The organism is Actinophytocola sediminis, assembly GCF_054779715.1.
Window position 1 is genome coordinate 1 of the sequence record NZ_BAAGXS010000075.1, and the last position, 47,730, is coordinate 47,730.

The following is a 47,730-nucleotide window of genomic DNA, read 5'->3' on the forward strand; positions in this document are numbered from 1 at the left end:
GCCCAGCGCCGGCAGCTGCTCGGCGTAGGCCGGCGCGGGCGGCAGCGGCACGCCGACGCACCGGGTGAGCAGTTCCCGCAGCAGCACCGACACCGACCACCCGTCGAGCACCGCGTGGTGATAGGTGAGGACCAGTCGGTGCTCGTCGGAGGTCAGCCGGAACAGCTGGAACCGCACCAGCGGCGGGCGGGTGAGGTCGAAGCCGCGCAGCCGGTCCCGCGCCGCCTCGGCCCGCGCCTCGGCGACCGCCCCCTGGCCGAGCGCGCGCAGGTCACGCACCCGCAGCGGCGTCTCCCGGGCCGGCGCGACCACCATGACCGGCGCGGGCAGCCCGGCGAACCGGATCCCGACGCGCAGCACGGTATGCCGGTCCACCACCTCCCGCACGGCCTGGTCGAGCACCTCGGCGTCCAGCGCACCGCACACCGTGAGGCTCACCTGCTCGACATACACATCGGTGTGCCCCTGCAGCGAGTGGAACAACAGCCCCCGCTGCACCGGCGTGGTCGGCAGGATCTCCTCGACGTCGGGCACGGCGTCCTGCACGCCGGCCAGCTGGGCACCGCTGAGCGCGATCAGCGGGCCGGGCGCGCGCGGTGTGCCGGCACCGCCGCGCCCGGCCGCCTCGGCGAGCCTGCGCGGCGTCGCCAGCTCGAACACCTGCCTGGCGGTGAGCACCAACCCGGCCCGAGCGCACTCGACGACCACCCGCAACACGCCGACGCTGTCCCCACCGAGCCGGACGAACCCGTCGGTCGCGCCGACCCGCGCCACCCCGAGCACCGCCGCGAAGATGTCCACGATCGCGCGTTCCTCGGGTGTGACCGGCGGCGCGCCCTCGCCGTCGAGCACCGGATCGGGCAGCGCCCGCAAGTCCACCTTGCCGCTCGGGGTCACCGGCAGGCTCGCCACCACGACCACCGCCGCCGGCACCATGTGCGCCGGCAGCGCGGCCGCGAGCCCGGCCAGCACCTCGGCCTCGGCCAGCGCCACCCCGGCGACCGGCACCGCGTACCCGACGAGCAGCCGATGACCGCTGTCGGTGGCGCGCACCGCCACCGCGGCCCGCGCGACCCCGGGCAGCGCCGCCAGCCGCGCCTCGACCTCGCCCAGCTCCACTCGGAAGCCGTGCACCTTCACCTGGTTGTCGGCCCGCCCGACCAGTTCGAGGTCACCGGCCGGGGTGCGGCGGGCGACATCGCCCGTGCGGTACATCCGGGTGCCCGGTTGGCCGAACGGGTCGGCCACGAACCGGGTCGCGGTCAGCGCCGGCCGGCGCAGGTAGCCGCGCGCGAGCCCGGCGCCCGCGATGTAGAGATCGGCCTCGACGCCGTCGGCCACCGGGCGCAGCCGCTCGTCCAGCAACCGCACCGCCGTGTTCCACAGCGGCGTGCCGATCGGCGCGGGGGTGCTCCTGGCCGGGGTGTGCGCGTCGGCGGTCCAGGTCGTCACGTCCTGCATCTCGGCCGAGCCGTAGTGGTTGCGCAGCCGCCGGTCGGGGTTGGCGCGCAGGAACGCGGCCACCCGGCCGCGGATGGTGAGCTGCTCCCCGGACTGCACGATGTCGGTCAGCGAGTCCAGCGCCAGGCCCTGCGCGTCCGCCGCGTCGCAGATGGACTCGATCAGCACGTTGGGCGCGAACACCTGCCGCACCCGGTGCTCGTCGAGCCAGCGCACCAGCGCCACCGGGTCGCGCCGCACCCGCTCGGCCGGGATCACCAGGCATCGGCCGAACACCAGCGTGGCCAGCATCTCGTGCAGCGACACGTCGAACCCGATGGCGGACACCTGCGCGGTGCGCGTGCCCACCTCGGCCGGCATGATCGCCGCGTGCCAGGCCAACAGGTTGACCAGACACGCGCCCGGCATGAGCACCCCCTTGGGCGTGCCGGTCGAGCCGGAGGTGTAGATGACATAGGCGGGATTCGCCGGCAGCGGCGCCAGCTCGGGGCCGGTGCCGCGCACGGTGTCGGGCACGTCCGCCAGGAACAGCCGGGGGATCCCGTCGCCGCCGGCCGGGTCGGCGGCCCGCGAGGTGAGGACCACGGCCGGGGCCGCGTCGGTGAGCATGAACGCGACGCGCTCGGCCGGATACGTCGGGTCGAGCGGCAGGTAGGCCGCGCCCGACTTCAGCACCGCGACCAACGCGACGATCATGTCGACCGACCGGGGCAGGGCGACCGCGACGATCCGCTCCGGCCGCGCGCCCGCGTCCACCAGCAGCCGGGCCACCCGGTCCGCGCGCGCGTCCAGCTCGGCGAAACTGACCTCGGCGGCGTCCGTGCGCAGCGCCACCGCGTCCGGCGTGGCCAGCACCCGCTCGGCGAACAGGTCGACCACCGTGCGGTCGGTCCGGACGGCAGCCGAGGACATCCGCACCCGCCTCCCGTCCGCGCGCTCCGCGCGTGGCCCAATCTGACCGCCGCGAACACCGTTGTAACGTCCGGGCTTTTCCCGACTGGGCCGCCATGGCCCGGCCGATCATCATCAATCGCGCATGCTCCAGCTCCCCATGACGAGAAACGGAAATGCCGTTGGTTCTCGGTCAGCACGTGCCGGCTCCCTCGTTGACCGGACGCCTCGGCGCGGATCCGAGTGCGCTCGTGCGCGAGGAGATCCTCGACCCCCAGTTCCACCACGAGGTCACGCACCTGCTGCCCGACTACGTGGAGATCGAGAAGGTCCTGGTGGTTGAGTACCTGCGCATGGCGCTGATCGACGCGGACCAGGCACGAGCCCTGGGGACCGCGTTGGCCTCCGCCGACCGCGCGGCGATCACCGGACGCCGGGACACGAGCCTGTCCGATGTGGCCTTCGCCATCGAACGGCACGTCGAGGACCGGCTGCCGAGCCCGGTGCCGCGCTGGCATGTCGACCGCAGCCGCAACGACCTGCAGGCCTGCGCCCAGCTGATGTTCGGCCGTGCCCAGCTGGTGGCCGTCGCGGGCGCGCTGCTGGAGCTGGCCGGGACCGCGGGCGAGGTCGCCGCCGGCGCCACCGAGGACCCGATGCCCGGCTACACCCACTTCCAGGCCGCGCAGATCATCACCCCCGGGTTCTACTTCGCCACCCTGGCCGAACAGCTGCTGCACGCCGGCCACCGGCTGCTGGCCACCTACGACGGCATGGACGCCTGCCCGCTGGGCGCGGGCGCGCTCGCCGGCCAGGAGCTGGACTGGGACCGGGACCGGATGGCCGGCCTGCTCGGGTTCGCCAGGCCGCATCCCATGGCGCTGAGCGCGGTCGCCTCCCGCGCGTGGGCCGCCGAGGTGACCGCGGAGATCGGGCTGCTCGCCGTGCCGCTGAGCCGGTTCTGTACCGACCTGCTCGCCTGGGCGGGCAGCGACCTCGGGTTCGTCGAGCTGCCCGACGAGCTGGCCGGCGTCTCCTCGGCGATGCCGCAGAAGAAGAACCACCCGATCCTGGAACGGATCCGGGGCCGCACCGCGCACCTGACCGCGTTCCATGTGGACACCGTGCTCGGCCAGCGGAACACGCCGTACACCAACCTGGTCGAGGTGTCCAAGGAGTCCACCACCCACCTGCTGACCGCGTTCACCGCCTGCCACAGCGTGTTGCGGCTGCTGACCGTGGTGCTGTCCCGGCTGCGGTTGCGCACCGACCGGATGGCCGCGGCCTGCGCCGGCGAGTACTTCGGCGGCTTCACCCTGGCCAACGCGCTGACCATGGACGAGGACGTGCCGTGGCGGCGGGCGCAGGTGATCGCGGGCGCCTACGTGGTCGCCGCGATGGACACCGGCGCCCCGCCCGCCGACGTGCGCCCGGACCTGCTCACCGAGATCGCCGCCGGGCACGGCCACCACCTCACGGACCCGGCTCGGGCGCTGACCGGCGCGTTCGACGTGCACCAGGCCATCTGGCGGAAGAAGACCGCCGGCTCGACCCACCCGGAGGCCGTGCGCGCGGCGTTGACCGCCCAGCGCACCCAGCTGCGGGAGCTGGCCGACGCGTGGGCGGCCAGACAGGCCACGACGGACAACGCCCGGTCGACCACCAACCGGGCACTCGGCCTGCGGCAGGAAGGTGGTGACCCGGCGTATGGCCAACCGGGCACCGCGCGCTGACCCGAGCGGCATGGGCGTCGGGCGCGCGTCGGGCTCCTTCGGGGAGCTGGTGCAGGGCGTGCTGCCGGACGGCCGGGACTTCCTGGTGACGCTGCCGATCGCGAGCTGGAGCACCGCGGTGTTCCGGCACGCCCCGGCCGACCAGGAGATCACCGTGCACCCGGCCGGCAAGCGCAAGGCGCTGCGGCTGGTGCGCCTGGCGCTGGACACCGCGGGCCACAGCGGCGGCGGCTGGCTGGAGCTGTCCGGTGGGCTGCCGGAGGGCAAGGGACTGGCCAGCTCGTCGGCCGACCTGGTGGCCACCGCCCGCGCGGTCGCCGCCGCGGTCGGCACCACCTTCGACGACGAGGCGATCGAGTCGCTGCTGCGGCGCATCGAGCCCTCGGACGGCGTGATGTACGACGGCGTGGTCGCCTTCTACCACCGCGAGGTCCGGTTACACAGCTGGCTGGGCACGCTGCCGCCGCTGGCGATCGTCGCGCACGACGAGGGCGGCCAGGTCGACACGGTCGACCTCAACCGGGTGCCCAAGCCGTTCGGCGCGGCCGACCGCCGCGAGTACGGCCGACTGCTCGCCGGCATGACCGAGGCGGTGCGCGCCGGCCACCTGCCCGAGATCGGCCGGATCGCCACCCGCAGCGCGCTGCTGAACGCCCGGCTGCGCCCCCGGCCGGGCCTGCGCACCCTGCAGGGCGTGTGCGCGGAGGTCGCCGGCTTCGGCCTGGTGCTCGCCCACAGCGGCACCATGCTCGGCATCCTGCTCGACGCCACCGACCCCGAGCTGACGGTCAAGACCGAGTTCGTGCGCGCGTCGTGTGTGCCCCTGGGCGGTGAGGTGTCCGTGTTACGCACCCTGTCGTTCGACCGCGACTACGCCTTGGAGGCCTGATCGTGCTCTTCGACAACATCCGGGACGCCATCGGCCACACCCCGCTCGTGCGGTTGCGGATCGGCGAACCGGCCGGGGTCGAGGTCTACGCCAAGCTGGAGCTGCAGAACCTGTTCGCCATGAAGGACCGGGTGGCGCGCACGATGATCATGGAGGCGCGCCGGGTCGGGCAGCTGCCGCCGGGCGCGCCGATCGTGGAGAGCTCATCGGGCACGATGGCGCTGGGGGTGGCCCTGGTCGGCCGGTCGCTCGGCCACGACGTGCACATCGTCACCGACCCGAGGATCGACCGCACCACCCTGGCCAAGCTGCGGGCGCTTGGCTGCCAGGTGCACATCGTCGAGGCCATGTCCAGCCACGGCTGGCAGAGCGCGCGCATCGAGCGCCTCCAGGAGCTGATGGCCGACCTGCCGGACGCCTTCTGGCCCCAGCAGTACAGCAACCCGGACAACCCCGGCGCCTACCGCCAGCTCGCCGACGAGCTCCTGGCCGACCTGGACACCGTTGACGTGCTGGTCGGCTCGGTCGGCAGCGGCGGCTCGCTGTGCGGCTCGTCGCGGGCACTGCGCCGCCGCCTGCCCGACCTGCGGGTGGTCGGTGTCGACTGCGTCGGCAGCGCGCTGTTCGACCAGCCGGACGTGCCGACCCGGCTGCAGAGCGGCCTTGGCAACAGCCTGCTGCCCAACAACCTCGACCGCGGGCTGATCGACGAGGTGCACTGGCTCAACGACCGCGAGGCGTTCGAGGCGACCAGGGACCTGGCGCGCGAACAGCAGATCTTCGGCGGCAACACCGCCGGCTCGGTGTACCGGGTGCTGCGGGACGTGGCGGCCAGGGCGGCACCGGGGGAGCGGATCGTCGGCATCTTCCCCGACCGGGGCGACCGGTACGCCGACACCGTCTACAGCGACGAGCACTGGGCCGACCACGAGCTGGCCGCGATGGCGAACGAACCGGCGCCGCGACCGGTCGGGTACGGCGCGACCGTGCACTCCTGGGCGCGCGCGGACGCCGCTGCGGCCCGGCGCGACCAGGCACACCTGCTGTTCGTGGAGTCGAACACCACCGGCAGCGGGATGCTCGCGCTGCGCGCGGCCGCGCGGATGGGACTGCGGGCGGTGCTCGCGGTGCGCGAGCCGGGGCGGTATCCCTCGGCCGCCGACACCGGCTGCGAGCTGCTGGTCTGCGAGACGAACTCGCTGCCGGCGCTGCGCGCGGCGGTCCAGCGGCGGTTCCGGCGGGAGGAGCTGGCCGGGGTGACCACCACGAGCGACTTCTACGTGCCGATGGTCGCCGAGCTGACCGCCTGGCTCGGTCTGCCGGGCAACACCGTCGACGCGACCAGCACCTGCCGGAACAAGGCCCTGCTGCGCGCCCGGCTGGCGCGGGCCGGCGTGCCCCAGCCCCGGTACGCGGTGGTGACCGAGCCCGGCCAGGTCGCGGCGGCGGTCGCGCACGTCGGCCTGCCGTGCGTGGTCAAGCCGGCCGACGAGTCCGGTTCGACCGACGTGCTGCGCTGCGAGACCCTGGCCAGGGCGCGCGCGCACGCCGAGGACATTCTCGACGTCCTGGTCAACGCCCGCGGCCTGCCGACCGCGCGGACCGTGCTGGTCGAGGAGCTGGTCGAGGGCCCGGAGTACAGCGTGGAGATGTTCGGCGCGGACTGCGTCGGGATCACCGCCAAACAGGTCGCCGGCGCCCCCCGGTTCGTGGAGACCAGGCACGTCTTCCCGGCCACGCTGCCCGCCGAGGTGGCCGGCACGATCGTCGCGGTCGTCCGGTCCGCACTGGCCGCCACCGGCATGGTCCGCGGCCCGACGCACACCGAGCTGCGCCTGACCGCGTCCGGTCCCCGGGTCATCGAGCTCAACCCCCGCCTTGCCGGCGGGATGATCCCGGAGCTGATCCGGCTCGCCACCGGCGTCGACCTGCTCGACCAGCAGCTGCGGGCCGCGGTGGACCAGCGCCCGGAGCTGACCGCGACCCGCCACCGGCACGCCGGCATCCAGTTCCTGACCGCACCGGACACCGGGACCCTGCGCACGGTGGCCGGCGTCGAGCGGGCCCTCGAGGTGCCCGGCGTGCGGCAGGTGCTGGTCACCGCCGAACCCGGCCGGCAGGTCGGGCCGCCGCTGGACGCCTACGACCGCCTCGGGCATGTCATCGCCTGCCACGACCGGGCAGCGGAGGTCGAGCCGATCCTGGACCGGGCGCTGGCCGAACTGAGCGTCGAGGTGGCGCAGCGGGTCGCCGGGGGTGCGCGCCGGTGATCGAGCTGCGCAGCGACACCTTCACCCTGCCGACGCCGGAGATGATGCGCGCGATCGCCGACGCGGAGCTCGGCGACGACGTGTACGGCGAGGACCCGACCGTGCGCGCGCTCGAGGAGCGGGTGGCCGGCCTGTTCGGCAAGGACGCGGCCTGCCTGCTGCCGAGCGGCACGATGGCGAACCTGACCGTGATCATGGCCCACTGCGCGCGCGGGACGAAGGCCCTGGTCGGCACCGAGAGCGACATCTACCTGTACGAGGCCGCCGGCGCCTCGGTGTGCGGTGGTGTCGGCTACGAGCCGGTGCCCAACCAGCCCGACGGCCGGCTGCTGCTCGACGATCTGCGGCGCGGGTTCCCCGACGACCCCGACGACCCGCAGTTCGCGCTGCCGGCGCTGATCTGCCTGGAGAACACCCAGAACCGGTGCGGTGGCCGGATTCTGCCGCTGGACTACCTGGCGCAGGTCCGGCGGTTCGCCGACGAGCGGGGGGTGGCGGTACACCTGGACGGCGCCCGGATCTTCAACGCGGCCGTGGGCCTCGGCGTCGGCGTCGAGGTCATCGCCCGGCACGCGGACTCGGTGCAGTTCTGTCTGTCCAAGGGACTGTCGGCGCCGATCGGCTCGGTCGCCGTCGGCACCGGCGCGCTGATCAGGCAGGTCCGCCGGCTGCGCAAGATGCTGGGCGGCGGCATGCGGCAGGCCGGCGTCGTGGCCGCGGCCGGTCTGGTCGCGCTGGACCACGTCGACCGGCTGGCCGACGACCACGCGCACGCCCGGCTGCTGGCGACCGGGCTCGCCGAGATCGACGGCGTCGCCATGGAGCCGGGGCCGGTGTCCACGAACATCGTGATGTTCCGGATCAGCGATCACCGGTTCACCACCGAGTCCTTTGTAGACACCGCGCGTCACCACGGGCTGGCGGTCGCCGAGCTCGGCCACGGCCGGGTGCGGGCGGTGACCCACTCCGGCGTGCGTACGGCCGACATCACCTCGGCGGTGGCGATCGTGCGCACAGTGCTCGCCACGGGACCGAGGTAGACCATCACTGACACCGACACGAGCACCGGCCGCCTCGGCGGCCGGCACGGCTTCGGCTTCCTGCTGACCGGGCAGACGATCTCCGCGTTCGGCGACGCGTTCTCCACCGTGGCCATGCCGCTGCTGATCCTGTCGCTCACCGGTTCGGTGGCACAGATGGGCTTCGTCGTCGGGCTGTCCACCGCGGCCCAGCTGGTCGGCAGCCTGCTCGGCGGCTCCATTGTGGACAAGGTGGACCGCAGGCGGCTCGCGGTCTGGTGCGACGCGATCCGCTGGGTGTTCACCGGGCTGATCCCGGTGGTGTGGTGGCTGGTGCCGGCGCAGACCTGGTCGGCCATCGGGATCTGGCTGATCTACGGCGTGGTCCTCATCGGCGCCCTGGTGTTCAGTGTCTACGAGGTGGCGTTCCGGGCCGTGCTGCCGGCCGTGGTCGGCCGGGAGCACCTGACCGTCGCGAATGGACGGTTGGCGACCAGTACCGAGCTGGCCTACGGCGTCGGCCCCGCGGTGGCCGGGGTGGTGATCGCGGCGATCGGGGAGCCGGCGGCCATCGGCGTGAACGCGCTGTCGTTCCTGCTGGCCGCGCTCGCCTGGGCCATGCTGCGCGGACCGATCCGGGCGCCGGTCGAGGTGACCGTCCCCCGTGGACAGACGGCCGGGCTGCGCTTCCTGTGGCGCGACCCGATGTTGCGCAGCCTGACCGTCTTCGAGTCGGTCAACGCGCTGCTGTTCGCCGGGGCGAGCACGTTGTTCATCTACCACATCCGCACTGACCTCGGCGAGACCAGCGCCACCATCGGCATCCTGCTCACCTGCGGCAGCGTCGGTGCGGTCGCGGCGGCACTGGTCGCGGTGCGGGCACGCAGACGCCTTGGCCTCGGCCGGGCGACGCTGATCGGTGGCGCGGTGCAGGGGGCGGCGTTGCTGGCCACCCCGCTCGCGGGCGCCGCCGCGCCGCTGGCGTTCCTGGTGGTGCTGTTCGGTTTCGGCCAGATCCTGGTGGTCATCCTGGCGACCACCTACCGCCAGGAGCGCACCGCCGACGCCCTGCTCGGCCGGGTGTCGGCCATCGTGCTCACGGTCACGCTGGCGATGCGTGCGATCGGCGGGGTCGCCAGCACCTCCCTGGCCGCCGCCATCTCCGCGACGACGGCCTTCGTGGTGCTCGGTGTCCTGGCCCTGCTCACCGTCGTCGGCGGCTGCCTGTCCGCGCTGGCCAGAAAGTCACCGCCGGTGGATCAGGGAAGCGCGCCGTAGCCGTTGGCCACGGTCCGCTTGGCCGCCTCGACATAGGCGCCGGGGTCGGCCGGGGCGAGGGTGGCCAGGCCGTCGACGTACCGGTTGAACATGCAGAACGCCGCGGCGATCAGCACCGTGTCGTGGATCTCCAGATCGGTGGCGCCCTCCTGGCGGGCGGCGGCCACCAGATCGGCGGTGACCTTGCGGCCCGACTCCCGCACCGCCCCCGCGATCCGCAGCAGCGCCCGCAGCTTCGGGGTGACCGGCGCCTCGTCCACGTTCGCCCGGACCTGGTCCACCAGTGACATGCCGGCCGGCAACTGCTCGGCCGCGAACGCCGAGTGCGACGAACAGCAGAAGACGCACTCGTTGAGCCCGGACACGTAGGCGGCGATCAGCTCGCGCTCGCCGGGGGTCAGTGGATGGGTGCCGTCGTGCAGCAGCACGTTCGCCAGCTCGTTCAACGGCTTGGCGGTCTCCGGACGGAACTTCATGGGGCCGGTGATGCCGGGGTACCGGGACTCGTCGACGCCGAGATCGATGTGTGCCATGGATCGAACCTACACAGCGCGGCACAGCAGGGCATCCGGCGTTTTGCGGGAACCGATCCTGCCGGTGTACGCGACCCCGGCGACGTACTCGCTCGCCGTGCACTGCCCCTTGTAGTCGCCGGCGGCGAAGTCCCCGCCGGGGTTCCCGGCCGGGCGGTTGTCGCCGCGGTCGAACCAGACCGTGCGGCCGCCTCGGCCGAGCGCGGTGGCCGACCTGCCGCACAGCGCGGCGGCGAACGCGGCGCCGGTGACGCTGTAGCCGACGAGGTAGTGATCAGGCGGACACTGCACCTTCGTGTACCCGGACGCCCAGTCGGTGTCCACATGGGACTCGTCGCGGACCACGGTGAACGTCGTCGGCGTCGGCCGGGCGCCGGTGCACAGCCCGCGGTTGCCGGTGTGCGCCAGGCCGATCACGCGCTGCCCGTCCGGGCAGACTCCCTTGCGGGCGCCCGAGTTCCAGTCACCCAGCGCGCGCACCGCCCGGGACTGCTGGAAGTCGGCGTAGTCCAGGTTGAGCATCGACCACGGCTCGACGGGGGAGACCGCGCCGGTCCGCGACGGCGCGGTGACCAGCCGCCGCCACGCGTCGGCCCGCCAGTCGCCGGTCACGTCGATCCGGGTGCCCGCCTGGTCCCACGACAGCAGTGACCAGCCGTCGCCGGAGCCGCCGGTGTGGAAGCCGACCGCCGGCCAGTAGGCGAAGTCGGCGTCGGTCTCGGCCAGATAGTCCACAAAGGTCTCGAACCAGGCGCGTGACTTCGCGTCGGTGTTGCCGTGGCCGCCAACGCCGAACTCGCTGATCCACAGCGGCGCGGTGAAGTGCCGGCCGGTCTCCTCGGTGACGTAGAACGCCTGCCGGTACAACACGTCCCGGAGTTCCTGGGGCGAGAGGTCCTGGTAGCGCGGGTCGGTCGTCTCGCCGATGCCCGACGCGCCGGAGTGGTTCGGGCCGGTGTAGCCGTAGAAGTGCGCGGCATACACCAGCTTCCCGGAGTCGACGAGGGTGTGCGACAGCGTGCGCACCGGCTCCAGTGTCGGCCTGCCGTGCGGGAAACCGTCCACCGGCAGCCCGGTCCAGTTGATGCCCTCGACGATGATCAGCAGGTCCGGGTTGGCCTCGGTGAGGATCCGGTCGCCGACCCGCTGGCTCGCGCGCTGCCAGTCGGTGTCGTTGCCCCAGCCCCAGTTCGGGTCGTCCAGGGCGTTGCGCCGCACCTCGTTGTAGAGGTCGGCGCCGACCACCCGCTTGTTCGCCGCGTACCGGCGAGCCATGAACAACCAGTCGTCCTGCCACTGGCTCTCGGACTGGCTGGTGTTCCACCGCTCGTTGCCGTCCAGCCCGCAGCACCACCGCGACGTCGTGGTGTGGTTGTTGAGGATCACCGCGAACCCGCGGACGGTCAGCCGGTCGACCACCGCGTCGTACACCTGCAGCGGCGTCTTCCCGGCCAGCCCCGGATTGGCCGGCAGGTCGGGCACCGGCCGGGTGTCGTGGATCATCGCGTTGGAGAACGGCAGCCGCACGCTGTTGAGCCCCAGGTCGGCGAACCCGTCGATGATCGCGTCGATCGACGCCCGGTCGAGCCCGAGCGGGGTCTGGAACGCCAGCTCGCCCGCGTGGTGGTTCGCCGGGTCGGCGATGTCGCCGGACCCGGTCCACGTGCCGCTCGCGCCGTGCCAGTTCGCCGACCTGAGCTTGAACCGGTCGCCGTGCGCGTCGACGATGTATCGGCCGCGGGTGCTCAACGGCGCGGCCAGGTCGCCGTCGGCGGGCGCGGGCGCCGCCGTGCCGGCAGCCGCGGCGGCCGGCACGGCGATCGAGGTGGACAGCAGGGCGGCGAGCAGTACGCGGGCGAACCTCACTCTCGGACGGTAACCATCCCGGCACCCGACCGGCCAGCCCGCGTGCTTCCCAGTTGCCAGCTCACTTGGTGAAACCGGCGGCCAGCCCGCTGAGCAGCTGGCGCCGGCCGAACACGTAGAGCACCAGGATGGGCAGCGTGGTGAGCACCACGGCGGCCACGATCGCCGGCACGTTCACGCTGTACTGGCCCTGGAAGTTCCACAACGCGAGCGGCAGGGTCCGCTGGTCCGGGCTCTGGGTCAGGATCAGCGGCAGCAGGAACCCGTTCCAGATCGTCAGTGCGTTGTAGACGGTGATGGTGAGGATGGCCGGCCGGGTCAGCGGCGCGGCCAGCCGCCACATCGTCATCCACTCGGTCGCGCCGTCGATGCGCATCGCCTCGAACAGCTCGTTGGGCACGTCGCGGATGAAGTTGGCCAGCACCAGCACCGACAACGGGATGGCGAACGCGATCGAGGGCAGGATCAGCGCCAGCAGGCTGTCGTAGAGCTGCAGCTTGATGATGATCAGGTAGATGGGGATCACCACCGCCTGCAGCGGGATCGCGAGGCCCATCAGGAACAGCCCGTTCACCACCCGCAGGAACCGCAGCCGCCAGCCCCGCACGATCGCGTAGGCGGCCATGAACGACACCAGCACCGCGGGGATCACCGCGCCCGCGGTGGCCACCACGCTGTTGACGAAGTAGGTGACGAAGCCGGACTCCAGCACGAACCGGTAGTTCTCCAGCGTGGGATCGGCCGGCGGGACCATCGGGTTGCTGGCGTAGTAGTTGTTCTGCAGCTTGAAACTGGTGATCACCACCCAGTAGATGGGGATGACGATGATCGCCAGCCACAGCCAGCCGGCGAACCCGCCCAGCCAGTTGGGCCTGCTGGCGCCCGGATCGGAGCGGCGGGGCCGCGCGCGGGTGGTCGCCGGCGGTCGCGGCGGCTTGGTCATGGTGAGGCTCATGTCAGGCGCCCTCGAGCTGGCTCTGGGAGGCGTCTCGCCCGCCAAGCCTGCGCAACAGCAGGGCGATGGCGAGGCCGACGAGAACGAGAATCACGGCGATGGCGCTGGCCGGGCCCATCAGGCTGGCCTGGAAACCCCGTTTGTACATGTCGAGCGCGAGTACCCGGGTGGCGTCCCCCGGCCCACCCTCGGTCAACACGAAGATGAGGTCGAAGAAGGTCAGCGAGCCGACCACCATCAGCGTCGACGAGGTGATGATGGTGTATTTGAGCTGCGGCAACGTGATGCTGAAGAACTGGCGGACCCGCCCGGCACCGTCGATCTGCGCGGCCTCGTACAGCGACTGGGGAATCTGGCGGACCCCACCCTGGTAGATCAGCGAGTGGAACGGGATGAACTGCCAGGACACCACGAACACCACGAGGCTGAACGCGAGCGTCGGCTTGCCGAGCCAGTCCTGGCTGAGGAAGTCGAATCCCAGCCCGGCGCCGAGACCGAAGTTGGGGTCCAGCAACGCCTTGTAGGCGATCGCGATCGCCGCGGAGCTGAGCAGCAGCGGGATGAAGAACAACACCGCCAGTATCCCGCGATAGCGTTGCTGGCCGGCCAGGAACGTGCCGAGCAGGATGCTCAACGGGGTCTGCACCGCCCAGGAGGCGAGCATGATCAGGAACGTCACCCAGACGGCGTGCGGCAGCGCGGGATCGGCGAGTACCGCACGCCAGCTGGTTGTGCCCGACCACTGGATCGCGCCGAGCCCGTCCCAGGTCGTGAAGCTCAGGACGAACACCCCGACGAGCGGAATGAGGGCGAAACCGATGAAGAACACGAGTGACGGCGCGACCAGCCACGGCAGAATGCCGCGCCGGTCGCGCCGCGACTCGCGTGCGGTGCTGGTGCTCACTGACCGATGACCGCGTTGAGGTTGTCGGCGAACTGCTGCGGCGAGATGGACAACTGGAACAGCTTGACGATGTTGTCCAGGAGCGTCTCGGCCGCGGTCGGGTTGAGCGCCTGGTCCCAGGACTGGCCGAACACCTTTGCGTTGACGGCGACGTCATGGACGAAGGTGACGAAGTCGGCGTTCTTGGTCTCGGACAACTGCGCCACCGTGTCCTTGAGCACCGGCACGGCACCGGACTTGATCCAGTCCGTCACCTCCTGGTCGTCCAGGACGCTGTCGGTGAAGAACTTCTTGGCGATGTCCTTCTGCTCGGCGCTGGCCTTCGAGGAGATGGCCAGGTACTGGCCGGGGTTGCCGACGGTGTTGCCCGGATCGCCCGTGCCACCCTCGACCGGCGGGAAGTTCATGTAGCCGAGCTCGTCGTTGGACACGAACTCGCCGCCCTGTTCCTGCTGGATGCCGTAGGACCAGGCCCCGTGCAGCATCATCGCCGCCCTGCCGGTGTAGAGCAGCGCCTGGTCGGCGTTGGAGTCCGCGGTGATCGAGGAGAAACCTTCGACGAACCCGCCCGCCCTGACCAGGTCCTGCAGTTTGGTCAGCGCCTGGATGGCGGCCGGGTTGGACCAGGCTTTCTCCTCGCCGTCGAACGCGGCCTGAAACACTTCGGGGCCGCCGATGCGGTCGAACAGGAATTCCAGCCACATCATGTTCGTCCACCGGGACTGCCCGCCGAGGGAGAACGGCGCGATGTTCTTCGCCTTGAACCTGGGCACCAGCGCCATGATCTCGTCCCACGACTGCGGCGGCGCCACGCCGACGTCGTCGAAGACCTTCTTGTTGTAGTACAGGACGATCGGCTCCATGGTCTCGCACGGCATGGCGTAGGTCTTGCCGTCGATGACCGCCGGGCCGAACGCGGAGGGGATGAACTTGTCCTTCACCGCCGAGTTCTGGTCGAACCACGAGGTGAGGTCCTCGACCTGGCCCGCCTCGGCCCAGGTGCGCAGCCCGCCGCCGCCCCAGCCCCAGATGATGGTCGGCGCCTGGCCGGCGCCGATAGCGGTTTTGATCTTCGTTTTGTAGGGGTCGTTCTGGTAGGTGGTCGTAGCGATCTTGGTGTCGGGGTTGGCCTCGTTGAACCGGTCCACCGTCGCCTGACGGATGCCTTCCTGCGGTGCGCCGCTCAGAAACCAGTAGGACGCGCCGCCGCCGCTGCCAGGGCCGGACGTGCCGCAGCCCGAGAGTGCCAGGGAGACCGGCAGACTGGCGGCCAGGCCGAGGACGGTACGACGAGTGATGGGAGTTGCCACGCTGATGCTCCGTTCCCGAGCCGCAGACTTCGCTGGCTGCCGTTCCGAAAACTTCCGAAATAAGTTGTGCCAGCCTAGGAATCCTTGCGGGCTAGGTCAAGGTCAAAGCCGGACTGTTTCCCGAAAGACGCCACAGCCGTGCGCTCGAAGGCCGACCGGAACACTTCGAAACTTTCGGACCAGGAGTGAGTGCTGCGGCTAGCCGCCGCACCGCGAGCGGTCCGCCGCCCATCGTGGCCGGTGACCCGGCCGGCGTTGCCGACCCGACGAGCAGGTGAACCGGTGCTGAACTCCTGGTTTTCTCCGGCGATGGTCGGATTGTCGGCTCCTAGACTCAACCACTCAGCACGCGCGCGCGAAAGGCGGCAGGTGGGGTTCATCGGTGAGCTGCTTCGCGGATTCCTGGACATCCTTGCCGGTGACAACCCGGTACTCGCGGCCGTCACGGCCGCGGTGACCGGCGGCGCGATCATCAGTCCCTTGGCGCAGCGGTACTTCTCCCGGCGCAAGCGGGTCCTCTACCGGGTACAGAGCGACTCGAAGATCGGCCTGGACACCGAGGAACAGCGGGTCGGGCTCACCGTGGACCAGCACAGCGGCGCCGGCCACGCCGTCCCCGAGCTGATCTCCATGTCCCAGTTGTTCCGGCGGTTGAGCTTCGTGGTCATCCGGATCCGCAACACCGGCGGGCACGTCTCGATCGGCGACCTCGGTGAGCCGATGGAGTTCACCTTCGGCGGGCGGGTGATCTGGAACGCCCGGATCTCCGACCCCAACGAGCGCGACACCGAGGAGGACCGGCAGAAGCTGGTCGACGGCCTGCAGTTCTTCTCCACCGATCCCGCCTCGCCGGCCGCGGCCCGGCCAACGACCCTGCGGGAGGTCCGCGAGACCCTGCCGCAGCGGCTGACCAGGGCCTTCCGCCGCGCGCCCGCCCCGGCCGGGGCGCAACCGGTGGTGGAGCAGGAGGTGCCGGACACGCCGCCGGTGTGGCACGGCGTGCGGCTCAAGCCGTCGCTGGCGTTGACCGCACGGGAGAAGTTCAAGCTGATCGTGGTGCTCAGCGAGCCGGCGACCAAGCCGGCAGGCCCGATCACCAAGGTCGTGACCGGTCCCGTCGGCCACAAGGGCGTGAAGAACGAACGCGAGCTGCGGCGGGTCACCTGGCCGTGGATCACCGCGGCGTTCGGGGTGCTGCTGACCGGGTTGTGGATCGCCGCGCTGGTGTTCCGCCCGCTGACCTCGACCGCGGGCACGGGCGTGGACTGCGCGGAGGGCGACCTGCGCATCGTCGGCTCCACCGCGTTCGCGCCGACCATGACCAGCATCGTCGAGGAGTACTCGGCGGTGTGCGACGCGCAGATCACCGTGTCGCCGACCGGCAGCAACGACGGCGTCCGGGAGGTGACCCGCGCGGGCCCGGACGAGGCCTCGGCCATCGCCGCGCTGTCCGACGGCCGGTCCGGGGACGCCCCCGCGGACCTGCGCGCCCGACCGATCGCGGTGACCGTCTACACCCTGATCGCCAACAACGCCGCCGGAGTGGACCGGTTGACCGCCGAGCAGGTCAGGGACGTCTACGCCGGCCGCTACCGGAACTGGGACGAGCTGCGCGCCGGACCGTCGGTGCCGATCCGGCTCATCGGCCGGGGCGGGGAGTCCGGTTCGCGGCGCACGTTCGAGCAGACCATGCTCGGCGGCGCGTCCCAGGGCGAGCTGACCTCCGACTCGTGCGTGACCGCCGATCGCGACGTGCCCGGCTCACCGGTGGTCCGCTGCGAGCGCGGCTCGGAGGACGAGATCGTCGCGGAGGTCGCCACGACCCCGGGCGCGATCGGCTATGTCGACCTGGCGTCGGCGAACACGGCGACCACGAAACGCCTGCCGGTCACCGTGTTGCGGTTGGACGGGCGCTATCCGGACGTCAGCGGCGCGGCGACCGGGTATCCGTTCTGGACCGTCGAGTACCTGTACACCAAGGGAACCCCCGAGGACGGCACGGTGCTCGCGTCGCTGATGGCCTACCTGCGCGACGACACCGCGTACGCGCAGCTGGTGGAGGCCGGCTACACGCCGTGCGTCACCACCGACGGTCACCTCTACCTACTGTGCGAGGACTAGCAGCGGTAGGCGGCGACCACGCCGCGGGTGCGTACCTCGAAGTGCGTGCGGCGCGTCAGATGCCGAGGGCACCGACGACCAGCGCGGCGACGGCGTCCCGGTTGGCCGGGCTGTCCTGCCACCGCAGCCGGCGGCCGGCCTCGACCACCACGCCGAATCCGGCGTGCACCAACACCCTGGCCTGGCGGGAGTCCAGCTCCGGCCGGGCCAGCCGCAGTTGCTGCTCCCACACCGCGATGTGCTCGCGCTGGGCGATCACCAACGGCCGCTGCAGGGCGGCCGGCAGGCCGATGAGCTCGGCGTTGGCGACGCTGGTGAGCGCGGTGTGCTCGAAGCTGTAGGCCACGTAGGCCGCGGTGAGCGCGACCACGGCGGCATGCGGCTGGTCCACCCCGCGCAGGTTCACCTCCACCGCCTGGGCCAGCAACGCGGCGGCCTGCAGGCAGGCGGCGGCCAGGATGTCGGCCTTGCCGGGGAAGTAGCGGTAGAGCGCGGAGGGCACCAGCCCGACGGCCTCGGCGAGCCGGCCGTTGGTGACGTTGGCGAAGCCGTCGCGTTCGAACAGCGGGATGGCGGCGGCGAGAATCTCGGCGCGCCGGGTGCGGGCCACCGGCTGGGTGGGCAGGGCGACCACGTGCGCGTGGCCGGGCGCGGCCGTGGGGTCGGTCGCGACCACCCGGGTGGCCGAGGCCAGCAGCAGCTCCTCGGCCCGGCGCTGGGCGATCGAGGTGCGGTGCATGGTGATGGACCCGATGGCGCCGAGCGCGGCGGCGGCGCGCAGGTGCTCGGCGGGCAGCGGCCGCGCGCGCCGGGCGACGTCGGTCACCCGGCCGACGACGTGGGCGAACTTCGCGGCGAGGGCCTGGCGGTCGGGGTGCGCGAGGTACCGGGCCTCCCAGCGGTACACCCCGCCCGAGGCCCGATGGGCGACGGTGACCTGGGTGACGGCGGTGAGGACCTCGGCCAGGGAGGCGTCGGCGGGCAGCGGGTCGAGCGCGGCGACCAGCCGGTCCACGGTGACGTGCGCGCACTCGGCGAACAGCGCGTACTTGTTCGGGAAGTGCCGGTAGATGGCGGCCGCGGTGATGCCCTGACGGGCGGCGATGTCCTCCATGGAGGCCGCGTGGTAGCCGCGCTCGCTGAACACGCCGCCGGCGGCGTCGACGATGAGCTGCCGGCGGTTGCGCGGGCGCACCGCCGAGGGGGCCCGGGTCACCGAGGGAGCCGAGTGGAGGGACACGGGAACGGGGCCATAGGCGCAAGTGAACCACGAAACGACCACTCCACGGTGGACTGGTCCCATGTGACTTCCGATTAACATAGCCCTTCTCAACCGACCGTGTGGCCGGTCATAATGACGCCGCACCGGGCACCGAGCGAGCACCCGAGGAGTGGCCCAATGGCGAGCCAGGTGGTTCCCCCATGGTCGTTTCGGCACCACTGGATGGCGCACGCGGCGACGCACGCGATGATGCGCCCGGACAAGCCGGCGCTGCGTTACCGGGGCCGGACGACGACCTGGGCGCAGCTGGACGGCCGGTCGCGACAACTGGCCGCCGGGCTGGCGCGGCGGGGGATCGGGCAGGGCGACCGGGTGGCCACGCTCACGCTGAACCACCCGTGGTTCGTGGAGAGCGTGTTCGCGGCCAACAGCCTGGGGGCGATGGCGGTGCCGCTGAGCTTCCGGCTGGCGGCAAGGGAACTGGACTACATCCTGACCGACTGCACGCCGGCGGCCATCGTGGTGGACGCCCGGCTGCGGCCGCTGTTGCGGGCGGCGCCGGCCGCGGCGGCGGTCGGCACGGTGATCGTCATCGACGAGGCGGAGCCGGCCGACGGGGAGCCGGCAGACGGCGAGCTCGCCTACGAGGAGTTCCTGGCCGGCGAGGAGCCGCTGGAGCTGCCGGACATCAGCGAGGAGTCGACCGCGCTGATCATGTACACCTCGGGCACCACCGGCCGGCCGAAGGGCGTGCTGCTGTCCCACCGCAACATGCAGGTGCAGGCGATCACCTGCGTCCGGGCGATGGAGATCTTCGACGACGCCGATGTCGGCTTCCTGACCGCGCCGTTCTTCCACATCGCGGGGCTGGGCTCGGTCGTGGCGAACATCCTGGTCGGCGGCACGGTGGTGATCCACCCGCTGGGGGCGTTCGACCCGAAGGCGGTGCTCGACGCCTACGAGCGGGAGGGCGCCACCGTGGTGTTCAACGTCCCGCAGCAGTGGGACCTGATCTGTGCCCAGCCGGACATCGACCAGCGGGACCTGAAGCTGCGGATCATCAGCTGGGGCGCCGCGCCCGCGAGCGACGCGACGCTGCGCGCGATGGCGGCGAACTTCCCGAAGGCGCGGAACGTGGCCGTGTTCGGGCAGACCGAGACCTCGCCGATCACCTGCGTGCTCAGCGGTGCGGAGTCGCTGCGCAAGCTCGGCTCGGTCGGCCGGCCGATCCCGACCATCCAGTACCGGATCGTGGACGACCAGATGTGCGACGTCGCCCAGGGCGAGGTGGGCGAGATCGTCTACCGGGGGCCCACGGTGACCCAGGGCTACTGGAACAAGCCGAAGGAGACCGAGGAGGCCTTCGCCGGCGGCTGGTTCCACTCCGGTGACCTGGTCCGGCAGGACGCCGAGGGCTTCCTCTGGGTGGTCGACCGCAAGAAGGACATGATCATCAGTGGCGGCGAGAACATCTACTGCGCGGAGCTGGAGAACGTCATCGCCGAGCACCCGGCGGTGCGCGAGGTGGCGGTGATCGGCCGGGCGGACGAGCGCTGGGGGCAGGTGCCGGTCGCCTACGTCGCCGTCGCGGCGGACGCCGAGCTGTCCCTGGCCGCGCTGCACGGGTTCCTCGACGGCCGGCTGGCCTCGTTCAAGCTGCCCAAGGACCTGGTGGTGGTCCCCGAGCTCGCCCGCAACGCCGGCGGCAAGGTGCTCAAGGCCGACCTGCGCACCCTCGACGAACAGCGCCCGCCCACGATGCCCTAGGGCTTGCCGACGGCCGATCCGCTTCGATATGTTAATGGGAAATCTCACCGAGTCTGGGGTGGGAGAGTGGCTGGTTTGCTACCGCGGCACCCTGCACAAGCGGCGCCCATGCCTATCGAGGAAGCTAGGTAAGTAAATGAGCAATCTCAACAGAAGGAATGTCCTGTCGCTCGGTGTCGCGCTCGGCCTGGTCGGCGTGGCCGGCACCGCCCCGGCGCTGGCGGGCACGGCGAGCGGCGCCGCCGCGGCCGACCCGTGGTGGGTCTGGGACGACGAGGTGGACCAGCTGCTGGCGGGTCTGCTGACCAGCGGCCAGGTGCCGGCGGTCAACACCGCGATGCGGTCCTGGGTGAACAACAACGACGCGCTGCCGGCCGCGCTGCCGGCCAACCTCGCCGGCTACCTCGGCCGGGTCAACCGGCTGCCCTCCTGGGCCGACCCGGCCAAACTGGCGCTGGCCGCCGACTTCAACCGGCGCAAGGACACCTACCTGTTCATGCTGTACGGCCTGGGCAGCGGCATCATGAGCACGGTCATCCCGAGGGAGGCCAGGTCGGTCTACTGGTCGGCCGGCGGCGCCGACATGCAGGACCGCGCGGCCAAGACCTTCACCTTCGGCTACGACCTGAGCGACCTGAACGCCTTCGACCCCGACGGTCAGTTCGTGGTCACCGCCAACAAGACCCGGCTGGTGCACGCCGCGGTGCGCCACCTGCTGCCCCAGTCGCCGCACTGGACCGCGGCCGCGGACGAGCAGCTCCCGATCAGCAACGGCGACATCCTGGTCACCTTCCACAGCCTCGGCACCTACGTGCACTCGAAGCTGCGCGACTGGCGGGTGCCGATGACCGCGGCGGAGGAGGAGGCCTTCCTGCACATGTGGCAGGTCGCGATCTACCTGCTCGGCGTGCGGGAGGAGTTCATCCCCAGGACCTGGGCCGCCGCGCACGCGCAGTCCGAGCAGGTGCTCACGCCGATCATGGCGACCACGCCGGAGGGACACGACCTGGCCGAGGACCTGCTCGGGCTGACCGCGCAGATCGATCTCGGCGTCACCCGAGGGTTCCTCAACGAGTTCGTCCGCTACGCGCTCAGCCACGAGGTCGGCGACTGGCTGGAGCTGCCCCGCGACTACGGGGCGGCCGCGCTGATCCGCACCGGCTGGCCGGCCTACATCGCCTTCCGGGAGGGACTGATCCCGGTGATGCCGGGCGGGTTCTACCTGTTCGACCAGTTCATCCGCGCGCTGGCGATGTTGTTCCTCAACAAGGGCACCTCGCCGACGACCACGCTCATCACGATCCCGACGGGGAACCGCCCCTAGGGTCGCATGTGGACGGTGTGCTCAGCTGTCGGCGGCCAGCACCTCGTCGAGCCGCTGGAGGGTGGCTTCGATGCCCTTGCGGTTGCGCGCGGGGAAGCCGAACAGTTCGATGCCGCGCGGGAACCGGGCGGTCGACCAGTCGAACGTCTCGGTGACCTCGGTGCGGCCGTCGCCGAGGTCGCGCAGCTGCCAACGCCAGCGGTGCCCGTAGAAGTGCCGCCAGGCGATCTGCTTGCCGTCCTCGAACTCGACCACGGTGTTGAGCACCTTGTACGGCACGCCGAGGCGCATCTCCATGCCGAACCGGTCGCCGAGCGCCAGCCGGCGCGGCCCGGTGCCGCGCGCCTGGCGGACGCTGCCGGAGCCGTCGATCGCCGGGTGGTTGGCGGGGTCGGCGAGCAGGTCGAAGATGCGCGTCGCGGGTGCGTCGATGACGCGGGTCATGGAGATCTGCCGATCGGTCATCGGTCACCTCTGGTGGGTCGGTGGCCGTTGACCGTAGCAAGTGGACAATCGGCACCCGGGTGCCGGGGCGGCAGCCGCACCGTGTCGCCGTACGCCGGCCTCCGCTAACGGCGGTCGCCGCCGGGGTACCCGTCGAGCAGGACCATGGCGTCGTGGTCGGGGGTGTCCGGGTCGGCGTGGTAGAAAACCAGGCGGTGGCCGGGAGTGCCCTCCAGGTACAGCGACTGCACATGCAGGGTGATGGTGCCGACCTCGGGGTGGGTGATGGTCTTGGTGGTCTGGGCGTGCGGCCGCACCTCGTAGCGTTCCCACAGGCCGGCGAACTCGGGGCTCTCGCGCTGGAGCTCCTGGACGAGCGCGACGAGATCGGGGGCGTCCGGCTCGACCCCGGCCAGCGCGCGCAGCGGGGCCACGCACCCGGCGATCACGGTGTGCCAGTCGGTGAACACGTCGCGGGCGGCCGGGTGCAGGAAGACGTAGCGCACGAGGTTGTGCCGCTCGACCGGCCAGTGCTCGATGCCGGGCAGGGTGTGCATCCCGCCGGGATTGCCGGCCAGCACGTCCATGGTGCGGCTGAGCACCCGGGCGGGATAGGGCCGCAGGCGTTCCAACAACAGCTCGGTGCCGGGCGGGAGCGGGTGGTCCCTCGGCGGGGTCCGGGGCGGGGTCATGTCGGCCGCCCGGGTGGCCAGGTCGAACAGGTGCTCGTGCTCGGCGTCGGACAGCCGCAGCGCCTTGGCGAGCGCGTCGATCACGCCGGGGCTTGGCCGGTACTCCGTGCCCCGTTCCAGTCGGGTGTAGTAGTCGACGCTCACGCCGGCCAGGGCGGCGAGCTCTTCCCGGCGCAGGCCAGGGGTGCGGCGCCATCCCGGGCCGACATCGATCCCGGCGCCCGCCGGACTCGCCTGGGTGCGGCGCGCACGCAGGAACCGACCGAGTTCGATGCCGCCGGGGCGCGGCGTCCGTGCCATGCCGGCCAGTGTGCCAGCGGGGTGTTGATCTGCCGGTTAAGTCCCGTTTCGGCTCAGAGCAGGGCTTCGGCGGTGATGGGCAGTTCGCGCACGCGCCTGCCGGTGGCGTGGAAGACGGCGTTGGCGATGGCGGGCGCCACGCCGACGAGCACGACCTCGCCGAGTCCCTTGACCCCGAGCGGGCCGGCGGTGTCGTCGCGACCGTCCAGGTAGATGGCGCGCAGCGCGGGGACGTCGGCGTTGACCGGGACGAGGTAGTCGGCCAGGTTGGCGTTGACGATCCGGCCGTCGCGGTGATCGGTGACGGTGTGTTCGAGCAGGGCCCCGCCGATGCCGCCGACCATGCCGCCGATGGCCTGGCTGTCGGCGAGCGTGGGATTGATGATGTGGCCGGCGTCGTACACGCCGAGCATCCGGCGTACCCGGACGAAGCCGAGGCGGGCGTCCACGGCGACCTCGGCGAACACCGCGCCGTAGGCGTACATGGAGGCCGGCGCCGGCCACCCAGGGGAGTACGTGCCGAGCGCCTCGAGGTGGGTGCGGTCGTTGCGGGTGAGCAGTTGCCGGTAGGTCTCCCCACGCGCGGGGTCCTCACGCAGGCGCAGGCGCCCGCCCCACACCACGACGTCGGCCGGATCGGCGCCGTGCAGCGGTGACCGCTCGTCGGCCACGGCAATGGCGATCGCCTGCTGGCGCACCTTGTCGCAGCCGTCCTGGACGGTGGGGCCGATGCTCGCGGTGGTCAGCGAGCCGCCGTGGATCGGGGCGGGCGGCATGGTGGTGTCGCCAAGGCAGAAGGTCACGTCCCGCACGTGCAGGCCGAGAGCGTCGGCGGCGACCTGGGTCATCGCGGTGTAGGTGCCGGGGCCCATGTCGCTGGTCGCGGACTCGACCTTCGCGGTGCCGTCGGCGGCCAACCGCACCGAGGCCTGGGCGGGGGCGCGCAGCGTGTCATACAGCGCGCTCGCCACCCCGGTGCCGATCAGCCAGTCGCCATCGCGGGTCACGCCCGGCCGGGGATCGCGGCGGTCCCAGCCGAACTCGCGGGCGCCGACGGTGTAGCACTCGAGCAGTCGCCTGGTCGAGAACGGCAGTCCGGTGGCCTGGTCGTTGGCCGGCTCGTTGCGGCGGCGCAGCTCGATCGGGTCGATGCCGAGCTCGGTGGCGAGCTCGTCGAGCGCGCTCTCCAGCGGGAACGCGGCGGTGGCGTAGCCGGGGCCCCGCATGGGAGTCGGCGTGTTCACGTCCAACGGCACCGTGTGGTAGGTCTGGCGCACGTTGGGCGTCGTGTAGAGCATCCGCCCTGGCGACAGCGCGCCGCCTTCGGCGAACTGTTCGTAGCGCGAGGTCTCCGAGCGCAGCTCGTGGATCATCGCGGCCAGCTGTCCCCGCTCGTCGCTGCCGACGCGCAGCCGGTACGCACAGCTCGGTCGGTACCCGACACCGAAGTACAGCTGCCGGCGGGTCAGCACGAGTTTGACCGGGCGGCCGAGCTCGCGCGCGGCCAGCGCGGCGATGGTGGCGTGTGGCCAGCAGCGCGCCGCGTTGCCGAACGCGCCGCCGACGAACGGCGAGACGACCCGCACCGACTCCGGCGGGATGCCGAACACCGCGGCGAGCTCGTCCCGGGTGCTCTGCACCCACTGGGTCTTGTCCCACAGGGTGAGGGCCGGGCCGTCCCAGCTCGCGATGATGGCGTGCGGCTCCATGGCGTTGTGGTGCATGCGGGGGAGCCGGTAGGTCAGGTCCATCCGCACCGCCGAGGCGGCCAGCGCGGCGTCGGCGTCGCCGCGGCCGTAGGTGAGCGGCTGGTCCGCGGCGGGGGCGCCGGCCAGGTCGGTGACGGGCCGCTCGGCGTCGTAGTCGACGCGCACCAGCCGGGCCGCGTGCCTGGCCGACTCCAGCGTGGTGGCCACGACCACGGCGACCGGCTGACCGTGGAACAGGACGGTGTCGTCCTGGAAGACGCGCAGCCGGTCACCCGGCGGGTTGAGCGACCCCGGGTTGGGCAGGTAGGGGAGCGCGGGGGCGTTGCGGTGGCTGAGGACCGTGAGCACGCCGGGTTGCGCGGCCGCGGTCGCGGTGTCGATGCCGGTGATCCGGCCGCGGCCGACACCGCTGTCGACCACGACCGCGTGCACGACGCCGTCGACGACCTGGTCGGCGGCGTACTTCGCCTGTCCGGTCACCTTCAGTCGACCGTCCACACGGGACTGTGGGGCGCCGGCGAAGGTCTGCGGCTGACGGGTCACGCGGTTCCTCCTACGGTGCGCAGCTGGCGTTCGACGGTGCGGATGAGCAGTTCGACCTTGAACTCGTTGTGCGCCAGGGGTTTCGCCCCGTCGGCGGCCAGCGCCGCGGCGGCGGCCCACAACTGGGGCGACGGCCGCTCGCCGCGCAGTCGTTGTTCCACAGTGGACAGTCGCCAGGGCACGGTGCCGACTCCGCCGGCGGCGACCCGCGCCTGTCGGATCACCCCGTCACGCACCTGGATGGCGACCGCGGCGGAGGTGAGGGCGAACTCGTAGGACTGCCGGTCACGGACCTTGAGATAGCCCGAGCGGAGCGGCCGAGGGTGCGCCGGGATCTCGACCGCCGTGATCAGCTCACCGGGGTGGAGGGCCTGCTCGCGGTTCGGGGTGGCGCCGGGCTGGAGCAGGAAGTCGCCGAACGGCACGCCGCGCTTCCCGTTCGGCCCCAACAGGTGCACGGTCGCGTCCAACGCGGCGAAGGCCACGGCGACATCGGAGGGGTGGGTGGCCACGCACTGGTCGGAGGTGCCCAGGATCGCGTGGCCGCGGTGGTAGCCCGCCAGCGCGGCACAGCCCGCGCCCGGTTCGCGTTTGTTGCAGGCGGCGGTCACGTCGCGGAAGTACGTGCACCGGGTGCGCTGCATGATGTTGCCGCCGATGGTGGCCATGTTGCGCAGCTGGGCCGACGCGCTCAGCTCCAGCGCCTGGGAGATGACCGGGTACCGGTCGCGCACCTCGGGGTGGGCGGCCGCCTCGGTCATGGTCACCAGCGCGCCGATCCGCAGCTCACCGCCCGAGGTCACGGCGACCTCGCGCAGTGGCAGGGCGCTGATGTCGACGAGCTCGTCCGGTCGCTCGACGGTCTCGCGCATCAGGTCGACCAGCGTCGTGCCGCCCGCGAGGTACCGCCCGCCGCGCCTGCCGGCGTCGAGCGCGTCGCGGATGTCCTTGGCCGTGGTGAGGGTGAAGGGAAACATCGGCGCTCACTTCCCGCCGGCGGTCTGCTCGACCGCGCGGACGATCTTCACGTAGCAGCCGCAGCGACAGAGGTTGCCGCTCATCCATTCCCGGATCTCCTCGGCCGAACCGGTGTGGCCTTCCCGGATGCAGCCGACACCGGACACGATCTGACCGGGCGTGCAGTAGCCGCACTGGAACGCGTCCTGGTCGACGAACGCCTGCTGCAGCGGGTGCAGCCGCTCGCCGTCGGCCAGGCCCTCGACGGTGGTGACCCTGGCGCCGGCCAGCCGGACCGCCAGCGTGAGACAGGAGTTGACCCGCCGGTCGTCGACCAGCACGGTGCACGCGCCGCAGGCGCCAGCGTCACAGCCCTTCTTCGCCCCGGTCAGCCCGAGGTGCTCGCGCAGCAGGTCCAGCAGCGAGGTCCGGTTGTCGACGGTGACCGTGTGCCGGTCGCCGTTGACCGACAGCGTGACCCGGCTGGCGGTCGGCGTGTCCCTGGCCGGCGCCGCCTGGGCGGCCGGTGCCGCCGCGACCAGGCCCGTGACGGCGCCGCCGGCCACGGCGGTGCCCGCGAGGAACGTGCGGCGGGTGGGCCCTGGCGGTGGTTCCTCGGCTGGTGTGGTGACGGGTTCGGGGAACTCGGTGGTCATGCCCACCCTCTCGCGGCTCGACAACGGACTCGCACCACAAGGTTGTCGGTCCGGGTCGCCGGCTGCCAGACCGTGGTGTGCCAGGGAATGGCAGGGCCCCCCACGCTACTGGCGCGCGGCCGCGACCCGGTGCAACGATGAGAGGTTCGCCCCGATCGGGTGGGGAGGGGTCCCGAGGCGCCGGCCTACCGTGAGACGGTCGAGCTGCACGTCGGCCAGGTGAACCAGGCGTCGTCGCTGCGGTTCACCTGCGCCGCCACCGGCATTCGGTCCGTTGTGGACGCCGCGCTGCACGCGGTGCGCGGCCTCGACCACCCGACGACACCGGCCGAACAGGCCGCGCCCGTCGCCACGCTGGAGGCCAGGTTTCCCAGGATCAGCGACGGTCTCGGTGCCCGGACACGGATCCCGTTGACGGTCAGCGGCCCGGCGGCCGACGTCGTGACCGTGGAGACGCGTCACTGAGGCCGGGGCCGGTCAGACAGTGCTGCACCAGCGGACCGAAGGCCGCGACCACCTCGTCCACCGACGATGACGCGATCGGTTCGATCCGCACGATGTAGCGCGCCACCGCGAGCCCCAGGATCTGGACGTTGACCATGCCGGCCCGCAGCGCGGCGTCCGGGGTGTCGAGCATGCCCGCCAGCCGGTCGGTGATCTCCCGGTCGATGAACTCGCGCAGCAGCGCCTCTGACCGTTCGTCGGAGGGCGCCGACCTGGTCAGCATCACCAGCGGGGTGCGGTCGGACTTGTCGAGGTTGTCCACGAGCGTGCGCACGACGCGCTCGCCGATGCCGTCCAGGCCGTCGGTGAAGATCGACTCGATGGCGGGCGGGACATTGTCGGACAGCTCGAGCGCGGCACCGAACAGGCCCTGTTTGGTGCCGAAGAAGTAGAACACCATCGCCGGGTCGACCTCGGCGGCGGTGGCGATCGCGCGCACGGTGGTGCCCCGGTAACCGTGCTGGTTGAACAGGTCGCGGGCGGTCCGCAGGATCCGCTGCCTGCTCTCCGCGCCGGACCGCCAGCGACCCGGGCGACCGTGGGTGTCCTGTTCTGTCATGGCCACCGCAGCTTAGCACCCTTTCTTCATCGTCTGGTGGAGTTTTTCGGCGACCCGTCGTAGGGTGTTCTTCATCAGTTGGTGAAGAAAGGGGTCGGTGCATGAGGGTGATCGTGGTCGGCGCGGGTCTTGGCGGGTTGACCCTCGCCAACGGGTTACGCCGGGCGGGGATCGAGGTCGCCGTGTACGAACGGGACGGTGCGCGCGGCCGGCCGCAGGGCATCAGCATCCATCTCGACGAGCGTGGCGCCTCGGCGCTGCGGGCGTGCCTGCCGTCGGCACCGGCCGCGATGGTGGCGGCCACCCTGGGCGGCGGGCGAACACACGCCAGCATGCTGTCCGAAGTGGACGGAGCGCTGGCCGTCGCGGACATCCGGGCGGCCGACGGTGAGTCGGGCCGCCCACTGCCCGGCCGGCAGGCCCATCGCCCGTTGCTGCGCGCGATCCTGCTGACCGGGCTCGCGGACGTGGTCCGGTTCGGCACGGAGCTCACCCGGTTCGAACACCGCGCCGACGGCACGGTCAAGGCGTGGTTCGCCGACGGCGGCACGGACACCGCGGACGTGCTGGTCGGCGCGGACGGCATCGGCTCGACGGTCCGCCGCGACTACCTGCCACAGGTGCGGGTGACCGACACCGGCCGACGCATGCTCATGGGCGCCACCCCGCTGCGCGCCGTGCTCGACACCGGGCTGCCCGACCTGATCGGCGACAACCCCGCCAGCGTCATGGTGCGCGGCACGATGATGGCGATGGGCGTGCTGCGGTTCACCGAACCTCCCGTGACCGCCAGGAAACGGTGGCTGCCCGCGCTGCCCGCCGACGCGGTCACCGAGGTCGAGAACTACGTGATGTGGGCCCTGCCGTGCACGCGGGAGCGACTCGGTTCGGCCGACGCACCGGCCGAGGTGTACCGCCTGGCCGAGGAGTTGGCCGAGAACCTCCCCTCGGCACCGCGATCCGTGGTCGCCAATGCCTGGCCCGACGTGACGGTCCCGCTGCGGATCGGGATGATCCCGCCGATGCCCGCCTGGCCGGTCAGCCCGGTGACGGTCATCGGCGACGCCATCCACCTCGCCCCGGGTTTCGGTGCCAACCTGGCGATGCGCGACGCCCACAACCTGTGCACCGCACTGGTCGACGCCGACCGCGGCCGGCGCGACCTGCTCGACGCGATCGGCACCTACGAGAACACCATGCGCGAAACCAGCTTCCGCACCCCGGCCGCGGCGAAGGCGGGCGCATGAGCCTCACCCTGCTGACCCAGAAGTCGTTTTCGTTGTTCAGCGCGATGGGCGGTTGGCGCACGGTCGCCGACGGTGTCGCGTCCCGGGTGGTGTTCCTGGTCGCCTACCTGCTGACCGGGGAGGTGGTGGCCGCGGCGCTGATCGCGACCGGTGGGGTGTTCCTGCTCGCCGTGGTGCGGATGTGCACCGACCGCAGGTTCTGGCAGCCCGCGGTCGGGCTGGTGGTGGTCGGGGTGTCGGCGCTGTTCGCCGGGAGTACCGGGCAGGCGGTCGACTTCTACCTCTACTCGGTGCTCCTCCAGGCCGGCGGCCTCGTGGTGTTCGGCGCGTCCATGCTGGTGGGCTGGCCGGTCATCGGGGTGGTGATGGGCGCGGTCCGCGGCGAACACCGCACCTGGCGACATGATCGCCGGGCGCGCGGGCGCTATCAGGTGTGCACGGCGGTGTTCCTGGTGAAGTTCGTCATCGCCACGGCGGTGCTGGTGCCGCTGTACCTGACCGGGCAGGTCGTCGCGCTCGGCGTGACCGCGACCGTGCTCGGCGGCGCGCCGGGGGCCGGCGCGTGTCTCTACCTGTGCTGGCGGATCCTGCGCACGGACGCGGCATCGGCGCCCGCCGTGGCGAGCGGTGTCACGAACCAGAACGGAACGCCCGCAGCGACGTCAACGCGTTCCCCGACCAGTCGAACATCGTGAGGTTGTCGTTGGGGTTGCCCTCACCGGGCGCCCAGCCGACACCGGGCAGCCAACCCGGCTCCCACACGAAGAACCCGGCCCCCCGGCCGCCGGGCACCTCGGCCAGCACGGCGCGCACCTGCTCGAAGTAGGCCGCCTGCCCGGCCGGGGTCGCCGGATACGAGCCGCCGTCGGGCAGTTGGCCCGGCGAGTTGATGAAGTTCCCCAACCCGTCGCCGTTGTTCAGCGTCCACGGATAGGAGGTCTCCACCACGACCAGGTCCTTGCCGTACCGAGTGGACAGATCATTGAGGTTCGACCGCAGCGCGGCCAGTGATCCGTGCCAGAACGGGTAGTACGACAGGCCGATCACGTCGAACCCGACACCCTGGGCGAGCACGCGGTCATAGAAGTACCGCGAGCCGCCGTTGTCCCCGCCGCGGTCGATGTGCACCATCACCTGACACGACGGGTTTCCCTCACGCGCGCCGGTGATCCCGGCCTTGAGCAGGGTGGTGAACCCGCCCCAGTTCTCCCCGCCGGACCGGTAGACCTCACCGAGCGGGAACAGCATCCCGTTGGTGATCTCGTTGCCCACCTGCACCATCGCCACCGGCGTGCCCTGGCTGGTGAACGCCGCCACGGCGTCGCGGGTGTAGCCGCGCACGGTCGCGGCGAGCGCCGACAGGTTCTGCCCCGCCCAGGCCGCCGGCGTCGGCTGCTTTCCCGGATCGGCCCAGAAGTCCGCGTAGTGCAGGTTGAGCAGCACCCGCAGCCCGGCGGCGTTGGCCCGGCGGGCCAACGCCAACGCCGTGTTCAGGGTGCTGTAGCCGGATGGGGGAGCGGTCCAGACCCGCAACCGGACGTAGTTGGCGCCGCGGTCGGCGAGGATCCGCTCGACCGGCCTGACCACACCCCCGTCCCGGTAGCTGGTGCCGATCGCCTCGTGTTGCGGGGTGAAGGAGATGTCCGCGCCCCGGATGCGCGGGCCGACGGCGCGGCCGGGCGTGGCTCCGGCCTGGCCGGCCAGGACCGTGCCGAGCACGGCGGCGGGTGGTACGGCGAGAAAGGTGCGTCTGCGCATTGTGCACTCCTTTGTGACAAGCGGTCACGCTGATGTTCTGATCACCAGCTCGGTCGGCAGGATGACCGCCGCGGTCGCCTCGCCGTCGATGAGCCGGAGCAGCAGCCGCACCATCTCCATGCTGATCCGGCTCCACGGCTGACGAATGGTGGTGAGCGGCGGATGACAGGTGGCCGCGATCGTCGAGTCGTCGAACCCGGCGACGGCCACGTCCCCTGGCACCCGCCGGCCCGCCCGCCGCAGGGCGACCAGCGCGCCGGCGGCCATCAGGTCGGAGGCGACGAACACCGCGTCCACGTCCGGACTGCTGGCCAGCAGCCTGCCCATCGCGGCCTCGCCGCCGGCCTGGGTGTAGTCGCCCTGCGCCACCAGGTGTGGCTCGGTCGTGCCGAGCACGTCGTGGTAGCCGGCCAGCCGGTCGACCCCGCCCGGGGTGTCCAGCGGGCCGCTGATCATGCCGATCCGCCGGTACCCCCTGGTCAGCAGGTAGCCGACCATCTGCCGGGCGCCGTCGCGGTCGTCGGCGGCCACATAGGACACGTCGCGTTCGTGGCCCAACGGCCGGCCACAGGCGACGACCGGCACGTCCTGGGCGAGCAGCTCGTCGATCAACGGGCTGCCGATGTGGGTCGACACCAGCAACGCGCCGTCGACATGGCCGGCGGTCACGTACCGGCTGACCCGTTTCCGGTCGGCCGGCGTGCCGGCCAGGGTCAGCAGCACGGCGATGTCGTTGTCGGCCAACGCCTGGGTGCAGCCGTGCAGCAGGATGTTGAAGTTCGGGTCCTCGAACAGGCGGTCCTGCGGCTCGGACAGGATGAACGCCACCGACTTCGACCGCTGGGTCGCCAGGCTGCGCGCGTGCGGGTTGATCACATAACCGGTCTGCCGGATGGCCTTCCTGATCGCGCTCAACGCCGGCGCGCTCACGTCCCGGCCGCCGTTGAGCGCCCGGGACACCGTGCCCCGGGAGACCCCGGCGACCCGGCCGACGTCGTCCATGGTCGGCCGTCTGCGCTGGCTCCTGGTCACCCCTTCATCGCTCCCGTCATCAGGTCGATCCGCCAGTACCGTTGCAGGGACAGGAAAAGCGCCACCAACGGGAGCACGGCCAACAGCGCGCCGGTGATCACCAGGTGGTAGAGCGCGGGCTGGTAGGTGCCCTGGTCGAGCATGGTCACCAGGCCGACGGTCAGCGGGAACTTCCGGTCGTCGCCGAGCATGAGGAACGGCAGCAGGAAGTTGTTCCAGATAGCCACGAACTGGAACAGGAACACCGTCACCAGTCCGGGCACCATCATCGGCATGGCCACCGCGACGAAGATCCGGAACTCCCCGGCGCCGTCGGTCCTGGCCACCTCGATGACCGAGTCCGGCACGGCCGCCGCGGCGTAGACGCGGGCGAGGTAGATGCCGAACGGGCTGACGATGCTGGGCAGCAGCACCGAGGCGTAGGTGTCGGCCAGCCCCACCTCGGCCAGCAGCAGGTACTGCGGCACGGCCAGGACCACGCCCGGCACGAGCACCCCGGCCAGCAACACGTTGAAGATCAGGGTGCGGCCGGGGAAGACGTACTTGGCCAGCGCGTAGCCGGTCATGCCGGACAGCAGCGCGGACAGCGCGGCGCCGAGGCCGGCGTAGAGCGCGGTGTTGGCCGCCCAGCGCAGGAACAGCCCGTCGCGGTAGGCGAACAGGCCGGTGATGTTGTCCAGCAGCTGGGTGCCCGGCAGGAACGTGGAGGTGCTGAACAGCTCCGCGCTGCCCTTGGTGGCCGCGACCACCACCCAGGCCACCGGCAGCAGGCAGTAGGCCGCGCCGATCAGCAGGACCAGCATCGGCAGCCGCGCGGTCCGGACCGGGGCCTGCCTGGTGGTCACCGCCGGGCGGGCGGTCACCGCTGTTCCCCGGCGAACGCCCGCCGGTTCACCAACCGCAGGAACACCAACGAGAAGACCAGCGTTGCCGCCGCGATCACGACCGAGGTGGCCGACGCCGAGTAGATGTCGCCGCGGGCGAACGCGTCGCTGTGCACCTTCATCAGCGGCGTCCAGGTCGAGGGCATCGCGTTGGTCAGCGGTTGCAGCGTGGTCGGCTCGTTGAAGACCTGCAACGTGGCGATCACCGTGAAGATGCCGGCCATGATCAGTGCCGGGGTGACGAGCGGGATCTTGACCCGCACCGCGATCTGCCACTCGCTGGCGCCGTCCAGCCGCGCCGACTCGTAGACCTCGGCCGGCACCGCGCGCAACGCGGTCAGGATCACCACCATGTTGAAGCCGACGCCGCCCCACAGGCCGATGTTGAGCACCGCGAACAGCAGCAGTCCCGGCTCCAGCAGGTTCGCCGGCATCGGCAGCGGGGTCAGCGCGGGCAGGTAGAGAAAGCCCCACAGCACCGTGGCCACCACGCTGGGCACCGCGTACGGCAGGAAGATCGCGATCCGGCTGAACCGGGCGAAGCGCACCTTCGGCCGGTCGAGCAGCAACGCGAACAGCAGCGCGAGGCCGAGCATCGTCGGCACCAGGAGCGCGCCGTAGCTGAGCACCCGCAGCACCCCGCGCCAGAACTCCGGGTTGGCGAGCGCCTGGCGGTAGGTGTCCAGCCCGGCGAACACCTCGGTGCGCGCGCCGACCCCGAGCCCCAGCCCGGACACCTTCGCCCGGTGCAGGCTCAGATAGATCGTGTACCCGATCGGCACCAGCACGAGCAGGGTGAACAACACGATCGCCGGCGCGAGGAACGCGTAGGGCACCGCGCGGCGCGCCGGCCCGGCCGAGGTCATCCGTCCGCTACCTGGAAGCCGTTCCGGCGCATGTCGTCCACAGTGGACTTGTGCATCTCGCTGACCGCGTCGGCGAACGGGGTCCGGTTGGTGATCGCCTTGCCGAAGGCGTCCTTGTAGGCCTGGTAGGTGACGTTCACGTTCGGACCCCAGATCCAGCCGACGGCCGAGTCGGCGATGCGTTTCGCCTCGGGGTAGAAGTCGGGCTGGTCGGGGAAGAACGCTGGCGGTTGCGCGAGAGCCGGCCCGGACTGCGCATCGCGCGCGGCCGGATAGAGCGAGCCGGCGGTGACCAGCGCCTCGGTCGCGACCGGATCGGAGTTCAGCCAGATCGCGAACTCGGCGGCGGCCTCGGCGTGCGGGGAGTCGGCCGAGACCGCGACCGACGAGCCGCCCCAGTTGCCGGTGCGGTGCTCCCCGGCGGTCCACTGTGGCATGGGCGCCATCGCCCACTTGCCCCTTGTCGCGGCCGCGAGGTCGGCCAGCACGGCCGGCCCCCAGATCGCGCTCGGCCAGGCGAGCACCGTGCCGTCGCCAAGCGCCTTGTTCCACTCCGGGGTGTACATCGGCTGGTCGTCGATGACGCCGTCGGCGACCAGACCGCCCCAGTAGTCGGCGACCTCGCGGGTCGCCTCGTCGTCGATGCCGACGGTCCAGGTCTCGCCGTCGATGTCCCACCACCGCGCGCCCGCCTGCTGGGCGAGGCCGGCGAACCAGCCGGGATCGTTGCTGGAGAACGTGGTCAGGTAGCTGCTGGTGGTCTTCGTGCGCAGCGCGGCGGCCGTGGCGGCGAACTCGTCCCAGGTCTTCGGCACGGTCAGGCCGTAGCTGGCGAAGAGATCCTTGCGGTAGTACAACATCATCGGCCCGCTGTCCTGCGGGATCGCGTAGACCGCCTCGGTGCCCAGGGTGACCTGGTCCCAGGCGCCGTCGGTGAACCTGGACCTCGCGTCGCCGACATGCGGGCTGAGGTCGGCGGTGACGCCGTTGCTGACCAGGGTCGGCAGCGCCTGGTACTCGGCCTGCAGCAGATCCGGCGCGTTGCCGGTCTTGGCCGCGGCGAGCACCTTGGTGACCAGCTCGTCGCCGCTGCTCTGCCGGCTGACCGTGACCTGGACGTCGGGGTGCTCGCTGTTCCACTTTTCCACGACCTGCTCGATGTTGGCCGCCCAGGCCCAGTAGGTGAGCTCGATCGGGCCGTCGGGCTCGGTGGCCTGCTCGCCGGAGGAGCAGCCGGCGAGCACGCTCGCGCAGGCGGTCATGGCCAGCAGCGGCCGAAGCAGAGCACGCATCACACGGCCTCGATTCGCGTCGTCGCGGTTGTCGAGAGGAACTGTGAGCGCTCACAGTTTCAGCGAGATATGCGAACCTGTCAACAGCAGAACTCCAGTGATACCAGCAAGATCAGCACTGTGAGCGCGCACAGCCCGCGCCCTGAGGAGGAATCGTGACCATCCATGGGCTCGACCGGATCGCCTTCGGCGGCGACTACAACCCCGAGCAGTGGCCACCGGAGATCTGGACCGAGGACGTCGCGCTGATGCGCGCGGCCGGGGTCAACCTGGTCACCGTCGGCGTGTTCAGCTGGGCCCTGCTCGAGCCGGCGCCGGGGTCCTACGAGTTCGGCTGGCTGGACCGGGTGCTCGACCTCCTGCACGAGGGCGGCATCGCGGTCGACCTGGCCACGCCGACCGCGGCGCCGCCCGCCTGGTTCGTCCACCGGCACCCGGATTCCCGGCTGGTCAGCCGGGAAGGACACCCGCTGGGCATCGGCGCCCGGCAGTCGTACTGCCCCAGCTCACCGGACTACCGCGCCGCGTCGGCCGGGATCACCGAGCAACTCGCCACCCGGTATGCCGGCCACCCCGCGCTCGTCCTGTGGCACGCGCACAACGAGTACGGCCAGGCCAACCCGTTCTGCCACTGCCCGAGGTCCGCGGCGGCCTTCCGCGAGTGGCTGGCGCGGCGCTACGGCGACCTGGCCGCGCTCAACGACGCCTGGGGCACCACGTTCTGGGGCCAGCGCTACGGCGACTGGGCGGAGATCGAACCGGCCCTGCTCACCCCGACCACGGGCAATCCCGCCCAGCAGCTGGACTTCCTGCGGTTCTCCGCCGACGAGCACCTGGCCTGTTTCCGCGCCGAGCGTGACATCCTGCACCGGCTGTCCCCCGGCGTGCCGGTCACCACGAACTTCATGATCGCCAACTGCAAGTCGATGGACTACTGGCGGTGGGCCGAGGAGGTCGACGTGGTGTCCAACGACCACTATCTCCTGGCGGAGCAAGAGGATCCGCACATCGAGCTGGCGATGGCGGCCGACCTGACGCGGGCGGTGGCCGGCGGCTCGCCGTGGCTGCTGATGGAACACTCCACCAGCGCGGTCACCTGGCAGGCGCGCAACATCGCCAAGCGGCCGGGGGAGTTGCGCCGCAACAGCCTCACCCATCTGGCGCGGGGCGCCGACGGGTTGCTGTACTTCCAGTGGCGGGCGGCCAGGTTCGGCGCGGAGAAGTTCCACTCCGCGATGCTGCCGCACGGCGGCACCGACACCCAGCTCTGGCGCGACGTGGTCGCCCTGGGCGACGCGCTGGCCGTACTGGACCCGGTCCGCGGCACGCCGGTGCACCCGGACGTCGCGGTCGTCTGGGACTGGGAGTCGTGGTGGGCACTGGAACTGGACTGGCGCCCGTCGGTCGACCTGGCCTACGTGGAACGGGTCGCGGCCTACTACGCGTGGCTGTGGCGGGCGCACCTGACCGTCGACTTCGTCCCGCCGACCGCGGACCTGAGCCGGTACCCGCTGGTGGTCGTGCCGAGCCTGTACCTGACCACGACCGCGGCCGCGGCCAACCTGACCGAGTTCGTCGAACGCGGCGGAACCCTGGTGGTGTCGTACTTCTCCGGCATCGTGGACGAGCACGACACCATCCATCCCGGTGGGCATCCCGGGGCGCTGCGCGCGCTGCTCGGGCTGACCGTCGAGGAGTTCCGCCCGCTGCGTGCCGGGGAGACCGTCGAGTTGGACAACGGCGCGACCGGTGACGTGTGGACCGAGCTGATCAGGCCACACACCGCCACGACCGTGCTCAGCTACCGCGACGGCCCGGCGGCCGGTGCGCCGGCGGTGACCCGCCACCAGCTCGGCGAGGGCACCGCGTGGTATGTCTCCACCCGGCTGTCCGGCGACGACCTCGGCGACGTCCTGCGCGACGCCTGCCTGGACGCGCGGGTCGATCCCCGCGACGATCTCCCCGCGGGCGTGGAAGTCGTGCGCCGCGGCGAGTTCCTGATCGCGATCAACCACACCGACGGCGACGCCAAGCTCCCGGCACTCGGCGTCGAACTACTCACCGACACCCCGTGCGAGGGTCTGTTGCGCGTGCCGGCGGGCGAGGTCCGGGTGGTGCGCACGGGCGAGGGCACCGGTCAGGGAGGCGGACAGACCGGGAACTGATCGACGTCCGGAATGGTGCGGTCCCATTCCTCGGCGGTGAGGTCCCGCGCGAGGGACGCACACAGTTCCTCGACGCTGGCTTCGGCGCCGGTGTGCCACAGGATGGCGGTCTGCTCGAGGCCGACGGACGCGAGAGTGCCGCTGTCCGGGCTGAACGCGATCGCGTCCACCTTGGCCGTGTGTCCGGTCAACTTCGCGGTGATGGCACCGATTCCGACATCCCACAGGGTGACTGTCCGGTCGTCGCTGGTGAAGGCGAGCAGCCGGCCGTCGGCGCTGAAGGCGACGCCGCTGGCCGCGTCGGTGTGTCCACTCAGGACGGCGGTCGCGCGCCTGCTCGCCACGTCCCACAGCCGGATCGTCCGGTCGATGCTCGCTGAGGCCAGGGTGCGGCCGTCGGGACTGAAGATGATGTTGCGCACCCACCCCGCGTGGCCCGGCAGGGTGTGGAGGTGGCGTTCAAGACTGACATCCCACAGCATCACCAGTTCGTCGTGCCCGGCGGTGGCGAGGGTCTGGCTGTCCGGACTGAACGCCACGCCGTTGACCGGGCCGGTGTGGCCGTCGAGCGTCGCCAGGTTGGCTCTGCGCTTGACGTCCCAGAGGTGGACCAGCCCGTCGACGGCACCCGCGGCCAGCAGCGAGCCGTCCGTGTTGAAGGCCAGATCGAGAACGGGTCCCTCGGGCCCGGTGAGCACGGCCACCCGGGTGAACCGGCGCGTGTCCCACAGGTCGATCGCCAACCGGTCCCCGCCCGCCGACGCGAGCAGTCGGCTGTCGGGACTGAAGATCACCGTGTCCATGGTCGCCGGCAGGATCGCGAGTGGCGCCCTGGTCCGCGCGTCCCACACCATGGCTCGCGTGCCGGTGGCGGTCACCAGCAGGCGCCCGTCGGGGCTGTAGGTGATGTCGCCCGTGCTGTCGGCGTCGCCGGCGAGGACCAACGACGGCTTGGCGGGGTCCCAGAGCACGACCTTGCGATCCTCGCCCGCGGTGGCGACGAGGCCGGTGCGGGGGTGCACGGCGAGCGCGTACACGTTGTGGGTCAGTCCGGTCAGCCGGGCTCTGGCGATCCGCAGCCGGGTGTCCCACAACATGATGGTGTGGTCGATGCCCGCGGTGATCAGCGAGCGGCCGTCCTCGGTGAACTCGACCGTTCTGACCTGGTCGGTGTGTCCGGTCAGGCGGGCCACCCCGACGCCGTCGGCGAGCCGCCACAGCCCGACGGTGCCGTCATGGCCCGCGGTGGCCACGAGGGTGCCGTCCGGGGAGATGGTCACGTCGGCGACCGTCGAGGAGTGCGCGTCGACGGTGCGCCGAACGGTTCCGCTCGGCAGGTCCCACAGGACCAACCGCCCGTCGTCGACGGCGATGGCGAGCGTGCGGCCGTCCTGGCTGACGGCCATGGTTCTGATCAGCGCCCCGGGGACGGTGGCGGCGGCGGTTCGCGTCCACCCGTTGGTTTCCCAGAACAGGATCGTGCCGGTGTCGTCGGCGGTGATGAGGGTGGTGCCGTCCGGGCTGAACACCATGGCGCGGACGCGACCATGGTGCCCGGTCAGGAAGGTGGTTCTCGTGCGTCGCGGGATGTGCCACACGGCAACGGTGTTGTCATCGCCGCCGGTGACCGCGTGTTGGCTGTCCGGACTCAGCGCCACGGAGCGCAGCCAGGCGTCATGGTCGGTCAGCCGGGCGATGCGTGTCCGGTTGGCTACGTCCCACAGGATGAGGGTGCGGTCGCGGCTCACGGTGGCGAGCATGTTGCCGTCGCGGGTGAACTCGGCCCTGGAGACCGCGTCGGTGTGCCCCAGGAGGTCGGCCTGGTAGGCCCGGCCAGCGGTCGTGCTCAGGAGCGCGCCACGCGCCTCGGCCGTCGGTGACAGCCCGAACGCGGCCGCGCTCAGCAGCGCCGCGGTGTCCGGTTGGGAGCTCCGCATCGCCAACGCCCGATCGGCGACCTGCCGGGACACGGCGACGTGGTGCATGGCGACCACGTCCGCGCGCTGCTGCCACGCGACGACGCCGAGACCCGTGGCGATCACCAACAGCACGGCGAGACCGGCGACCAGGTAACGCCGAACGTGCTTTCGCGCAACGGCCGCGGCGTGTTCGGCGGTCGCGTGCCGGGTGCTCGTGTCCAGGAACTCGCGCTCGACGGAGGTGAGATCGGGGTGCTGGTCGGTGGCCCATCTCCTGGCGAGCCCGAGCCGGGTGCCCCGGTAGAGCGCGCCGTCGTCCCGGTCGAGTGTCTGCCAGGTGTGTGCCGCCTCGGTGAGTTGGCGGTGGGTGCGGAGTCCACCACGGTCGTCGGCGAGCCAGTGGGCGAGTCGGGGCCAGGCGCGGATGAGGGCCTCGTGCGCGAGTTCGACGGTGGTCTCGGCGAGCGTGATCAGGCGTGCCGTGGCCAGTAGGTCGAGGAGTGCGTCGGCCGCCGGTGCCAACTCGGCACGGGACAGGCGTCGCCTGGTGTGCTCGGTGCCATCGCCAAAGGTGGTCAGCCGAAGGAACAGGTCTCTCGCCGCGCGCTGTTGATCATCGGTGAGTGCCGTGTACGTCCGCTCCGCCATGTCGGCCAGCGCACCGTCGATCCCGCCCGCCGCCTGGTAACCGGTCAGGGTGAGCGTGTTGCCCCGCCGGCGCCGCCAGGTCTCCAGCAGCGCGCGCGACACGAGCGGCAGCGCGCCTGGCTGCCCGGCCGCGTCCGCGGCGATCGCGGTCAGCAACACGCCTTCCAGCAGATAGCCGCGCTCGCGGGCCGGACTGATGATGGCCTGCCGTAACTCCTCCTGGCTCAGGGAGCCGACGGACACCGGGGTGTGCCGCATGGCCGTGGCGAGTTCCGGGTACTCGGCGCACCGGGCGGCGAAGTCCGCGCGAACGCCGAGCACCACCCGTACCGGGCCGGCCTGGTCGTCGGTGACGCGCGTCAGCATCGCGATGAAGGTGGCTCGGTCGGCTTCCTGTGCGCACCGCGTGAAAACCTCCTCGAACTGGTCGACGACCAGGACCAGCTCGTCCTCGGCGCCCGGAAACGCCGATCGCAGCATGCGGTCCATGCCGCGCGGGTCCGCCGTCAGTTCGGCGACCACCTGTTCGGCCGGCGCGCCGGTGATATCCGCCAGCCAGGTCGCGCACTCCTGGATCGGCTGCTGGCCGGGTGTCATGACAACGACCCGCGAGAGTCGCGGGGCCAGACCGGCGCGGAGTAACGACGACTTGCCGACACCGGACGCACCGAACACCGCGGTGAACCGTTGTGCCGAAATCTTCGCGGTCAGCTCGGCTGTCAGCTGTTCTCGACCGAAGAACAGGTTCGCGTCCGCTGCCTGGAACGCCCGGAGTCCCAGATAGGGCGCGTCCTCTTCGGCGGCAGCCGATGTCTGTTGGGTGACCACGGCGCGCCAGCGGGCCGCCCACTCGTCGGTTTCACCGCCGCAGGCCCGAACATAGGCCAGCGTCACGGCGAGGCTGGGCAGCCGTTCCCCCCGCGCGGCATCGGCGAGGGTCGTCGGTGAGTAATGTGCCCGCCGCGACAACTCGCGGTAGCCAAGACCGCCGGCATGTTGCCGAAGCTGTCGTAACCCAGCGGCGAAATCCGCCACCGGGCCACCTTCCGCGTTCAGCGGACGCTCTGGTCGTGGCACGGTCGTTCCCTCGGCTGGCCGTGCCCCGCATTGTCCTGGATCTGTTTGTTCGGTGTCCAGTCGCGGATGCGCCTGTTGGGGCGGGCGCGCGGCGAAGGGTTGGGACGGAGGTGGTTCACCGCCCAGGCGTGTCTGGTTCACCGCGATGACGGGTGTGGTTGGTTTCCCCAACCGATAGACCCCGTGACCGGTAAATCTCTACCAAACCGCATACGGAGGACTGATTGTCGCCGCGGTTTCGCTTCCGACGATTAGCCGACGCGTCCTATGTCTGGATGCTTCTCGGTGGGAACAACCGACTGATCGGCACCGCGCAGCTCGGCGCGCCGACCCTGCGACTGGCCGTGCTCGGCGCGGAACGGGCACGCGCGATCGCCCCCGGCGCCGACTTCTCCTTCCACGTCGCCGACGATCGCCAGTGGTACTGGCGGATGCACGACGACCGCGCCGCCGCCGGACCGCTGGTCGCCGTGTCGGCGTCGGGGTTCGCGCGGCGGTTGGACGCGCAACGGGCCTCCCGGCGTTTCCGCGCCGCCGCGACCGGCGCCCAGATCCAACTCGGACTCGTCTCCATTCCCGACCGGGTACGGGAACGGCAGGGGCCATCGCTCGGCCAGGCGGCGGAGAGATGACGGAGATGATGACCGTGACAGCGCGTTCGTGTCTCGTTCACCGCGTTGCCCGCGTCCGGCCATCGGGTACGTCTTCGCTGTCACCGGCGCCAGCACCCGGTACCGGAAAGGCCAACCGTTGACCGACCTGATCGACCGTCCCCGCAGGCTGCGGGTCGGCCGTACTCTCGGCGACCGCGTTTTCCGCGGCACCGCACGGGGATTCGGCACGCTGGTACTGCTGATCATGGGCGGTATCGGCATCTTCCTGACCATCGAGGCGATCCCGGCGTTCCGCGAGTGGGGTTGGGACTTCTTCACCACCGAGGAATGGAATCCGGAAAGCGGGACTCTCGGCATCGCCGCCGTGCTCGTCGGCACCGGCGTGGTCGCGCTGGTCGCGATGGTCATCGCGTTTCCGCTGGCACTGGGCACCGCGCTCTACATCTCCGAGTACGCCGCGCCGAGGGCCAAGCGCTGGCTGATCGCCATGATCGACCTGATGGCCTCGGTGCCCAGCGTGATCTACGGCCTCGTCGGCGCCTACCTGCTGCAGCCGGAGATGGTCTACGTCTCCCGCTGGCTGCACGACATGTTCGGCTGGATCCCGATCTTCGCGGTGGACACCGACCCGGACGCGGCGGTGTTCGCCCAGACCCGCTACACCGCGTCGGCCATGATCGCGGCGATCGTGGTGGCGATGATGGTGCTGCCCTACGCCTGCATGGTGATGCGGGAGGTGTTCGACCAGGCACCCCAGGGCGAGCGCGAGGCCGCCTACGCGCTGGGCTCCACCCGCTGGGGCATGGTCCGCTCGGTGGTGCTGCCCTTCGGCCGCGGCGGCATCATCGGCGGCACCATGCTGGCGCTCGGGCGCGCGCTCGGCGAGACCATCGCGGTGGTGCTGATCATCGCGCCGTTGTTCGAGATCAAGCTGCGCATCCTGGAGAACGGCGCGATCACCGTGCCGTCGCTGATCGCCACCCGCTACGGCGAGTCCGCTGGCCTGCAGCTGTCCGCGCTGCTCGCGGCGGGTCTGGTGCTGTTCGTCATCACGCTCATCACCAACAGCATCGCCGCGGTGATCGTGACCCGTAGCCGCAGCGGCGCGGACACCGAGATCTGAGGCCGGGATGACCACCACCCTCACTCCACACAGGACAGAACCGGAGCGACAGGAGGAGATCCGCCGCGACGTCCGGGGCCGCACGGTCGACGACCGGGTCGCCCCGCTCGGTGCCGCGCTGGGCGCGCTCGGGCTGGTGTCGCTGCTCTACGACCGGCTGCTGCCGCTGTCGGGGGTGCTCGGCTTCGTCGTCTGCTGGTACGGCGTGTTCGTCCTGCTCTACGCGTTCGTGTCCTGGTACCGCCATCCCGGGCCGGCGGTCGCCGACCGGGTCGCCGGGGTGCTGATCCGCAGCAGCGCGTTGCTCGTCGGCGGCGCGCTGGCCACCGTGATCGGCTACGTGTTCATCCGGGGCGCGCCGGCGCTGGGCCACCTCAACCTGTTCACCGAGGACCTGACCGCCGGCCCGCAGGACCCGCTCGACGTCGGCGGCGTGCTGCACGGCATCGTCGGCACACTGGTCCAGGTCGGCATCGCGATCACCATCACGCTGCCGCTGGGCGTCGGCTGCGCGGTGTTCATGACCGAGGTCGGCGGCCGGCTCGCGAAGCTGGTGCGCACGGTCGTGGAGGCGATGACCGCGCTGCCCTCGATCGTCTGCGGGCTGTTCGTCTACATCGCCCTGCTGCTCACGTTCGACGTGCAGCGCAACGGGTTGGCCGCCGCGCTCGCGATCAGCGTGATGATGCTGCCGATCATCGCGCGCTCGGCCGAGGTCGTGCTGCGGGTGGTGCCCGGCGGCCTGCGCGAGGCGAGCCTGGCGCTTGGCGCGTCGCAGTGGCAGACCGTGCGCAAGGTCGTGCTGCCAACGGCGCGGCCCGCGCTCGCGACCGCGATGGTGCTCGGGGTCGCGCGCGGCATCGGGGAGACCTCGCCGGTGCTGATCACCGCCGGCTACACCACGTTCCTCAACGCCAACCCGCTCGAGGGGCCGATGGTGTCCCTGCCGCTGTTCGCCTACACGCTCGCTCGCTCACCGGAACCGCTGTTCCAGACCAGGGCGTTCGGCGCGGCCGCCGTGCTGATGGTGTTGGTACTGCTGGTGTTCCTGCTCGCCCGGCTCGCCGCGTCCCAGCGGCGTGGCCGGTAATCGAAGGGGGAGAAGGAAAATGAGACGCATCGCCAGCTGGCGACGCGCCGTCGTCGTGGTCGCGCTCGGCGCGGTGGCGGTGACGCCGGTCGCGCCGGCCGCCGCGCAGCCCGCCTACGAGGCGATCACCGGCACCGGCTCGACCTGGAGCCAGAACGCGCTCGACCAGTGGGTCCAGGACGTGCGCCGCAACGGCATGACCGTGTCCTACTCCGGCGTCGGCTCCTCGGCCGGGCGCAAGCAGTTCGCCGACGGCCAGAGCGATTTCGGCGTCTCGGAGATCCCCTACCAGGGCCAGGGCGAGGACCAGCAGCCGGACAGCTCACCCAACCGGTCCTACGCCTACATGCCGATCGTGGCCGGCGGCACGTCGTTCATGTACCACCTGCGCGTCGGCGGGCAGCTCTACCGCGGCCTGCGGCTGTCCGGCCAGACGGTCGCGAAGATCTTCACCGGCGCGATCCGCAACTGGAACGACCCGGCGATCACCGGGGACAACAACGGGCGGCAACTGCCGAACAAGCCGATCGTGCCGATCGTGCGCGGTGACGGCTCGGGCACCACCGCCCAGTTCACCACCTGGCTGGACACCGAGCACTCCGGGATCTGGCGCGGCTACTGCGGTTGTACCAAGTTCACCTCCTACTACCCGGTGAACAAGGGCAAGGCGCCGCTGATGACCTCGCAGACCGGGTCGGACCGGGTGGCCGGCTCGGTCGCGTCGGCGGCCGGCGACGGGTCGATCACCTACGTCGAGTACTCCTACGCCACCGCACGGGACTTCCCGGTGGCCAAGGTGCTCAACCGCGGCGGGTTCTACGTCGAGCCGACGCACTACAACGTGGCGGTCGCACTGACCCGCGCGCGGATCAACCAGGACACCAACTCGCAGAACTACCTGACCCAGATCCTCAACGACGTCTACCGGTTCAACGACCCGCGCACCTATCCGCTGTCGTCCTACTCCTACGCGATCGTGCCCACGACCGCGAAGGGCGCCGAGCGGATCACCCCCGGCAAGGGCCGCACGATGTCGGACTTCATGTACTACTTCCTGTGTCAGGGACAGAGCGCGATGCCCGCACTCGGTTATTCGCCGCTGCCGGCCAACCTGGTGCACGCCGCGTTCGCGCAGGTGAAGAAGATCCCGCACGCGACGCTCAACGACACCGACGTCAGCAAGTGCGGCAACCCGACCTTCACCCCTGGCGATCTGAACAGCAACCGGTTGGTGAAGGAGGCGCCGATGCCCCCGGCGTGCGACCGGCAGGGCCAGGGACCGTGCGGGCCCGCGCAGGGCACCGGTGGTGGTGGCGGTGGCGCCTCGGGCGGCTCCGGTGGTGGCGCGGGCGGTGGTGGTGGCGGCGCGGCGGCCGGCGGCGACGCTGGCGGCCCGGCCAGCCAGGCCGTCGACCCGGAGACCGGCCTGCCGATGGACGCCGGCGGGGAGACCGACGGCTCCGCGCTCGCGGGCAGCGCGACCGAACTGGCCGCGTTCCGCTCGGACGGGATGTCCTCCGCGCTGGCCGGGCTGGTGGTGCTCCAACTGTTGCTGGTGCTGGTGGTGCCGCCGTTCGTGATCCGCGCGCAGCGCCGCAGGCGGGAACGCCGGTCATGACCAGGGGGAGTGCGCGGATGTCCGCGAGAATCGGCCGGTGGGCCAGGGCGGCCATGGTGGTGCTGATCGCGGCGGCGCCCGCGGTCGGCTCGGCCGTGCTGCCGGGTGGGTCGGCGCAGGCACAGCAGCTGTTCGCCGCCGAGGAGACCAAGGAGATCGTCAACGCCAGGACCGGAGCGCGACGTGACGCCACGGTCCGGGTCAGCCGGACCACCGGCCTGTTCAACCGGCAGCAGATCCTGGTCGACCTGGCCGGTTTCGTGCCGACCTGGAGCGCCATGCGCACCGAGAACACCGGGGTGAACATGGAGTACCCGGTGGTGGTGATGCAGTGCCGGGGCGACCAGCCCACCCCCCAGACGTGCCTGAACGAGCGGCGCAGCGTCTGGTACCCCGGCTACGACACCGCCGCGTCCCCGGACCTCGCCTCCCGGGCGCGGCAGGTGCGCAGCCCGGGCAGCGTCGTCGGCTTCCCCGGGGAGACCTTCTCCGCGCAGAAGGCGGCCGCGATCCGGGTCGAGCAGCTGGGTTTCGAGGCGGCGGACGGCATCCAGTACCTCTGGGAGGGGACGACCCACCAGGACACCGGCGCACCGCTGATCGACGAGCCGAAGCTCAAGAGCTTCCCGCCGACCGACACCGCGGACTCCGGCACCAGCATGGTCGCCACCCGCAGCGTCGCGATCCGCGAGGACGGCACCAACCAGTTCCTCTTCGAGGTCCGGCAACGGGTCTCCCAGCCGAGCCTTGGCTGCACCGACACCCAGGCCTGCTCGATCGTGGTCGTGCCGATCATGGACATGGCCTGTGCGCCCGACGCCCCGGCCGACTGCGGCGGCGACCCCAAGGGCGCGGCTCCCGGCGAGCCTGGTGGCAGCGCGGTGAACGACTTCCTCGGGCCACGCACCTGGTTCGCGCCGTCGAACTGGCAGAACCGTTACGTGGTACCGATCAGCTTCGCCCCGGACCCGGCCACCTGCAGCGTGTTCGACCAACGGCCACCCGCGCCGGTGTTCGGCTCGGAGCTGGTCGACGTCGCCCAACAGCGGTGGGGCAGCGCGTACTGCGCCGGCACCCGGCCGGCCGACTACCTGCCGCTGTACACCCAGGGCTCGGAGTACGAGGCGCGCCGCCAGTTCACCAGCAAGCTCGGGCCCAAGTACCGGCAGGACGCGATCGTCACCAGCCAGCCGGTGACCGACTCGCCCCGGCCGGTGGTGCACGCGCCGAGCGCGGTCACCGGCTTCGCGGTCGCCTTCGCCGTCGACGACGTGAACGGACGACAGGTCGAGCAGCTGACGCTGTCTCCCCGGCTGCTGGCCAAGCTGATCACCCAGAGCTACTCGCCGGGCCGGGTGCTCGACACCATCCGGGACAGCAGGACCTACTACACCGGCCAGCCGGTGTCGTCCTCGGCCGACGCGGCCAAGTACTACTGGGAACATCCGACGATCGCGCGCAACCCGCGCAGTGTCTTCGAGGACCAGGAGTTCCGCGACCTCAACCCGGACATCGACCTGCTCAACCGGGTCGGCGCGGTCGACGTGCGGTTCACCGGCGCGCCGCCGCAGGTGATCTTCCAGGTGCAGTCGGACGTCATGGTCGAGCTGACCAGGTACGTCGTCAGCGACCCGGCGGCGAGGACCTGGCTGGACGGGACACCCGACGAGCAGGGCATGGTCGTGAACCCGGTGTGGCGGGGGACCGGGTCCTTCGAGGCGCACTCGCTGCGCGACCAGGTGGTCCGGCCGCCGAGGCCGAGGGCGACGACCTGGTCGGAGACCCAGCCGACGCGGCTGCTGATCCCGGGCGCGGGCGACGACTGTGACGAGGTGTTCGGCACGGCCATGTTGACCAGGCTGGCCAACATCACCAACAGCGTCGAGACCGCCGCGCTGGCGCTGCTCGACCGGCGCGGCTCGGCCACCCCCGCGTGCTCGGCCACCGACATCCCGGTGCCCCAGCCAGCGCCGGGACAGCCGCCGCTCACCCCGCAGTACCCCGGGGACAACGTGCACCAGAACCGGACGTGGTCGGAGGCGAAGGTGCCGCCGGCCGACTTCGGGAAGCGGACCATGCTGTCGGTGACCTCGGTGCCGCACGCCCGGCTCTACGAGGTGCCCGTCGCGCGGCTGGTCAACGCCTCCGGCGACGCGGTCGCGCCGACCACGGGCACGATGGTGACCGCGCTCATGGCCGCCGTGCAGGACCGGACGACCGGCACCATCCAGCTCGACCACGAGCGGGTCACCGGCGGTGACGCCTACCCGGGCACCATGGTCGCGTTCACCGCCGCGCCGACCCGTGGCCTGGACGCCGCGACGGCCGACAACTACGCCGACTTCATCGAGTTCATGGCCACCGACGGGCAGCGGCCAGGTGACGGGTTCACCAACCTGCCGCCCGGCTACGACCCGCTGACGCCGAACCTGCGCCAGCAGGCGCTCGACGCCGCCCGCGCGGTGCGCGAGCAGCGCGGCGAGGTCCCGG

Annotated in this window: 36 protein-coding genes; 17 read left to right on the plus strand and 19 right to left on the minus strand. The window is 71.5% G+C overall.

Annotated features, from left to right (window positions below; translation table 11 throughout):
• Window positions 1-2,373: amino acid adenylation domain-containing protein (locus tag ACYVIP_RS34690; RefSeq protein ID WP_460404175.1), on the minus strand; the 2,373-nt coding region annotated here is incomplete at its 3' end.
• Between the two features lie 155 nt (window positions 2,374-2,528).
• Between ACYVIP_RS34690 and ACYVIP_RS34695 the strand changes: the two genes are divergently transcribed.
• The 5 genes from ACYVIP_RS34695 to ACYVIP_RS34715 all read left to right on the plus strand — a co-directional run bounded on the left by ACYVIP_RS34695 (window position 2,529) and on the right by ACYVIP_RS34715 (window position 9,541).
• Window positions 2,529-4,085 (plus strand): lyase family protein, encoded by a 1,557-nt coding sequence (locus ACYVIP_RS34695; RefSeq protein WP_460404177.1) that lies wholly within the window; start codon window positions 2,529-2,531, stop codon window positions 4,083-4,085.
• Window positions 4,048-4,974: a GHMP family kinase ATP-binding protein gene (locus ACYVIP_RS34700; protein ID WP_460404179.1), complete on the plus strand. Its 927-nt coding sequence runs from the start codon at window positions 4,048-4,050 to the stop codon at window positions 4,972-4,974. Before ACYVIP_RS34695 ends, ACYVIP_RS34700 begins: the two co-directional genes overlap by 38 nt.
• A 2-nt stretch (window positions 4,975-4,976) precedes the next feature.
• On the plus strand, window positions 4,977-7,244 hold the full coding sequence (locus tag ACYVIP_RS34705; protein ID WP_460404181.1) for a pyridoxal-phosphate dependent enzyme: 2,268 nt from the start codon (window positions 4,977-4,979) through the stop codon (window positions 7,242-7,244).
• Window positions 7,241-8,284 (plus strand): GntG family PLP-dependent aldolase, encoded by a 1,044-nt coding sequence (locus tag ACYVIP_RS34710; RefSeq protein ID WP_460404183.1) that lies wholly within the window; start codon window positions 7,241-7,243, stop codon window positions 8,282-8,284. Before ACYVIP_RS34705 ends, ACYVIP_RS34710 begins: the two co-directional genes overlap by 4 nt.
• 63 nt (window positions 8,285-8,347) lie before the next feature.
• Window positions 8,348-9,541 (plus strand): MFS transporter, encoded by a 1,194-nt coding sequence (locus ACYVIP_RS34715; protein WP_460404245.1) that lies wholly within the window; start codon window positions 8,348-8,350, stop codon window positions 9,539-9,541.
• Here ACYVIP_RS34715 and ACYVIP_RS34720 read toward each other — a convergent pair.
• The 5 genes from ACYVIP_RS34720 to ACYVIP_RS34740 all read right to left on the minus strand — a co-directional run bounded on the left by ACYVIP_RS34720 (window position 9,523) and on the right by ACYVIP_RS34740 (window position 15,109).
• A complete protein-coding gene (locus ACYVIP_RS34720; protein WP_460404185.1) occupies window positions 9,523-10,074 on the minus strand; it encodes a carboxymuconolactone decarboxylase family protein in 552 nt (183 codons plus the stop codon). The genes ACYVIP_RS34715 and ACYVIP_RS34720 overlap by 19 nt on opposite strands.
• Window positions 10,075-10,083: 9 nt before the next feature.
• Window positions 10,084-11,940, minus strand: a complete 1,857-nt coding sequence (locus ACYVIP_RS34725) for a glycoside hydrolase family 5 protein (protein ID WP_460404187.1) — start codon at window positions 11,938-11,940, stop codon at window positions 10,084-10,086.
• Window positions 11,941-12,001: 61 nt separating this feature from the next.
• Entirely contained in the window at window positions 12,002-12,895 is an 894-nt protein-coding gene (locus tag ACYVIP_RS34730; protein ID WP_460404189.1) for a carbohydrate ABC transporter permease, read from the minus strand.
• A gap of 1 nt (window position 12,896) precedes the next feature.
• Window positions 12,897-13,799 carry a carbohydrate ABC transporter permease gene (locus ACYVIP_RS34735; RefSeq protein ID WP_460404191.1) on the minus strand — a complete coding sequence of 301 codons (903 nt, stop codon included), beginning with the start codon at window positions 13,797-13,799 and terminating at the stop codon, window positions 12,897-12,899.
• Complete coding sequence (locus ACYVIP_RS34740; RefSeq protein WP_460404193.1) at window positions 13,796-15,109, minus strand: extracellular solute-binding protein; 1,314 nt, start codon at window positions 15,107-15,109, stop codon at window positions 13,796-13,798. The genes ACYVIP_RS34735 and ACYVIP_RS34740 overlap by 4 nt, the downstream gene beginning before the upstream one ends.
• A gap of 369 nt (window positions 15,110-15,478) precedes the next feature.
• Between ACYVIP_RS34740 and ACYVIP_RS34745 the strand changes: the two genes are divergently transcribed.
• Complete coding sequence (locus ACYVIP_RS34745; RefSeq protein ID WP_460404195.1) at window positions 15,479-17,230, plus strand: PstS family phosphate ABC transporter substrate-binding protein; 1,752 nt, start codon at window positions 15,479-15,481, stop codon at window positions 17,228-17,230.
• Window positions 17,231-17,285: 55 nt separating this feature from the next.
• On the opposite strand, the gene ACYVIP_RS34750 is transcribed toward ACYVIP_RS34745, so the two are convergent.
• Window positions 17,286-18,446: a TetR/AcrR family transcriptional regulator gene (locus ACYVIP_RS34750; protein WP_460404197.1), complete on the minus strand. Its 1,161-nt coding sequence runs from the start codon at window positions 18,444-18,446 to the stop codon at window positions 17,286-17,288.
• Window positions 18,447-18,629: 183 nt separating this feature from the next.
• On the opposite strand from ACYVIP_RS34750, the gene ACYVIP_RS34755 reads away from it, so the two are divergent.
• Together ACYVIP_RS34755 and ACYVIP_RS34760 are read left to right on the plus strand one after the other, a co-directional pair.
• A complete protein-coding gene (locus ACYVIP_RS34755; RefSeq protein ID WP_460404199.1) occupies window positions 18,630-20,219 on the plus strand; it encodes a long-chain-fatty-acid--CoA ligase in 1,590 nt (529 codons plus the stop codon).
• Between the two features lie 136 nt (window positions 20,220-20,355).
• Window positions 20,356-21,543, plus strand: coding sequence for an oxygenase MpaB family protein (locus ACYVIP_RS34760; protein WP_460404201.1), 1,188 nt, complete (start codon window positions 20,356-20,358; stop codon window positions 21,541-21,543).
• Window positions 21,544-21,564: 21 nt separating this feature from the next.
• On the opposite strand, the gene ACYVIP_RS34765 is transcribed toward ACYVIP_RS34760, so the two are convergent.
• The 5 genes from ACYVIP_RS34765 to ACYVIP_RS34785 form a co-directional block, all read right to left on the minus strand.
• Entirely contained in the window at window positions 21,565-22,008 is a 444-nt protein-coding gene (locus ACYVIP_RS34765; protein WP_460404203.1) for an SRPBCC family protein, read from the minus strand.
• Between the two features lie 104 nt (window positions 22,009-22,112).
• The gene (locus ACYVIP_RS34770) at window positions 22,113-22,979 is read right to left on the minus strand and encodes a helix-turn-helix transcriptional regulator (RefSeq protein WP_460404205.1); all 867 of its coding nucleotides are present in this window, start codon (window positions 22,977-22,979) and stop codon (window positions 22,113-22,115) included.
• 53 nt (window positions 22,980-23,032) lie between these two features.
• Complete coding sequence (locus tag ACYVIP_RS34775; protein ID WP_460404207.1) at window positions 23,033-25,231, minus strand: xanthine dehydrogenase family protein molybdopterin-binding subunit; 2,199 nt, start codon at window positions 25,229-25,231, stop codon at window positions 23,033-23,035.
• Window positions 25,228-26,208, minus strand: coding sequence for an FAD binding domain-containing protein (locus tag ACYVIP_RS34780; RefSeq protein ID WP_460404209.1), 981 nt, complete (start codon window positions 26,206-26,208; stop codon window positions 25,228-25,230). Before ACYVIP_RS34780 ends, ACYVIP_RS34775 begins: the two co-directional genes overlap by 4 nt.
• Window positions 26,209-26,214: 6 nt before the next feature.
• Window positions 26,215-26,844 carry a (2Fe-2S)-binding protein gene (locus ACYVIP_RS34785; protein ID WP_460404211.1) on the minus strand — a complete coding sequence of 210 codons (630 nt, stop codon included), beginning with the start codon at window positions 26,842-26,844 and terminating at the stop codon, window positions 26,215-26,217.
• 159 nt (window positions 26,845-27,003) lie between these two features.
• Between ACYVIP_RS34785 and ACYVIP_RS34790 the strand changes: the two genes are divergently transcribed.
• On the plus strand, window positions 27,004-27,309 hold the full coding sequence (locus ACYVIP_RS34790; RefSeq protein WP_460404213.1) for a hypothetical protein: 306 nt from the start codon (window positions 27,004-27,006) through the stop codon (window positions 27,307-27,309).
• On the opposite strand, the gene ACYVIP_RS34795 is transcribed toward ACYVIP_RS34790, so the two are convergent.
• Window positions 27,263-27,907, minus strand: a complete 645-nt coding sequence (locus ACYVIP_RS34795) for a TetR/AcrR family transcriptional regulator (protein ID WP_460404215.1) — start codon at window positions 27,905-27,907, stop codon at window positions 27,263-27,265. The genes ACYVIP_RS34790 and ACYVIP_RS34795 overlap by 47 nt on opposite strands.
• A gap of 101 nt (window positions 27,908-28,008) precedes the next feature.
• Here ACYVIP_RS34795 and ACYVIP_RS34800 point away from each other — a divergent pair, with 101 nt between their 5' ends.
• The gene (locus ACYVIP_RS34800) at window positions 28,009-29,154 is read left to right on the plus strand and encodes an FAD-dependent oxidoreductase (RefSeq protein ID WP_460404217.1); all 1,146 of its coding nucleotides are present in this window, start codon (window positions 28,009-28,011) and stop codon (window positions 29,152-29,154) included.
• On the plus strand, window positions 29,151-29,849 hold the full coding sequence (locus ACYVIP_RS34805; RefSeq protein WP_460404219.1) for a DUF3159 domain-containing protein: 699 nt from the start codon (window positions 29,151-29,153) through the stop codon (window positions 29,847-29,849). The genes ACYVIP_RS34800 and ACYVIP_RS34805 overlap by 4 nt, the downstream gene beginning before the upstream one ends.
• On the opposite strand, the gene ACYVIP_RS34810 is transcribed toward ACYVIP_RS34805, so the two are convergent.
• Genes ACYVIP_RS34810 through ACYVIP_RS34830 form a run of 5 tightly spaced genes read right to left on the minus strand, consistent with a single transcriptional unit; the run spans window position 29,785 to window position 34,986 of the window.
• Window positions 29,785-30,912: a glycoside hydrolase family 53 protein gene (locus ACYVIP_RS34810; protein ID WP_460404221.1), complete on the minus strand. Its 1,128-nt coding sequence runs from the start codon at window positions 30,910-30,912 to the stop codon at window positions 29,785-29,787. The genes ACYVIP_RS34805 and ACYVIP_RS34810 overlap by 65 nt on opposite strands.
• 24 nt (window positions 30,913-30,936) lie before the next feature.
• The gene (locus ACYVIP_RS34815; RefSeq protein WP_460404223.1) at window positions 30,937-31,944 is read right to left on the minus strand and encodes a LacI family DNA-binding transcriptional regulator; all 1,008 of its coding nucleotides are present in this window, start codon (window positions 31,942-31,944) and stop codon (window positions 30,937-30,939) included.
• Window positions 31,941-32,807: a carbohydrate ABC transporter permease gene (locus ACYVIP_RS34820; RefSeq protein ID WP_460404225.1), complete on the minus strand. Its 867-nt coding sequence runs from the start codon at window positions 32,805-32,807 to the stop codon at window positions 31,941-31,943. Before ACYVIP_RS34820 ends, ACYVIP_RS34815 begins: the two co-directional genes overlap by 4 nt.
• Window positions 32,804-33,694 (minus strand): carbohydrate ABC transporter permease, encoded by an 891-nt coding sequence (locus ACYVIP_RS34825; RefSeq protein ID WP_460404227.1) that lies wholly within the window; start codon window positions 33,692-33,694, stop codon window positions 32,804-32,806. Before ACYVIP_RS34825 ends, ACYVIP_RS34820 begins: the two co-directional genes overlap by 4 nt.
• Window positions 33,691-34,986 (minus strand): ABC transporter substrate-binding protein, encoded by a 1,296-nt coding sequence (locus ACYVIP_RS34830; protein WP_460404229.1) that lies wholly within the window; start codon window positions 34,984-34,986, stop codon window positions 33,691-33,693. Before ACYVIP_RS34830 ends, ACYVIP_RS34825 begins: the two co-directional genes overlap by 4 nt.
• Before the next feature lie 155 nt (window positions 34,987-35,141).
• Here ACYVIP_RS34830 and ACYVIP_RS34835 point away from each other — a divergent pair, with 155 nt between their 5' ends.
• On the plus strand, window positions 35,142-37,151 hold the full coding sequence (locus tag ACYVIP_RS34835; RefSeq protein ID WP_460404231.1) for a beta-galactosidase: 2,010 nt from the start codon (window positions 35,142-35,144) through the stop codon (window positions 37,149-37,151).
• Here ACYVIP_RS34835 and ACYVIP_RS34840 read toward each other — a convergent pair.
• Window positions 37,124-40,753 carry an nSTAND1 domain-containing NTPase gene (locus ACYVIP_RS34840; protein WP_460404233.1) on the minus strand — a complete coding sequence of 1,210 codons (3,630 nt, stop codon included), beginning with the start codon at window positions 40,751-40,753 and terminating at the stop codon, window positions 37,124-37,126. The genes ACYVIP_RS34835 and ACYVIP_RS34840 overlap by 28 nt on opposite strands.
• A 317-nt stretch (window positions 40,754-41,070) precedes the next feature.
• Here ACYVIP_RS34840 and ACYVIP_RS34845 point away from each other — a divergent pair, with 317 nt between their 5' ends.
• From ACYVIP_RS34845 to ACYVIP_RS34865, 5 genes are all read left to right on the plus strand, one after another.
• Entirely contained in the window at window positions 41,071-41,427 is a 357-nt protein-coding gene (locus ACYVIP_RS34845; protein WP_460404235.1) for a hypothetical protein, read from the plus strand.
• A 118-nt stretch (window positions 41,428-41,545) separates the two neighbouring features.
• The gene (gene pstC, locus ACYVIP_RS34850; protein WP_460404237.1) at window positions 41,546-42,532 is read left to right on the plus strand and encodes a phosphate ABC transporter permease subunit PstC; all 987 of its coding nucleotides are present in this window, start codon (window positions 41,546-41,548) and stop codon (window positions 42,530-42,532) included.
• A gap of 7 nt (window positions 42,533-42,539) precedes the next feature.
• On the plus strand, window positions 42,540-43,622 hold the full coding sequence (pstA, locus tag ACYVIP_RS34855) for a phosphate ABC transporter permease PstA (RefSeq protein WP_460404239.1): 1,083 nt from the start codon (window positions 42,540-42,542) through the stop codon (window positions 43,620-43,622).
• A gap of 19 nt (window positions 43,623-43,641) precedes the next feature.
• Window positions 43,642-45,240: a phosphate ABC transporter substrate-binding protein PstS gene (locus ACYVIP_RS34860; protein ID WP_460404241.1), complete on the plus strand. Its 1,599-nt coding sequence runs from the start codon at window positions 43,642-43,644 to the stop codon at window positions 45,238-45,240.
• A gap of 17 nt (window positions 45,241-45,257) precedes the next feature.
• Window positions 45,258-47,730, plus strand: a 2,473-nt coding sequence (locus ACYVIP_RS34865; RefSeq protein ID WP_460404243.1) for a hypothetical protein, incomplete at its 3' end; no start/stop codon positions are given.

Excerpts from the sequence above, each read along its gene's own strand:
- ACYVIP_RS34695 (WP_460404177.1), top strand. The coding sequence starts at position 2,529 with ATGCCGTTGGTTCTCGGTCAGCACGTGCCGGCTCCCTCGTTGACCGGA.
- ACYVIP_RS34720 (WP_460404185.1), bottom strand. The coding sequence starts at position 10,074 with ATGGCACACATCGATCTCGGCGTCGACGAGTCCCGGTACCCCGGCATC.
- ACYVIP_RS34830 (WP_460404229.1), bottom strand. The coding sequence starts at position 34,986 with ATGCGTGCTCTGCTTCGGCCGCTGCTGGCCATGACCGCCTGCGCGAGC.
- ACYVIP_RS34810 (WP_460404221.1), bottom strand. The coding sequence starts at position 30,912 with ATGCGCAGACGCACCTTTCTCGCCGTACCACCCGCCGCCGTGCTCGGC.
- ACYVIP_RS34860 (WP_460404241.1), top strand. The coding sequence starts at position 43,642 with ATGAGACGCATCGCCAGCTGGCGACGCGCCGTCGTCGTGGTCGCGCTC.
- ACYVIP_RS34770 (WP_460404205.1), bottom strand. The coding sequence starts at position 22,979 with ATGGCACGGACGCCGCGCCCCGGCGGCATCGAACTCGGTCGGTTCCTG.
- ACYVIP_RS34755 (WP_460404199.1), top strand. The coding sequence starts at position 18,630 with ATGGCGAGCCAGGTGGTTCCCCCATGGTCGTTTCGGCACCACTGGATG.
- ACYVIP_RS34730 (WP_460404189.1), bottom strand. The coding sequence starts at position 12,895 with ATGAGCCTCACCATGACCAAGCCGCCGCGACCGCCGGCGACCACCCGC.
- ACYVIP_RS34780 (WP_460404209.1), bottom strand. The coding sequence starts at position 26,208 with ATGTTTCCCTTCACCCTCACCACGGCCAAGGACATCCGCGACGCGCTC.
- ACYVIP_RS34785 (WP_460404211.1), bottom strand. The coding sequence starts at position 26,844 with ATGACCACCGAGTTCCCCGAACCCGTCACCACACCAGCCGAGGAACCA.
- pstA (WP_460404239.1), top strand. The coding sequence starts at position 42,540 with ATGACCACCACCCTCACTCCACACAGGACAGAACCGGAGCGACAGGAG.
- ACYVIP_RS34800 (WP_460404217.1), top strand. The coding sequence starts at position 28,009 with ATGAGGGTGATCGTGGTCGGCGCGGGTCTTGGCGGGTTGACCCTCGCC.
- ACYVIP_RS34795 (WP_460404215.1), bottom strand. The coding sequence starts at position 27,907 with ATGACAGAACAGGACACCCACGGTCGCCCGGGTCGCTGGCGGTCCGGC.
- ACYVIP_RS34760 (WP_460404201.1), top strand. The coding sequence starts at position 20,356 with ATGAGCAATCTCAACAGAAGGAATGTCCTGTCGCTCGGTGTCGCGCTC.
- ACYVIP_RS34825 (WP_460404227.1), bottom strand. The coding sequence starts at position 33,694 with ATGACCTCGGCCGGGCCGGCGCGCCGCGCGGTGCCCTACGCGTTCCTC.
- ACYVIP_RS34765 (WP_460404203.1), bottom strand. The coding sequence starts at position 22,008 with ATGACCGATCGGCAGATCTCCATGACCCGCGTCATCGACGCACCCGCG.
- ACYVIP_RS34845 (WP_460404235.1), top strand. The coding sequence starts at position 41,071 with ATGCTTCTCGGTGGGAACAACCGACTGATCGGCACCGCGCAGCTCGGC.
- ACYVIP_RS34805 (WP_460404219.1), top strand. The coding sequence starts at position 29,151 with ATGAGCCTCACCCTGCTGACCCAGAAGTCGTTTTCGTTGTTCAGCGCG.